The organism is Pseudomonas capeferrum (assembly GCF_013523055.1).
GTDB classification, from domain to species: domain Bacteria; phylum Pseudomonadota; class Gammaproteobacteria; order Pseudomonadales; family Pseudomonadaceae; genus Aquipseudomonas; species Aquipseudomonas capeferrum_A.
Map to the genome: position 1 here is coordinate 1 of NZ_JAAMQM010000034.1, position 49,708 is coordinate 49,708.

A 49,708-nucleotide genomic window follows, 5' to 3' on the forward strand; every position below is an offset into this window, starting at 1 on the left:
CTGACTGACACTAGCAACAGACCCCTACCTTCCTAATAACACAAGTTGAGCGCTGATTCAGGAACTGCACACTTCTTGTGGGAGCGGGCTTGCCCGCGAAGGGGTGCAAAGCAGCCCCAATTGCAGATTGCGGGGCTTAACTGACTGACACTAGCAACAAACCCCTACCTTCCTAATAACTCAAGTTGAGCACTGAATTCAGGAACTGCACACTTCTTGTGGGAGCGGGCTTGCCCGCGAAGGAGTGCAAAGCAGCCCCCAATTGCAGATTGCGGGGCTTAACTGACTGACACTAGCAACAGCCCCCTACCTTCCTAATAACACAAGTTGAGCGCTGAGTTCAGGAACTGCGCACTTCTTGTGGGAGCGGGCTTGCCCGCGAAGGGGTGCAAAGCAGCCCCAATTGCAGATTGCGGGGCTTAAATGACTGACACTCGCAACAAACCCCTACCTTCCTAATAACTCAAGTTGAGCACTGAATTCAGGAACTGCACACTTCTTGTGGGAGTGGGCTTGCCCGCGAAGGGGTGCAAAGCAGCCCCAATTGCAGATTGCGGGGCTTAACTGACTGACACTAGCAACAGACCCCTACCTTCCTAATAACACAAGTTGAGCGCTGATTCAGGAACTGCACACTTCTTGTGGGAGCGGGCTTGCCCGCGAAGGGGTGCAAAGCAGCCCCAATTGCAGACTGCGGGGCTTAACTGTCTGGCATTAACAACAGCCCCCTACCTTCCTAATAACACAAGTTGAGCGCTGATTCAGGAACTGCACACTTCTTGTGGGAGCAGGCTTGCCCGCGAAGAGGTGCGAAACAGCCCCAATTGCAGATTATGGGGCTTAACTGACTGACATTAGCAACAAACCCCTACCTTCCTAATAAAAGGAGGGTCCTGGCGTCTGGCTCACCACCGAAAAACCGCACCAGTGCAAACTGGAACAGGGGGGCAGACTCGTCCACCGCCGCAAAGAGTGTCAAGCAAGAGCGCAGCTTCAGATCGTCCGGGTGCCCCAGGATCTGCAGAGCGCTCTTGTCCGCATGCTGGACCAGTGCATTGACACATGCAGCCAAGCGCGGCCCGAGCACCTCGTGCTCAAGGTAGGCACGCGCTTCATCCAATCCCGACAGCCCGTAGCGCTCGGCCATTTCGCTATGACCGAGGCCGCGCAGTTGCGGAAAGATGAACCACATCCAGTGACGCGTCTTGCGCCCCGCGAGGAGCTCTTCCATCACCTGGGGGTAGATCGCCTGCTGGGCATCCAGAAAGCGGGAAAGATCATGGCTGGAGGACATCGACTGCTCCGGTGGTGTGCTCGTTTCCGATAATGCGCTGCATGCTGCTCAGGATAGCCAAACTCGTGCCGATTGCCGATCACCGTCGTGCTCGCCTGGAGACCATCGCCGCACCGCTACGTGAGGCGCAAGGTCCAAGCATCTGTAGAGGCCACGCATGGCCTCCCCTACGCCGATCTGTTAGGGTGCCCGCCGATGAACGCGACACAGACGAGGACACCGAGTGAGCGCCGAAGAACCCCTGATCGCCGACCTGTTCGAGGTCGACAAACGCCTGACACTCAAGCCAGTCGTGGATTTCAACAACTACCTGCGCAGCGCCTTCGGTGACGGTCCCTGCCGGTGCATCCGCTGCCTCGAGGGCGGCGGTGACGAGAGCACCTACAGTCATCGCCACACCTTCATGCTCGAGGGGAAGCCGTTCAATCGCCGCTTCGCCGGCACCGCTGGCAGCGATGTGCTGCTGGCGTTGAAAAAAGCCTGGTTGTCCTACACCAAGACCGATTTGCCACTGGTCGGCAATCTGGACATGACCCTGCTCAAAAGCTTCACCGATATGGCCGTGCATCCACGCCTGCTCGCTCTGCTACCGGCCAGCGGCCTGGTCCGCGAGGTCGAAGGTGCCTGGCAGCTGCAGATGCCGGTCGACTGAGCCTGCATCGCAGGCAGCATGGGGACAGTGCAGGATCCTGGCGGTCTGCTAACTTGGGGAGACCGCTCACCCGCAGGTGACTGATCATGGCCCGCACGACCCCTATCGAGCTGTACCGCAACATCGGCATCGTCGCCCATGTCGATGCAGGCAAGACCACCACCACCGAACGCATCCTGTTCTACACCGGCGTCAACCACAAGATGGGTGAAGTGCATGACGGCGCCGCGACCATGGACTGGATGGCCCAGGAACAGGAACGTGGCATCACCATCACCTCGGCGGCGACCACGGCGTTCTGGCAGGGCTCGGCCAAGCAGTTCCCCGACAAATACCGTTTCAATATCATCGACACGCCTGGTCACGTCGACTTCACCATCGAAGTGGAACGCTCCCTGCGTGTGCTCGATGGCGCCGTCGTGGTGTTCAGCGGCGCCGACGGGGTCGAGCCACAGTCCGAGACGGTGTGGCGCCAGGCCAACAAATACAAGGTCCCGCGGCTCGCCTACATCAACAAGATGGACCGCCAGGGCGCCGACTTTCTGCGCGTGGTCAAACAGATCGACCAGCGCCTGGGCCACCACCCCGTGCCCATTCAACTGGCCATCGGCGCCGAAGAGGACTTTATCGGGCAGATCGATCTGGTGAAGATGAAGGCCATCTACTGGAACGATGCCGACCAAGGCACCAGCTATCGGGAAGAACCCATTCCAGCGGAGCTGCGGGCACTGGCCGAGGAATGGCGGGCGTACATGGTCGAGGCAGCAGCGGACGCCAACGATGAACTGACGGAGCTCTATCTGGACGGTCAGGAGCTGAGCCTGGAGCAGATCAAGGCGGGGTTGCGCCAGCTTACACTGGCCAACCGGATCGTCCCGACGATTCTCGGTTCGTCCTTCAAGAACAAAGGCGTGCCCTTGATGCTCGACGCCGTGATCGATTACCTGCCGGCACCGTCCGAGGTCGCGGCCATCAACGGCACCGATCCCGATGACGACGAAAAGCACCTGGAGCGCCACGCCGACGACAGCGAACCTTTCTCCGCACTGGCGTTCAAGATCGCCACCGACCCCTTCGTCGGCACCTTGACCTTTGCCAGGGTGTATTCCGGCATCCTCAGCTCCGGCGATGCCGTGCTCAATTCGGTCAAAGGCAAGAAGGAACGCGTCGGACGAATGGTGCAGATGCACGCCAACCAGCGCGCCGAGATCAAGAGCGTCTGCGCCGGTGACATTGCCGCATTGATCGGTATGAAGGATGTGACGACAGGCGATACCCTGTGCGACCTGAACAGACCCATCATCCTCGAGCGCATGGATTTTCCCGATCCGGTGATCTCGGTAGCGGTGGAACCCAAGACCAAGGTCGACCAGGAGAAAATGGGTATTGCGCTAGGCAAACTGGCGCAGGAAGACCCCTCCTTCCGGGTCCGGACAGACGAGGAAACGGCGCAGACCATCATCTCCGGCATGGGCGAACTGCACCTGGACATCATCGTCGATCGCATGCGCCGCGAATTCGGCGTCGATGCCAATATCGGCAAGCCCCAGGTGGCCTATCGCGAGAAGATCCGCAACACCTGCGAGATCGAGGGCAAGTTCGTTCGCCAATCAGGCGGCCGTGGCCAGTATGGCCACTGCTGGATCCGCTTCGCTCCGGGCGAAGGGGAAAAGGAGGGGCTGGAGTTCGTCAACGAGGTGGTGGGCGGCGTGGTACCGCGCGAGTACATCCCCGCCATCCAGAAAGGTATCGAGGAGCAGATGCGCAGCGGGGTGCTCGCCGGCTATCCGTTGATCGGCCTCAAGGCCACGGTGTTCGATGGCTCCTATCACGATGTCGACTCCAACGAGATGGCTTTCAAGGTCGCCGCGTCCATGGCTACCAAGCAATTGGCGCAAAAAGGTGGCGCGGTGCTGCTCGAGCCGATGATGAAAGTCGAGGTCGTGACGCCCGAGGAATACCTGGGTGACATCATGGGCGACCTGAGCCGACGCCGCGGAATGATCCAGGGCTCGGAGGACACAGTGGCGGGCAAGGTCATTCGTGCCGAAGTGCCCTTGGGCGAAATGTTCGGCTATTCCACCGACATGCGTTCAATGACCCAGGGACGCGCCAGCTATTCGATGGAATTCGTCCATTACGCGGAGGCACCGGCGAACATCGTGCAGACGATCGTGAAGAAGGCCTGAAGGCGGAAAGCCCCTTTGCAACTCCCTCAGGATTTCCTTGAAGCCTATGGCCTCGTCACGGGACAAGCCCGCTCGCCACCGGGGGAGCGGGCCGCAGAACTAGTGGCGAGCGGGCTTGTCCCGCGATGAGGCCTCCACAGGCACTGAACCTTTTCCGGCAAGAAACTTAGCCATGCTCCCCCGCCCGCTTGAGCAGTTTCTTGCAGCGCTCGGACAGGTGTACCACGCGCAGATGCTTGCCCGCCTTGGCATAGCGCTCGCGCAGGGTCTTCAGCGCCGCGATGGCGGAATAATCGACGAAGCTCAGGTGCCGGCAATCGAGGGTTACCTTCACCGGATCATTGGCCGGGTCGAATTGGTTCAGAAACGGCGCCGTCGAGGCGAAGAACAAGGTCCCATGCACCTGGTAGACCTTGCTGCCGTCATTCTCCGCATGACTGTCGGCATACAGCTCGCGAGCATGCTGCCAAGCGAAGTTGATCGCGGCGATGACAATGCCGAACATTACCGCCGTCGCAAGGTCGGTGAAGACCGTGACTACGGTCACCGCAACGATCGCCAGCATGTCGCTGGCTGGGACCTTGTGCAGCACCCGCAGCGAAGCCCAGGCGAAGGTCTGCTGCGCCACCACGAACATCACGCCCACGAGCGCTGCCAGCGGGATCTGCTCGATCAACGGTGAGAGGAACAGCACGAACAACAGGATCATCACACCGGCGACGACACCGGAGAGCCGGCCGCGCCCACCGGAGCTCAGGTTGATCACGGTCTGCCCGATCATCGCGCACCCTCCCATGCCGCCGCACAGGCCCGACACCATGTTGGCCGCGCCAAGGGCCACGCATTCGCGGTCCGGATAGCCACGGCTCTCGGTGATCTCATCGGTGAGATTGAGGGTCAGCAGGGTTTCCAGCAGACCCACCATGGCCATCAGGAACGCGTAGGGCGCGACGATGCGCAGGGTTTCCAGGTTCCACGGAACATCCGGCCAGGCCAATTGCGGAAGGCCACCGGCGATGTGGGCCATGTCGCCCAGCGTGCGTGTCGGCAGGTCCAGCAGGTAGACCAGCAGGCCGACGCCGAGGATGGCGATCAATGCCGGAGGAATGGCCCGGGTCAAGCGAGGCAGAACGTAGACCACCAGCATGGTAAGCGCCACCAGGCCGATCATCAGGTACAAGGCCGAACCCTCGAGCCAGGCCTCGCCTTCGCGCAAGTGCTCGAGCTGGGCCAGCGCGATGACGATGGCCAGACCGTTGACGAAGCCGAGCATGACCGAATAAGGCACCAGCCGCACCAGCTTGCCCAGACGCAGGACGCCGAACAGGATCATCACCAGGCCGCCCAGCAGCACGGTTGCGAGCAGGTACTGAGCGCCGTGCTGCACGACCAAGGCGATGATCACCACCGCCATGGAGCCCGCGGCACCGGAGATCATTCCAGGACGCCCGCCGAACAGCGCGGTCAGGGTACAGATGATGAAGGCACCGTACAGGCCCATCAACGGATTCAAGTGTGCGACCAGGGCGAAGGCGATGCACTCCGGCACCAAGGCGAAGGAGGTGGTGAGGCCGGCGAGCATGTCGGCACGGAGGCGGGCTGGTTTCATGCGAATCCTGTAGGCATTCCGGTACTCAAGAGGCCGGGGTAGACAAAAGAGCGGGGATGTTACGGAATTTGTCTGGGAGCGACCAGCCTGCTCAACGCACGCGTTCGCGGCTCTGCACCGCCAGATCGAGCGCACGCTGCATGTCCAGACGCGCCGAGCGTCCAAGATCAGGATGGTGCAACCGGCCCTTGCGCTCGGACGGGAGGATCGGCGCGGTAAGATCTTCGGCGTCCATGGCCTCGAAGTCCTGCTCCGCCCCCAGCGTCATGGCACTGCGCCGCAGCAACATGCGTACTTGCTCGGGGGTCAGGGCGGGGTTGATCGCCAGCATCGTTGCCACTGTGGCCGCCACCAATGGCGTCGCGTAGGAAGTGCCGCAGTGCGGCTTCGTGTCGCTGGCCGCCTGGATGCACGCGGCCGCGCTGATGTCGACACGCATGTCGATGTTCGAACTTTCGCGCTTGATCACATGGGCCGGGTCTTCGACCGGCACGGAGGGTTCGCTGCGCTGATGCCCACCGACCACCAGCAGTTGCTCGGTAATGAAGGATGATGGCAGGCGATACTCATCAGTCCCGGACCAGGAGGCGCCGTTGCCCGCCGAATTGACCACGATGACATCCGGGTGCTCCTTGCGCAGCCAGAGGAAGAACTCTTCGAGCAGCTCTTCGTAACCACTCATGGCCAACCCCGAACGCACCAGCGAGTCGACCTCCTCGCCCTGGATATCGCGAGCCCCCACTCGGTGGATGCCCCAGCTCCAGTTCAGCACCCTTGCGCCGTCTTCCACCAGATTGACGGAGGCAGCGATGTTGGCCGTGATGCCGGCGTCGCTGTTGCGTTCGACGATCACGTCGAAACCGGGGCTCGACGAGCCCAGCCCGCTGAGAAAGCCACTTTTTACCCCCTCTCCCTTGGCCGCGAAGATACCCGCTACATGGCTGCCGTGACTTTGCGCGCGGTCGCCGTCACGTGCATACAGGCAGGTCTGCCCAGGTCCGCAAGGTCCTCGGTAGGCCGCGAATGCCGGGGCATCGAAGTCCACTTCGCGCTCAATGACGCCGATACGCACCGGCACGAGAGGAATGGACGAGGCTGGAATGCGTCGCTGAAAGTAATACAGGGCGTCCAGGAATCGGTTGGCGGCCCACTCATCCGCCTGGCTGATGGCTTGCTCGGGCGGAGCGCCACCCTCCTCGCCCTTCTCCGGCGCCGATTCCTCGGTGATCACCGCGTCCACGCTGATCTCACTGCTCATGCGCAGGATCATGGCATCGCGGTGGTCCAGATCCCGGACAGGCAAGCGCAACTGATAGACGTTCAGCGGCGCGATGGCACCCACGACCTTGGCGCCGAACGTGTCCGCGATGCGCCGGGCTTCCTTCAGCCCGTCATACTTCTCTTCGATAAGCAGGCTTACCAGGTCCACATAGGTGGTCAAACCATCCATGTTCTTGGCCACTTCCCCGGGGCCCGCCGCCACGACTTGGCTACGCCGCTGAGTCAGCCAGACCGGGTTGCTGCGCTGACCGCCGGACTCGAGCCAGAGCGCCGCGCTGGGGCGAGCCCCCTGATCCAGTCGCAGCTCCAGCGAATCGTCGTGGCGCTTTACCGCATCGGCGGTCAGGGCGCGATCGCCCAGCCATACGGTCACAGGTTCCTCTCCCAGGCCCGCGGCGCGCAGACACCAGCGTTGCGCGCCCTCGCCAAGCAAGTTGTCACACCGTTGCAATTGCTTGATGCGCAGGTTGTCGTCGGCTGCCAGCGACGTATCCAACAGCAGGCAGGCGAGCAAGCCCAGATAGCGTTTCATCCCGATCCGGCACTCCAAGGTAATCGATGCCATTCCGACTGCTCGGCAAAAACAAAGGTTCAGGGCACTGCTCGCTGTGTATGGTCCAGGCTTGCAGGTTTCGAGCAGGCGTTTTGCAGCTTGCGGTCACCTGCGCGAAGCTTGAAGCTGAGCGCTCAATCGTGGAGATCAAGCCCATGCCGCTACGCCCATTGCTTGCCTGCCTGCTGCTGACGGTCAGCCTCGCTGTTCAGGCAGCCACCGAAGTGCTGCAACTGGAACACCGAACTGGCGCCGAACTGCTTCCTACTGTCCAGTCCTTCCTGGGCAGGGACGGCACCGTCAGTACCTTTGAAAACAAGCTGATCGTCAACGCCAGCCAGGCGCGTATCGCCGAACTGCGCGGTTTGCTGCAACAACTGGACACAGCGCCAAGGCGATTGTTGATCAGCGTCGACAGCGACGACCGCAACTTTCAGGATACGCGCGGCGGCGCGCGAATCATCCGTCAGGGTACGAGCAATCGCTCGGGCGGCCTGCAGCAGATACAGGCCAGCGAGGGCAAGCCTGCACTGATCCAGGTAGGCCGTAGCGTGCCGTTCAACACGACGAGCAGCGACGGCTACGGTGGCGTGATAGCCGAAGTCGAGTACCGCAACGTGACCCAGGGCTTCTACGTCACCCCGAGCCTGAACGGCGATTCGGTCCGCCTGGAAATCAGCACCAATAATGACCGGATGAGCCAGGAACGCGACGATGTAGTGAACGTGCAAAGCACCGACACCACCCTTACCGGCAAGCTCGGCGAGTGGATGGTACTGGCCGGTGCCAACCAGCAAAGTCAGGCCGACCGTCAGCCGACAAGCCTCCACTACAGCACCGAGCGCGGTGAAAACATGACAGTGCGGGTAAAAGTCGATGTTCTGGACTGATCCCAGGCAATTCGGGGCCTCGACCAAAAGCCTTTGACCTGACTGATGAGTCGCATTAGACCAAATATGTAGTGGAACAAAAAAAGCACTACAAAACATTTGACAGAGTCTTTTTCGCAAGGGCATGATGGCCCCGCTCCCGCTAATCAGGGGCCCTGGCAAGGGCCTTCGAGGCGCGCTCCCTCTACCCCTGGAGGCGCTTCGTGTCTATACGGCCCACAAGGCGGTTTGACGAGATTGTGACTGCAACGAAGAAGTTGTCCCGAGGGACGGAAGCGCATCGCCGCAGTTATCGGCAAACCGTGTCGAACCCCAGCAAGGCATCCACGAGCCAAGCCGGGGCGAGATCGCCGCCGACCTGCCCCTTCCCCTTCGAGCCTTCTCGTACGTCACCGTTTCGCCAGACAGGACAGCCGCCAGGCCTCCGATCTGCGTGTAGCCCTGTGTACTCACTCCAAGACTGATGCGACGAGGTTATTTCCATGGCACTGACACGCGAACAGCAAATTGCAGCCCTCGAGAAAGACTGGGCCGAGAACCCGCGCTGGAAAGGCGTGACCCGTACCTATAGCGCCGCCGATGTCGTTCGCCTGCGTGGCTCCGTGCAACCGGAACATACCCTGGCCCGCCTGGGTGCAGAGAAACTGTGGAAACTGGTCACCGAAGGTGCCCACCCTTCCTTCCGTCCCGACAAAGACTTCGTCAACTGCATGGGCGCCCTGACCGGGGGCCAGGCCGTGCAGCAGGTCAAGGCCGGCATCCAGGCCATCTACCTGTCCGGCTGGCAGGTGGCCGCCGACAACAACTCGGCCGAGTCCATGTACCCGGACCAGTCGCTGTACCCGGTCGATTCGGTTCCGACCGTGGTCAAGCGCATCAACAATTCATTCCGTCGCGCTGACCAGATCCAGTGGAAAGCGGGCAAGAACCCAGGCGACGATGGCTATATCGACTACTTCGCGCCGATCGTGGCCGACGCCGAAGCCGGGTTCGGCGGCGTGCTCAATGCCTATGAACTGATGAAGAACATGATCGAGGCGGGTGCCGCCGGCGTGCACTTCGAGGATCAGCTGGCATCGGTGAAGAAATGCGGCCATATGGGGGGCAAGGTTCTGGTACCCACCCAGGAAGCCGTGCAGAAGCTGGTTGCCGCCCGCCTGGCCGCCGACGTTTCGGGCGTGCCGACCATCATCCTTGCGCGTACCGACGCCAATGCCGCGGACCTGCTGACCAGCGACTGCGATCCCTATGACCAGCCATTCGTCCTGGGCGAGCGTACCCGCGAAGGCTTCTACAAGGTGCGCGCCGGCCTGGACCAGGCCATCGCTCGCGGCCTGGCCTACGCGCCCTATGCCGACCTGATCTGGTGCGAAACCGCCAAGCCCGATCTGGACGAAGCGCGTCGTTTCGCCGAGGCGATCAAGAAGGAATACCCGGACCAACTGCTGTCCTACAACTGCTCGCCGTCCTTCAACTGGAAGAAGAACCTGGACGACGCGACCATCGCCAAGTTCCAGCGCGAACTGTCGGCCATGGGCTACAAGCACCAGTTCATCACCCTGGCCGGCATCCACAACATGTGGCACGGCATGTTCAACCTGGCGCATGACTACGCCCGCAACGACATGACCGCCTACGTCAAGCTGCAGGAGCAGGAATTCGCCGATGCCAGCAAGGGCTACACCTTCGTTGCCCACCAGCAGGAAGTGGGCACCGGCTACTTCGACGACATGACCACCGTGATCCAGGGTGGCGCTTCGTCGGTGACCGCGCTGACCGGCTCGACCGAGGAAGAGCAGTTCCACTGATATTCAAGACGCCTCGCCAAGGCCCGGCATCCGCAAGGATGACCGGGCCTTCGTCGCTTATAAGGTCAGTGAACAGCCAGGAAGCCGCCTTCGCGAGAGCAGGGTCGCCTGTCACCGTCTATGCTTCGGGCATGAAAACGGCAAGGACCGCAGCATGCCCCGCGCCGAGCTGTCGGTAATTTCGGCGCCTGGGCACCCGGTGGCGCGGTGATCGAGATCGCCTGTCTGCGTCACTCCCGGTTGTGGCGGTCTTTTACCGCCAAGGAGCCGCGGATCGAGCATCAGGGTGTTGATCCAGAGCGGTATGCAGACATACGAAATCTGATAGAACGTGCGCCAATGCATTTTGCAAGTAGCGAGATTGAACGATGAACTTCGCGCAGGCTCGAAACGGCTAGCCTAGTAACCGCCCTTTAAATGATATCAATTATCATTACGAAACTACGATTTCGTTGCATTGGAGAAGAAAGATAATTAACGAAGGGAGGGGCAATGCCCGGATTTCAAGGGCTACAGGGTTTTGCAAAAGATTTTTGTTCTTAATCTTACGAATAAAGTGTGAGAGAAGTTTTACTTGCACAGGGTTTACCCATAAAATCAGCGCGATCGATTGCGCTGCGACATTTCGTCACTGCTCTACTTATTTCAGACTGCAGAGCTTGGTCTCTGTATAAGGATTTTCAGCATGTCCGATTCGGCAGGACTGATCGCCCACAACTGGGCCTTCGCTATCTTCCTTCTTGGCGTCGTCGGCCTTTGCGCCTTCATGCTCGGCCTGTCCAGCCTGCTCGGCAGCAAGGCCTGGGGTCGCAGCAAGAACGAGCCATTCGAATCCGGCATGCTGCCGACCGGCAGCGCCCGTCTGCGCCTGTCCGCCAAATTCTATCTGGTCGCGATGCTCTTCGTGATCTTCGATATCGAAGCCCTTTTTCTCTTTGCATGGTCTGTGTCCGTCCGCGAAAGCGGCTGGACCGGATTCGTCGAAGCACTCGTTTTCATAGCAATTCTGTTGGCAGGTCTTGTCTACCTTTGGCGGGTCGGGGCGCTCGATTGGGCTCCCGTGGGTCGTCGCAAGCGGCAAGCGAAGCTGAAACAATGAGGCTTTGGCATGCAATACAATCTAACCAGAATCGATCCGGATGCGCCGAACGAGCAATATCCCGTAGGTGACCGCGCTACCGTCACCGACCAGATGCTCGAGGATCAGGTCCACAAGAACATCTTCATGGGCAAGCTCGAGGATGTGCTCAGTGGCGCGGTCAACTGGGGTCGCAAGAATTCCCTGTGGCCCTACAACTTCGGCCTGTCCTGCTGCTACGTGGAAATGACCACGGCCTTCACGGCACCCCATGACATCGCCCGCTTCGGCGCCGAGGTCATCCGGGCTTCGCCGCGTCAGGCCGATTTCATGGTCATCGCCGGCACGCCCTTCATCAAGATGGCTCCGATCATCCAGCGCCTGTACGAGCAGATGCTCGAACCGAAGTGGGTGATCTCCATGGGCGCATGCGCGAATTCCGGTGGCATGTACGACATCTACTCGGTCGTTCAGGGGGTCGACAAGTTCCTCCCCGTGGACGTGTACGTGCCGGGCTGCCCGCCTCGCCCTGAAGCATTCCTGCAAGGCCTGATGCTGCTGCAGGAATCGATCGGCCAGGAGCGTCGTCCTCTTTCGTGGGTCGTCGGCGACCAGGGCATCTACCGTGCCGAGATGCCGTCACAGAAAGAGCAACGCCGTGAACAGCGTATCCAGGTCACCAACCTGCGCAGCCCCGACGAAGTCTGATCCAGCGACCTGCCGCCCGTTCCCCGGAACCGGCGGCCTGGCTTCATTCTCTACGTTGACCCAAAGCGACCGAGACCATGACAGCGGACACCGCTATTTATATTCCGCCTTACAAGGCTGACGACCAAGATGTGGTCGTCGAACTGAACCACAAATTCGGCCCGGAGGCGTTCGTCGCCCAGGAAACCCGTACCGGCATGCCGGTGCTGTGGGTGACCCGCGCCAAGTTGATCGAGGTCCTGACCTTCCTGCGCAACGTGGCCAAGCCGTACAGCATGCTGTACGACCTGCATGGCGTCGACGAGCGCCTGCGCACGCATCGCCGTGGCCTGCCGGGCTCGGACTTCACCGTGTTCTACCACCTTCTTTCGGTGGAGCGGAACAGCGACGTGATGATCAAGGTAGCCTTGAGCGAAGGCGACCTGAATCTGCCGACCATCACCCGCATCTGGCCCAACGCCAACTGGTACGAGCGTGAAGTCTGGGACATGTACGGCATCGACTTCGCCGGCCACCCGCACCTGACCCGCATCATGATGCCGCCGACCTGGGAAGGGCATCCACTGCGCAAGGACTACCCAGCCCGCGCTACCGAATTCGATCCGTTCAGCCTGACCCTGGCCAAGCAGCAACTCGAGGAAGAATCCGCGCGGTTCAACCCCGAAGCCTGGGGCATGAAGCGTCAGGGCGCCAACGAAGACTACATGTTCCTCAACCTGGGCCCCAACCACCCTTCCGCCCACGGCGCATTCCGTATCGTCCTGCAGCTCGATGGCGAAGAGATCGTCGATTGCGTGCCCGACATCGGCTACCACCACCGTGGCGCCGAGAAGATGGCAGAGCGCCAGTCCTGGCACAGCTTCATCCCCTATACCGACCGCATCGACTACCTGGGCGGGGTGATGAACAACCTGCCCTATGTCCTGGCGGTAGAGAAGCTGGCCGGTATCGTGGTGCCGCAGAAGGTCGACGTGATCCGCATCATGATGGCCGAGTTCTTCCGCATCACCAGCCACCTGCTGTTCCTGGGTACCTACATCCAGGACGTCGGCGCCATGACCCCGGTGTTCTTCACCTTCACCGACCGTCAGCGCGCCTACACCGTGATCGAAGCCATCACCGGCTTCCGCCTGCATCCGGCCTGGTACCGCATCGGTGGCGTTGCCCACGATCTGCCGCGTGGCTGGGAAAAGCTGGTCAAGGATTTCATCGAGTGGATGCCCAAGCGTCTGGACGAGTACACCAAGGCCGCGTTGAAGAACAGCATCCTCAAGGGGCGTACCGTCGGCGTGGCCGCCTACAACACCCAGGAGGCACTCGACTGGGGCGTGACCGGCCCGAGCCTGCGGGCAACCGGCCTGGACTTCGACCTGCGCAAGGCACGTCCGTACTCGGGCTATGAAAACTTCGAGTTCGAAGTGCCGCTCGCCCACAGCGGCGACGCCTATGACCGCTGCCTGGTACGCGTGGAAGAAATGCGCCAGAGCCTGCGAATCATCGAGCAGTGCATGCGCAACATGCCCGAAGGCCCGTACAAGGCGGATCACCCGCTGACCACGCCGCCGCCGAAAGAGCGCACCCTGCAGCACATCGAGACCCTGATCACTCACTTCCTGCAAGTCTCGTGGGGCCCGGTCATGCCGGCCAACGAATCCTTCCAGATGATCGAGGCGACCAAGGGCATCAACAGTTACTACCTGACGAGCGATGGCGGCACCATGAGCTACCGCACCCGGATCCGCACGCCGAGCTATCCGCACCTGCAGCAGATCCCTTCGGTGATCAAGGGCAGCATGGTCGCCGACCTCATCGCGTACCTGGGCAGTATCGACTTCGTTATGGCTGACGTGGACCGCTAAGCATGAACAGCACGCTTATCCAAACCGACCGTTTCGCCCTGAGCGAAACCGAGCGCTCGGCCATCGAGCACGAGATGCACCACTACGAGGACCCGCGCGCGGCGTCCATCGAAGCGCTGAAGATCGTCCAGAAGGAACGCGGCTGGGTGCCTGACGGCGCCATCTATGCCATCGGCGAAGTACTGGGCATCCCCGCCAGCGACGTCGAAGGCGTGGCCACGTTCTACAGCCAGATCTTCCGCCAGCCGGTCGGTCGCCACATCATCCGTGTCTGCGACAGCATGGTCTGCTACATCGGCGGCCATGAATCGGTCGTCAGCCAGATCCAGGACCAGCTGGGCATCGGCCTCGGTCAGACTACTCCGGACGGTCGCTTCACCCTGCTGCCGGTGTGCTGCCTGGGCAACTGCGACAAGGCCCCGGCCCTGATGATCGACGACGATACCTTTGGCGACGTGCAACCTGCCGGCGTGGCCACACTGTTGGAGGGCTACGCATGACCATCACTTCCTTCGGCCCGGCCAACCGCATCGCGCGTAGCGCCGAGACCCACCCGCTGACCTGGCGCCTGCGTGACGACGGCGAGCCCGTATGGCTCGACGAGTACCAGGCCAAGGACGGCTATGCCGCTGCCCGCAAGGCATTGGCGCAGATGTCCCAGGACGATATCGTCCAGACCGTCAAGGACGCCGGCCTCAAGGGCCGCGGTGGCGCGGGTTTCCCGACCGGCGTCAAATGGGGTCTGATGCCCAAGGACGAGTCCATGGACATCCGCTATCTGCTGTGCAACGCGGATGAAATGGAGCCCAACACCTGGAAGGACCGCATGCTGATGGAGCAACAGCCCCATCTGCTTATCGAAGGCATGCTGATCAGCGCCCGCGCGCTGAAGGCCTACCGCGGCTACATCTTCCTGCGTGGCGAATACACCACCGCGGCGCGCAACCTGAACCGTGCTGTCGAAGAGGCAAAGGCCGCGGGCCTGCTGGGCAAGAACATCCTCGGCAGCGGTTTCGACTTCGAGCTGTTCGTGCACACCGGCGCGGGACGCTATATCTGTGGCGAAGAAACCGCGCTGATCAACTCCCTGGAAGGTCGCCGTGCCAACCCGCGCTCCAAGCCGCCCTTCCCTGCCGCCGTCGGCGTCTGGGGCAAGCCGACCTGCGTGAACAACGTCGAGACCCTGTGCAACGTGCCCGCCATCGTCGGCAACGGCATCGACTGGTACAAGTCGCTGGCCCGCGAAGGCAGCGAGGACCATGGCACCAAGTTGATGGGCTTCTCCGGCAAGGTGAAGAACCCCGGCCTGTGGGAGCTGCCTTTCGGCGTCACGGCCCGCGAGCTGTTCGAGGACTACGCTGGCGGCATGCGCGATGGGTTCCGGCTCAAGTGCTGGCAGCCAGGCGGCGCTGGCACCGGCTTCCTGCTGCCCGAGCACCTCGACGCGCAGATGTATGCCGGGGGTATCGCCAAGGTCGGCACCCGAATGGGTACGGGCCTGGCCATGGCGGTCGACGACAGCGTCAACATGGTTTCCTTGCTGCGCAACATGGAAGAATTCTTCGCCCGCGAGTCCTGCGGCTTCTGCACCCCGTGCCGCGATGGCCTGCCGTGGAGCGTCAAGCTCCTGCGCGCCCTCGAGAAAGGCCAGGGTCGGGAAGGCGACATCGAAACGCTCCTGGGCCTGGTCGGTTTCCTCGGCCCTGGCAAGACATTCTGTGCCCATGCCCCCGGCGCCGTCGAACCGCTGGGCAGCGCGATCAAGTATTTCCGTCCGGAGTTCGAGGCCGGTATCGCCGCCACCGGCAGTGACGCCCTGCGCCCGAACCTGGCCAAGCCGATCCACGAGCCGATCGTTATCGGCGCATGACCCATTGAAAGGCAGGTGGTCCGTGCCACCTGCCATCCAGACAGCTCGCCCGCAGATGCCGGCGCGGGCTGCTGGCCTACAGATTTCCATTAGCCACGCCTGCTCACGCGGGCCAACGAAGAACTTTGAACCATGGCCACTATCCACGTAGACGGCAAAGAGCTCGAAGTCAACGGCGCAGACAACCTGTTACAGGCCTGTCTGTCGCTCGGCCTCGACATTCCCTATTTCTGCTGGCACCCGGCGCTCGGTAGCGTCGGCGCCTGCCGGCAATGCGCGGTCAAGCAGTACACCGACGAGAACGACACCCGTGGTCGCATCGTCATGTCCTGCATGACGCCCGCCTCCGACGGCAGCTGGATCTCCATCGAAGACGAAGAATCCAAGGCGTTCCGCGCCAGCGTCGTCGAATGGCTGATGACCAACCACCCGCACGACTGCCCGGTGTGCGAGGAAGGCGGTCATTGCCACCTGCAGGACATGACGGTAATGACCGGCCACAACGAGCGCCGCTACCGTTTCTCCAAGCGTACCCACCAGAACCAGGAACTCGGCCCGTTCATCGCCCACGAGATGAACCGCTGCATCGCCTGCTATCGCTGCGTGCGGTACTACAAGGACTACGCCGGCGGTACCGACCTGGGTGTCTTCGGCGCCCACGACAACGTGTACTTCGGCCGCGTCGAGGATGGTGTCCTGGAGAGCGAGTTCTCCGGCAACCTCACCGAGGTCTGCCCGACTGGCGTGTTCACCGACAAGACCCACTCCGAGCGCTACAACCGCAAGTGGGACATGCAGTTCTCCCCGAGCATCTGCCACGGCTGCTCCAGCGGCTGCAACATCAGCCCCGGCGAGCGCTACGGTGAGTTGCGTCGTATCGAGAACCGCTTCAACGGCTCGGTCAACCAGTACTTCCTCTGCGACCGTGGCCGCTTCGGCTATGGCTATGTGAACCGCAAGGACCGCCCACGCCAGCCACTGCTGGCCGATGGCACCAAGCTCAGCGTGGATGCCGCCCTGGACAAGGCCGCCGACATGCTGCGCGGGCGCACCATCGTCGGCATCGGCTCCCCCCGCGCCAGCCTCGAAAGCAACTATGGCCTGCGCGAGCTGGTCGGTGCCGAATACTTCTACTCCGGCATGGAAGCAGGCGAGCTGGACCGTGTGCGCCTGGTGCACAAGGTCCTCAATGACAGCCCGCTGCCCGTGCCGACCCTGCGCGACATCGAAGATCACGACGCCGTGTTCGTCCTCGGCGAAGACCTGACCCAGACCGCTGCCCGTGTCGCCCTGGCCGTGCGCCAGGCCACCAAGGGCAAGGCCGAGGCCATGGCCGAGTCGATGAAAGTGCAACCTTGGCTCGACGCCGCGGTGAAGAACATCGGTCAGCACGCGCTGTACCCATTGTTCATCGCCACCCTGGCCGAGACCAAGCTGGACGACGTCGCCGAGGGGTGCGTCCACGCCGCGCCGGACGACCTGGCGCGCCTGGGCTTCGCCGTGGCCAACGCCATCGACCCGAGCGCCCCGGCCGTACACGGTCTCGACGCCGATGCCCTGGAACTGGTCCAGCGCATCGCCGATGCCCTGGTCGCCGCCAAGCGTCCTCTGATCATCTCGGGTACCTCGCTGGCCAGCCCTGCGCTGATCCAGGCCGCGGCCAACATCGCCAAGGCCCTGAGCCTGCGTGAGAAGAACGGCTCGCTGAGCCTGGTAGTCCCGGAGGCCAACAGCCTCGGCCTGGCCATGCTCGGCGGCGAGTCCGTCGACGCCGCACTGGACGCGGTCATCGAGGGCAAGGCCGACGCCATCGTGATCCTCGAAAACGACCTCTACGGCCGCGTGTCGGCTGCCAAGGTCGACGCCGCCCTGGCCGCCGCCAAGGTAGTGATCGTCGCCGATCACCAGAAGACCGCCACCGCCGACCGTGCCCACCTGGTGCTGCCCGCAGCCTCCTTCGCCGAAGGCGATGGCACTCTGGTCAGCCAGGAAGGCCGTGCCCAGCGATTCTTCCAGGTGTTCGACCCGAGCTACCTGGACAGCAGCATCCAGATCCATGAAGGCTGGCGCTGGATGCACGTGCTACGTGCCACCCTGCTGAACAAGCCGGTCGACTGGACCCAACTGGACCACGTCACCAGCGCTTGCGCCGCCGCCGCGCCGCAACTGGGCGCAATTGTCGACGCCGCGCCTTCCGCCGCATTCCGCATCAAGGGCCTGAAGCTGGCACGCGAGCCGCTGCGCTATTCCGGCCGCACCTCCATGCGCGCCAACATCAGCGTTCACGAGCCGCGTACCCCACAGGACAAGGACACTGCCTTCGCCTTCTCCATGGAAGGCTACTCGGGCTCGGCCGAACCGCGCCAGCAAGTGCCGTTCGCCTGGTCTCCAGGCTGGAACTCGCCGCAGGCCTGGAACAAGTTTCAGGACGAGGTCGGCGGCCACTTGCGTGCCGGCGATCCGGGCGTGCGCCTGATCGAAACCCAAGGCGATCGCCTGAGCTGGTTCAGCGCCATTCCTCCCGCCTTCAATCCGCCTCGCGGCACCTGGAAGGCCGTGCCGCTGTTCCACCTGTTCGGCAGCGAGGAAAGCTCCTCGCGCGCAGCCCCGGTACAAGAGCGCATCCCCCAGGCCTACGTGGCCCTGGCCAGGTCCGAGGCCGATCGCCTGGGCGTCAACGACGGCGCGCTGATCAACCTGAACGTGGCGGGTGTGTCGCTGCGTCTGCCGCTGCGTATCAATGAAGCACTGGGCGCAGGCCTGGTGGCGCTGCCGAAAGGCCTGGCCGGGATCCCGCCGGCCATCTTCGGCGCATCGGTCGAAGGCCTGCAGGAGGCAGCACAATGAGCTGGTTCACCCCCGAAGTGATGGATGCGATCATCGCCGTCGTCAAGGCCATCGTGGTCCTGCTGGCGGTCGTGGTCTGCGGCGCCCTGCTCAGCTTCGTCGAACGTCGCCTGCTGGGCTGGTGGCAGGACCGCTACGGTCCGAACCGTGTCGGTCCGTTCGGCATGTTCCAGATCGCCGCCGACATGCTGAAGATGTTCTTCAAGGAAGACTGGAACCCGCCCTTCGTCGATCGGATGATCTTCACCCTGGCGCCGGTCGTGGCGATGAGTGCCCTGCTGATCGCCTTCTCGATCATCCCGATTACCCCGACCTGGGGCGTCGCCGACCTCAACATCGGCCTGCTGTTCTTCTTCGCCATGGCGGGCCTGTCGGTCTACGCGGTGCTGTTCGCCGGCTGGTCGTCGAACAACAAGTACGCGCTGCTCGGCAGCCTTCGGGCATCGGCGCAGACCGTGTCGTACGAAGTGTTCCTGGGCCTGGCGCTGATGGGCGTGGTCGTTCAGGTGGGCTCGTTCAACATGCGCGACATCGTCGAGTACCAGGCGCAGAACCTGTGGTTCATCATTCCGCAGTTCTTCGGCTTCTGCACCTTCTTCATCGCAGGCGTGGCCGTGACGCACCGTCACCCCTTCGACCAGCCGGAAGCGGAACAGGAGCTGGCCGACGGTTACCACATCGAGTATGCCGGCATGAAGTGGGGCATGTTCTTCGTCGGCGAGTACATCGGCATCATCCTCATCTCGGCGTTGCTGGTGACCCTGTTCTTCGGCGGCTGGCATGGCCCGTTCGGCCTGCTGCCACAGGTTCCGTTCCTGTGGTTCGCGCTCAAGACCGCGTTCTTCATCATGCTGTTCATCCTGCTGCGTGCCTCGATCCCGCGCCCGCGCTATGACCAGGTGATGGACTTCAGCTGGAAGTTCTGCCTGCCGCTGACCCTGATCAATTTGCTGGTGACCGCTGCGATCGTGCTCTACAACACGCCAGCTGTTGCGGCCCAGTGAGGATTTGACCCATGTTCAAGTATATTGGCGACATCGTTAAGGGCACCGGCACCCAGCTGCGCAGCCTGGCGATGGTGTTCTCCCACGGGTTCCGCAAACGCGACACCCTGCAATACCCGGAAGAAGCCGTTTACCTGCCACCGCGTTACCGTGGCCGTATCGTCCTTACCCGCGACCCCGACGGAGAAGAGCGCTGCGTGGCCTGCAACCTGTGTGCGGTGGCCTGCCCGGTCGGCTGCATCTCCTTGCAGAAGGCAGAGACCGAAGACGGACGCTGGTACCCCGAGTTCTTCCGCATCAACTTCTCGCGCTGCATCTTCTGCGGCTTGTGCGAGGAAGCGTGCCCGACGACCGCGATCCAGCTCACCCCGGACTTCGAAATGGCCGAGTTCAAGCGTCAGGACCTGGTGTACGAGAAGGAGGATCTGTTGATCTCCGGACCCGGCAAGAACCCTGACTACAACTTCTACCGTGTCGCGGGCATGGCGATCGCCGGCAAGCCCAAAGGCGCCGCGCAGAACGAAGCCGAGCCGATCAACGTGAAGAGCTTGCTCCCATAAGGACAGAAAGATGGAATTCGCTTTCTACTTCGCATCCGGTGTTGCCGTGCTGTCCACCCTCAGGGTGATCACCGGCACCAACCCCGTGCACGCCCTGCTCTACCTGATCATCTCCTTGATCGCCGTGGCGATGACATTCTTCGCCCTCGGTGCGCCGTTCGCCGGCGCCCTGGAAGTGATCGCCTACGCCGGTGCCATCATGGTGCTGTTCGTCTTCGTGGTGATGATGCTCAACCTGGGGCCGGCTTCGGTCGCTCAGGAACGTGGCTGGCTCAAGCCAGGCATCTGGGCAGGTCCCGTGGTCCTGACCACGCTGCTGCTGCTCGAACTGCTGTACGTGCTGTTCGTCGCGCCGAGCGGGGCCGCCATCAGCGGCACCACGATCGACGCCAAGGCCGTCGGCATCAGCCTGTTCGGTCCTTACCTGCTGGTGGTCGAACTGGCCTCGATGCTGCTGCTCGCCGCAGCAGTGACGGCATTCCACCTCGGCCGCAACGAGGCGAAGGAGTAATCACATGCCTGCAATCCCTCTAGAGCACGGCCTGGCCGTCGCCGGCATCCTGTTCTGCCTCGGCCTTGTCGGCCTGATGGTCCGCCGCAACATCCTCTTCGTGCTGATGAGCCTGGAAATCATGATGAACGCCTCTGCCCTGGCGTTCATCGTTGCCGGCAGCCGCTGGGTGCAACCCGACGGTCAGGTCATGTTCATCCTGGTCATCAGCCTGGCGGCCGCAGAGGCCAGTATCGGCCTGGCGATCCTGATGCAGCTGTATCGCCGCTTCCACACTCTCGACATCGATGCTGCCAGTGAGATGCGCGGATGAACCTACTCTTTCTGACTTTCGTCTTTCCCCTGCTCGGGTTCCTGCTGCTGTCGTTCTCCCGCGGGCGCTTCTCGGAGAACCTCAGCGCGCTGATCGGTGTCGGTTCCGTCGGTCTCTCGGCTGCGGTATCTGCCTATGTGATCTGGCAGTTCAACGTCGCCCCGCCGGAAGGTGGCGCCTATAGCCAGCTGCTGTGGCAGTGGATGTCGGTGGACGGCTTCGCACCGAACTTCACCCTGTACCTGGACGGCCTGTCGGTCACCATGCTCGGCGTGGTCACCGGCGTAGGCTTCCTGATCCACCTGTTCGCCTCCTGGTACATGCGTGGCGAGGCCGGCTACTCGCGGTTCTTCTCCTACACCAACCTGTTCATCGCCAGCATGCTGTTCCTGATCCTGGGCGATAACCTGCTGTTCATCTACTTCGGCTGGGAAGGCGTGGGGCTGTGCTCTTATCTGTTGATCGGGTTCTACTACAGCAATCGCAACAACGGTAACGCAGCGCTCAAGGCGTTCATCGTTACCCGCATCGGCGACGTGTTCCTGGCCATCGGCCTGTTCATCCTGTTCGTCCAGCTGGGTACCCTGAATGTGCAGGAACTGCTGGTGCTGGCACCGCAGAAATTCCAGGCAGGGGATACCTGGATGGTCCTGGCGACCTTGATGCTGCTGGGTGGCGCGGTCGGCAAGTCGGCCCAGTTGCCGCTGCAGACCTGGCTGGCCGATGCGATGGCGGGCCCTACCCCGGTTTCGGCACTGATCCACGCCGCAACCATGGTCACCGCCGGCGTCTACCTGATCGCCCGTACCCACGGCCTGTTCCTGCTGGCCCCGGACATCCTGCACCTGGTCGGTATCGTCGGCGCGGTGACCTTGGTCCTGGCCGGCTTCGCGGCCCTGGTCCAGACCGACATCAAGCGCATCCTCGCCTACTCGACCATGAGCCAGATCGGCTACATGTTCCTGGCCTTGGGCGTTGGCGCCTGGGATGGCGCGATCTTCCACCTGATGACCCACGCCTTCTTCAAGGCGCTGCTGTTCCTTGCCTCGGGCGCGGTGATCGTCGCCTGCCACCACGAGCAGAACATCTTCAAGATGGGCGGCCTGTGGAAAAAGCTGCCGCTGGCCTACGCCAGCTTCGTGGTCGGTGGTGCCGCCCTGGCCGCCCTGCCGATCCTGACAGCCGGCTTCTACTCCAAGGACGAGATCCTCTGGGAAGCCTTCGCCAGCGGCCACAGCTACCTGCTGTACGCCGGCCTGGTCGGTGCCTTCATGACCTCGCTGTACACCTTCCGCCTGATCTTCATCGCCTTCCACGGCGAAGCCAAGACCGAAGCCCATGCCGGCCATGGCATTTCGCACTGGCTGCCGTTGGGCGTGCTGATCGTGCTGTCGACCTTCGTCGGTGCCTGGATCCATCCGCCACTGGCCGGTGTCCTGCCACAGAGCGTCGGCCACGCGGGCGGCGAAGCCAAGCACAGCCTGGAAATCGCCTCCGGCGCCATCGCCATCGCCGGTATCCTGCTGGCGGCGATGCTGTTCCTCGGCCAACGTCGCCTGGTCACCCGGATCGCCGAAAGCGGCATTGGCCGTCTGCTGTCGGCCTGGTGGTTCGCCGCCTGGGGCTTCGACTGGATCTACGACAAGCTGTTCGTCAAACCTTACCTGCTGATCAGCCACCTCCTGCGCAAGGATCCGGTTGACCGCAGCATCGGCCTCATTCCTCGGATGGCCCGTGGCGGACACGTCGCCATGAGCAAGACCGAGACCGGCCAGCTGCGCTGGTACACCGCTTCGATCGCCGTGGGTGCCGTGCTGGTGCTCGGCGCCGTAGTGATGGCAGCGGTATGACTATGAACCTTGCGACTTTGCGAAAGGAATTGAGCCCGTCATGATTTTGCCTTGGCTGATCCTGATCCCCTTCATCGGCGGCCTTCTGTGCTGGCTGGGCGAGCGCTTCGGCGCCACCCTGCCACGCTGGATCGCGTTGCTGACCATGTCCCTGCTGCTCGGTATCGGCCTCTGGCTGTGGGCAACCGGCGACTACACCCTGGCCCCTGCTCCGGGCGCCACTCCCAACTGGGCCTTGGAATTCAAGGTCATGTGGATCAAGCGTTTCGGCATCAGCCTGCACCTGGCCCTCGACGGCCTGTCGCTGCTGATGATCCTGCTCACCGGCCTGCTCGGCGTGCTGTCGGTGCTGTGCTCGTGGAAAGAGATCCAGCGCCACGTCGGCTTCTTCCACCTCAACCTGATGTGGATCCTCGGCGGCGTGGTCGGTGTGTTCCTGGCCCTGGACCTGTTCCTGTTCTTCTTCTTCTGGGAAATGATGCTGGTGCCGATGTATTTCCTCATCGCGCTCTGGGGTCACAGCTCCTCGGACGGCAAGAAGACCCGGATCTACGCCGCGACCAAGTTCTTCATCTTCACCCAGGCCAGCGGCCTAATCATGCTGGTGGCGATCCTTGGCCTGGTGCTGGTCAACTACAGCAACACCGGGATCATCACCTTCAACTATGCCGACCTGCTCAAGGCGGAGCTGCCCTCCGGTACCGAGTACCTGCTGATGCTCGGCTTCTTCATCGCCTTCGCGGTGAAGCTGCCGGTGGTGCCGTTCCACTCCTGGCTGCCCGATGCGCATGCCCAGGCCCCGACAGCGGGCTCGGTCGACCTCGCCGGTATCCTGCTCAAGACGGCGGCCTACGGCCTGTTGCGCTTTGCCCTGCCGCTGTTCCCCAACGCGTCGGCCGAGTTCGCGCCGATCGCCATGACCCTGGGCCTGATCGGCATCTTCTACGGCGCCTTCCTGGCATTCGCGCAGACCGACATCAAGCGTCTGATCGCCTTCTCCAGCGTCTCGCACATGGGCTTCGTGCTGATCGGGATCTACTCCGGCAGCCAGCAGGCCCTGCAAGGGGCGGTGATCCAGATGCTCGCCCATGGCCTGTCGGCCGCCGCGCTGTTCATCCTCAGCGGACAGCTGTACGAACGCCTGCATACCCGTGACATGCGCGAGATGGGTGGCCTGTGGCACCGCATCGCCTACCTGCCGGCCATCAGCCTGTTCTTCGCCGCGGCGTCGCTGGGCCTGCCAGGCACCGGCAACTTCGTCGGCGAATTCCTGATCCTGCTCGGCAGCTTCGCCAGCGTTCCATGGATCACGGTGGTCGCCACCACCGGCCTGGTGTTCGGTTCGGTGTACTCGCTGATCATGATCCACCGTGCCTACTTCGGTCCGGCCAAGGCCGACACCGTGCTGGCCGGAATGGATAATCGCGAGCTGCTCATGGTCCTGGGCCTGGCGGTCCTGCTGATCCTGCTGGGCGTCTACCCGCAGCCGTTCCTGGACACCTCTGCGGCCACCATGAGTGGTGTGCAGCAGTGGCTCGGTTCCGCTTTCACTCAACTCGCTTCGGCCCGGTAAGAGCGCTATGGAATTCACCACTCAACACTTTATCGCGCTGGCGCCGATCCTGATCACCACCCTCACCACGGTCGTGGTGATGCTGGCGATCGCCTGGCGCCGTAACCATTCCCAGACCTTCCTGCTGTCCACCGTGGGCCTCAACCTGGCCCTGCTGTCGATCATCCCGGCGCTCAAGGTCGCGCCGATCGCCGTCACGCCGTTGTTGACCATCGACAACTTCGCCTGCCTGTACATGGCGCTGATCCTGGTCGCCACCCTGGCGTGCGTGACCCTGGCGCACGCCTACCTGGGTGACGGCGCCACGGGCTATCCAGGCAACCGCGAGGAGTTGTACCTGCTGCTGCTGATGTCCGCCCTGGGCGGCCTGGTGCTGGTCAGCGCGCAACACCTGGCCGGGCTGTTCATCGGCCTGGAGCTGCTCTCGGTGCCGGTATACGGTTTGATCGCCTATGCCTTCTTCAACAAACGCTCGCTCGAGGCCGGCATCAAGTACATGGTCCTCTCGGCGGCCGGCTCCGCGTTCCTCCTGTTCGGCATGGCGCTGCTGTACGCCGATGCGGGCAGCCTGAGCTTCGATGGCATTGGCAAGGCACTGGCCAGCACCGGCATGCCTACCCTGCTGGCCCAGCTGGGCCTGGGCATGATGCTGGTCGGCCTGGCGTTCAAGCTGTCGCTGGTGCCCTTCCATCTGTGGACCCCGGACGTCTACGAGGGCGCCCCGGCGCCGGTCGCCGCGTTCCTGGCCACGGCCAGCAAGGTCGCGGTATTCGCCGTGGTGGTCCGCCTGTTCATGCTCTCCCCCGTCGCCAGCAGCGGCGTACTGAGCAATGTCTTGGCGGTCATCGCGGTGGCATCGATCCTGATCGGTAACCTGCTGGCGTTGACCCAGAGCAACCTCAAGCGTCTGCTGGGCTACTCGTCCATCGCGCACTTCGGCTATCTGCTGATTGCCCTGGTGGCAAGCAAGGGCCTGGCGAACGAAGCCATCGGCGTCTACCTGGTCACCTACGTGATCACCAGCCTCGGCGCCTTCGGCGTGATCACCCTGATGTCCTCGCCATACAATGGCCGTGACGCCGATGCCTTGTACGAATACCGCGGCCTGTTCTGGCGTCGTCCGTACCTGACCGCTGTCCTCACCGTGATGATGCTGTCCCTGGCGGGCATTCCGCTGACGGCAGGCTTCATCGGCAAGTTCTACATCATTGCCACCGGTGTCGAATCGCAACTGTGGTGGCTGGTCGGGGCCCTGGTGATCGGTAGCGCCATCGGCGTCTACTACTACCTGCGTGTCATGGTCACCCTGTACCTGATCGAACCCAACCTGCGTCGCCATGATGCTCCGCTGAAATGGGAACAGCGCACCGGCGGCGTGATGCTGCTGGCCATCGCCATCCTGGCTTTCGTCCTGGGCATCTATCCGCAGCCGCTGCTGGAGCTGGTGCAACAGGCGGGTCTGCAATTGGTCGGTTGATCGACTTGTGTGAAAAAGACACCCCGCCATGCGGGGTGTTTTTTTGCGTGTCCAAAAGTCGTGCCAGCCAGGCCCACGCGGCTTCCAGGCTAGGGTTGCCTAGTGTTCGGCTTGGGTTCCGGTGCCAATGCCGCGCGACGCAGTTCGCCATTGGCCGACGGCAGGTGCACCTCCGGATTGGGCATTCCGCTGGGAGACAACTCATGGGTCATCTCGAACTCGGCACGCACGGACCAGCCGCAGGCCTCCGTTGTGCATTGCAGATAGGCGATCCGCAGGAAAATGTGACGCCCCTCGCTGGTGCGGATGCGCATTCGGCTGTTGCAATGCGGACATACCAATTTGTATGTGCTCACGCGCGCCTCCCGCCTATAAACTCTCTCTTCACGTCGCTAATAGCCCCGCAACTCAGCGCTATCGAAACGGAATGGTGTAATCCTGTTTGGCGATCCATGTAGGATTTAATCCGTTGTCTTACAGTGTTTTTCTTCATAATCGTTCCCATACGACTAACGCTGAGTGATACTTAGTCGGTCTACTCAAAATGAGTATTTTACGCCTAATAAATGTATCAAAACCAGACAGGGAAATTGTTAATGAGTAATCTCCTACTTGTCGCCGTCTTGAGTCGGCTGAAGCTTGTTACAGCTTCTGATACAGATGCAGCGCTTTCCAAGGCGCTTGGCGTAAGCCCTCAGACGTTGAGCAGTTGGAAAGTGCGCAACAGCATACCCTACTCATTATGCGTAGACTTGGCGGCACGACAGGGGATTTCACTCGATTGGCTTCTGATGGGCGAAGGTCCGCAGCTGCGGCAGGCCGACATCCCTGCCCAGCATCAGGCTTGGGAGCAGCAGCACCTGGCCCAGTTGCGCAGCCTGAACCCAGGCGACCTGCAAGTCATCCTCGCCAGCGTCCAGGACAAACTGCGTCTGGATCAGCTGGAGCGGCAGGTGGACGAACTCACCCGTCACCTTGGCGCCAGCACCTAACCGCGCCGCCAGCGTTGGAGAATGTCCCTGAGGTCCGTCGCATCGAGCCAGAGCATGACCTTGATGCTGATCGGTATCACGACCACTGCCGCGACGAAGGCCGCCACGCCACTGGACAGAAACGGCGCAAGCGACAGCATCAGCGGCGTGAACAGATAACCCACTCCCGCAGCCAGGAACAGTGAACCCACTCGCTGCCACGCCTTGAGCTGCTGCCTGGAGCTGGTCACCAGCCAGGCCCGCAAGCGACGTCGCGAACTACTGATCAGCCAGGCGCCCAATATCGCGCCGAACAACGCATTGCCATCGAACCCTGCGTAATCGACCATTCCATGGACGGCAGTCAGCGCATCGGAGTTGGCAGATGTCATCGTCCTCATAGCGTCTCACCTTCGGTCACCCACGCCTGTCTTTCACCCCCCAGCACGCCGCTGGACAGTGTTCGCCCGACACAGGCTTCGACTTGGCGCAGGTAGCACGTGGACAAGGCTCTTCCCTGCTCATGCCCCTCCAGATCGCTCAAGCACCGGTAGCCGCGAGCGCGCAGGCTCCTGCGCCAACAGGCAAATTCACTGGCTGCCTTTATTGCCGCGGCGCGCGCCGCCACCTCCAGTCGGGTATCGCTGACGCTGTCGTTCAGCCCAAGGCGTGCCCGCAGGCTCGACAGGTCGATGCGCGGCCAGAAAGGATCGTCACTGCTCAGGATCTTTCCGGTTGCCGAGCGAGTCGTGGTTTCGAGATTATCGTGCATGGTATCCGTTCCTCAGGTCGTTTCCGCAAAACCGGTTATTGATCACTCAACAGGCCATAGCGCAGCGCCTTGATCACGGCGGCGACACGCGTGGTCACGGCGAATTTGCGCAGAATGTTGCCAACGTGGAAATTCACAGTGGACTCCTTGCACTCCAGAATCTGGCCGATCTCCCAAGAGGTCTTGCCATAGGCGCACCACAACAGGACCTGCTGCTCTCGAGGTGTCAGGGCGATAGGGGCATCCACGTCAGTGTTGAGGTCATGCTTAACGCTCGATGTCATGCTTGTTTTCCGTACCGTGGAGGGGTCAGCAAGAGCGCGGCTCTTGATGGGTATATGAGCACCTTACGGAACAGCGCCACGCGACCTCCACCCAGGCGACCTGTAAAACGCCTTGTTACAAACCCTTCAAGCCATGCATCGCCACCTGTGCGCTTTTCATGCGTGCTCCAAACGCCAGTTCGAGCGTCTACTTGATCCACTTCGCAAGCCTTGCTCCCTGGAGTCGTTCGATGCGTCCGGTTTTATCCTGCCCTACCCTTCTTGGTCTGTTGGGAATCCTTACCGCCAGCACCTCGTCACTGGCCGCCACGCCGATCGAGCTGGGTCAGGTACTGATCGAGGATCAGCGGCAGGGCGAACTTGAAGCGGCACGCGATGCTCTGCACCAGGTACCAGGCGCCAGCAACGTGGTGGACATGCAGGGAGTTGGGCAAGGACGCGTCGCCAGCAACCAGGACGTGCTGGCCTATCAGCCAGGCGTTTTTGCCCAGTCGGCCGGCAACGATGGCATCAAGCTGTCGATCCGCGGCTCGGGCATCAACCGGGCACCGGGTGCGCATGGCTCAGGGGTCTACACGATGTTCGACGGCCTGCCGCTGACCGGCCCCGGCGGCACGCCGTACGAGCTTTTCGAACCGCTCTGGTTGAGCCGTGCCGAGGTCCTGCGCGGCGCCAACGGCTTTGACCAGGGCGCCCTGGCCCTGGGTGGCGCGATCAATTACGTGACCCATACCGGCTACGATGCCGCGCCGCTGCAGCTGCGCTACGAGATGGGCAGCCGTGGCTATGCCCGCCGCCAGATCAGTTCCGGCCAGGTACTGGGTGACCTGGATTACTATGTCGCGGCGACCGATGCCGAATACGACGGGTATCAGGAGCACAGCAGCGGCCAGGCCAAGGGGATCGCCGCGAACATCGGTTATCGCTTCAATCCCAATCTGGAGACGCGCTTCTACCTGCGCTACCGGGAGACCGACAACGACCTGGCCGGGCGCCTGACCCGGGAGCAGATCCGCCATGACCCGCGCGCCGCCAACCCGGTCTACCTGCGTCGTGACGCCAGTCGCCCGCAGCCGGGCAGCACTTGGCTGGCCAACAAGACCACTTTTTATCTGGACGATGATTCGCGCCTGGAAGCCGGACTGGTGTACCACGACTACCCGATGGACCTGCGCGAGGGCGCGAACCGGTTGAAGGTGGCTTATACCGATGTCAGCGGTACGCTCAACTACATGCGTCGTGACACGCTGTTCGGCCATCAGAGCAAGACAACGCTTGGCTGGCGCACCACCAAGCACTTGCCCAACACGGGCGCCTCCGAGTTCGTGCGTGTCCCGGAAGCGGGCAACCGCAACCAGCCCATCGGCACCCGCACCCGTGACTTCAGCTATCAAGGGTCGGACAGCGTGGTGCACATCGGCAATGACCTGGAGCTGATCCCAGATCTGTGGCTGACCACCGGGCTGGCGATGATCTATACCCGCCGGGAAAGCGCCGTGACCTACCCACTCGGCGGCGGCAAGGTCAGCCAGCACGACTGGGACTATGCGCCACGACTCGGCCTGCGCTACGACCTGAATCCGCAACTGCAGGTGTATGGCAACCTCAGCCGCTCGGTGGAACCGCCTCATCCGTGGTCGCTGATCTGGAGTTCGCCCGCGGTCAACGGGCTGCAGACCCAGCCCATCGAGATGCGGAACCAGACCGCCACCACTCTGGAGCTCGGTGCCCGAGGCGACGCGGCGCTAGGTCATTGGGACCTGGCCTGGTACTACTCCAGGGTACGGCATGAATTGCTGGCCGTGGAAATCGTACCGGGCAACCCAGCGGCGGAATTCAATGCCAGCGCCACCGTGCATCAGGGCATCGAGGCCGGCCTGGACAGCCTGCTCTGGGAGCGGGCCGACCTCGGCAAGCTGTCGCTACGCCAGGCCTACACCTTCAGCGATTTCCATTATCGCGACGATGCCCAGTTTGGGAACAACCGTCTGCCGGGCATCCCCATGCACTACTACCAGGCCGAGCTGCGCTTCGACCTGCCCAACGGCCTGTATGCCGGACTCAACACCCAGATGGGGTCCAAGGTCATGGTCGACTATGCCAACAGCATGCATGCCGATCCTTATGCCCTGCTCGGCGCGCGCCTGGGCTATGACTCGCCGAAGCAGGACTGGCAGACCTGGCTCGACCTGCGCAACCTGACCAACAAGCGTTATGCCGCCACGGTGTCACCGGGCTACAACGATGCCGGGCAGGACATCGCCCGCTCCACGCCTGGCGAAGGCTTCGGCGTCTATGCCGGCGTGTCCTACAGCTTCCGTTAGGACGGCAGCTGCACCTGCTGCTTGCTCTCGGCCAGGATCGCCCAGCTGGAAATGAACAGCGCGGCGATCAATGGCCCGATGACGAAGCCATTGAGACCGAACACGGCCAGGCCGCCCAGGGTGGATACGAGGATCAAGTAGTCGGGCATGCGGGTATCCTTGCCCACCAGGATGGGCCTGAGGACATTGTCGACCAGGCCGATCACCAGGACGCCGAAGGCCGTCAACACCACGCTCTGCCAGATCGCGCCCGTGGTAACGAAGTACACGGCCACCGGTCCCCAGACAATGCCGGCCCCCACGGCGGGCAGCAGCGAGAGAAACGCCATCAATACCGCCCAGACCAGTGCGCTGGGAATATCCAGGACCCAGAAGATGAACCCGCCCAAGGCGCCCTGAGTGATGGCCACTACCAGGTTGCCCTTGACGGTGGCACGTACCACCCGGCTGAACTTGAGCTGCAATCGACGCTTCTGTTGCTCCGGCAGCGGTATGGCCAGGCGCACCTTGCGCGCCGTCTCGGGGCCTTCGCGCAGAAAGAAGAACAGCAGGTAAAGCATGATGCCGAAGCTCACCAGGAAATCGAACGTTCCCTGGCCGAAACTGAATGCCTGGGTGGCGAAGAACTGGCTGCCCTGCATGGCCCAGCTGGAGATCTTGTCGCGCAGACCGTCCAGATTGCCCATGCCCATGTTGTCCAGGCCGTTCTGGGCGAAGGTCGGGAGCATTTCCTTGCCCCGCTCGAGATAGCCCGCCAGGTCCAGCTGACCGCTTTCGAGACGCTGGTAGAGCATGGCGCCTTCCTGCACCAGCAGCGCACTGATGACGATGACCGGAAGAATGGCGATCAGCAGGCAGACCAGCAGCGTGGTGCCGGCGGCCAGGTTGCGTCGGCGGCCCAGACGCACCACCAGATCGCGTTGCATCGGCGCGAACAGGATGCCCAGGATGACCGCCCAGAACACAGCCCCGTAGTACGGCAGCAGGATCCAGATGAAAGCGATGGTGACCAGCGCCAGGAGTACAGCCAGGGCTTTGTTTTGCAGAGCGGTTTCGTTCATGAAGATTCCTCGTGGGCTCAGGACCTTAGTGCGTCCGGCACAGGTAAAAGTGCCATCACTGAATTGATCCGGATCAATGTCGAACGCGCGGTTTTTTTCTAGCATCCGCGCCTTTTGCCCTGGTGCATTCATGACCCCTCTCGCCAAGCCTGAACTGCTGGCTCCCGCCGGCAGCCTCAAGACCCTGCAATACGCATTCGCCTACGGTGCCGACGCGGTATATGCCGGCCAACCGCGCTACAGCCTGCGAGTGCGCAACAACGATTTCGACCATGCCACCCTGGCGATGGGCATCGCCCAGGCCCACGCCTTGGGCAAGCGCTTCTACGTAGTCGTCAACATCGCCCCGCACAATGCCAAGCTCAAGACCTTCCTCAAGGACCTGGCGCCCGTGATCGACATGGCGCCGGACGCGTTGATCATGTCGGATCCCGGCCTGATCATGCTGGTCCGTCAGCATTTCCCGCAGATGCCGATCCACCTGTCCGTCCAGGCCAATACGGTCAACTGGGCCAGTGTCGAGTTCTGGCGCGGCCAGGGGCTGACGCGGATCATCCTGTCGCGCGAGCTGTCGCTGGAAGAGATCGAGGAGATTCGCCGGCAGGTCCCGCAAATGGAGCTGGAGGTATTCGTCCACGGTGCGCTGTGCATGGCCTACTCCGGCCGCTGCCTGCTCTCGGGCTACCTCAACCGTCGCGACGCCAACCAGGGCTCGTGCACCAACGCCTGCCGCTGGCAGTACCAGGCCAGCCCGGCCACCGAAAATGCCACGGGCGACATCGTCCAGGTAGTGGAGCCGACCCTGGGCAGCGGCGCCTCCACCGAACAGGTCTTCCTGCTCCGGGAAAGCCAGCGTCCCGATGAGCAGATGCCTGCGTTCGAAGACGAGCACGGGACCTACATCATGAATGCCAAGGACCTGCGCGCCATCCAGCATGTCGAGCGGCTGACCCGCATGGGCGTGCACTCACTGAAAATCGAAGGCCGGACCAAGTCGCACTTCTACTGCGCCCGCGCCGTCCAGGCCTACCGCAAGGCCATCGACGACGCCGTGGCCGGAAAGGCTTTCGACCGAAGCCTGATGCGCGACCTCGAATCCCTGGCGCAGCGAGGCTATACCGAAGGCTTCCTGCGACGGCATGTCCACGATGAATACCAGAACTACCAGCGCGGGAATTCGGTATCCGAGCGGCAGCAGTTCGTGGGCGAGCTGACGGGCGAGCGGATCGACGGCCTGGCCGAGGTCAGGGTGAAGAACCGCTTCGCCGTGGGGGACCACCTCGAGCTGATGACGCCCCAGGGCAACTATCACTTCGACCTGCACCGGTTGCGTAACCGGCACCAGCAGCCGATCCAGGTCGCGCCCGGGGATGGTCACCTGGTGTACCTGCCGATCCCCGAGCAGGTGACGCTGGACCATGGCCTGCTGATGCGGGACCTGGAAAGTCACGAGTCCGCCATCTGACCGGCTGCCGTCGGAGCTCGGTTGCGCTATCCTGCGCGCACCTAGCCGAGGAAATTCCACATGCGTAAGCCGATCACGACCCTTGCCCTGCTGGCCCTGGCCAGCCTGGCCCAGGCCGCCGAGACCATCGATGTCTACCGCGACCCCAATTGCGGATGCTGCAAGCAATGGATTGCCCACCTGCGCGACCATGGTTTCCAGGTGAACGATCATGTCGAGCCCAACATGAGCGCGGTCAAGCAGCGCCTGGGCGTGGCACCGCGCCTGGCCTCCTGTCATACCGGGGTGATCGACGGCAAGTTCGTCGAAGGACATGTACCTGCCGAGCAGGTCCGCCTGCTGGTCAAGCGCGACGATCTTGAGGGGGTGGCCGTGCCCGGCATGCCCATGGGCTCGCCAGGGATGGAGATGGGCGACCACAAGGATGCCTACCAGGTGATCGGCCTGACCCGCGACGGTAAGGACGAAGTGGTGGCCGAATACTGAAGCGCCGCCGATGTTGAGCCTGTGGGCGCTTTTTTTCAGTGCCTTCGGCGCCGCCACCTTGTTGCCGTTGCAGTCCGAAGCCGTGCTGGCAGGTCTGTTGCTGCGCCAGCCGGAAGCCTTGTTCACGCTGCTGCTGGTAGCCACCTTGGGCAACGTACTGGGCTCGATCATCAACTGGCTGCTGGGACGCGCGCTGGAGCGATTTCGCGAGCGCCGCTGGTTCCCTTTCAGCAAAGCCCAACTGGCGCGCGCTCAGCAGCGCTACCAGCGCTGGGGTCAATGGTCGCTGCTATTGAGCTGGATGCCGGTGATCGGTGACCCGCTGACGCTGATCGCCGGCATCCTGCGCGAGCCATTCTGGCGTTTCGTCCTGTTGGTGACCCTGGCAAAAGCTGGGCGCTACCTGGCGGTGGCATGGATTACCCTCGGCTGGTTTCAACACGGTTGGTAACACCTTCCGGATTTCGGCGGCTCCATGGGCTGCTAGAGTCGCTTTTTCCTACAAGGCCTTACATGGAGTGCCCTTATGCTGCGCGCAACCACCCTGGCCCTGGCTTGCCTTGTCGGCAGCTCTGCCCTCGCCGACCAGGCGCCTACCTATGGCAAACAGCTCGAAGGCTTCAGTTACCCTCACCCCCTCAAGCATTTCGACTTTTCGTCCCAAGGCCAGAAACTGCAGATGGGCTACATGGATGTACCGGCAAGCGGCAAGGCCAACGGTCGCAGCGTGGTGCTGATGCATGGCAAGAACTTCTGCGCGGCGACCTGGGAAACGACCATCGACGCCCTGACGCACGCGGGCTACCGAGTCATCGCCCCTGACCAGATCGGCTTCTGCACCTCCAGCAAGCCAGATCATTATCAATACAGCTTCCAGCAACTGGCGGTGAACACTCAGGCGCTGCTCGACAGCCTCGGGGCTGGGAAAGTCATCGTCCTCGGTCATTCCACCGGCGGCATGCTCGCCACTCGCTACGCCCTGATGTACCCCCAGCAGGTCGAGCGCCTGACCATGGTCAATCCGATCGGCCTGGAAGACTGGAAAGCCCTCGGGGTGCCCTATCGCAGCATTGACCAGTGGTACCAGCGCGAGCTCAAGGTGGATGCCGAGGGCGTGCGCAATTACGAGCGCAACACTTATTATGCCGGGCGCTGGAAGCCGGAATACGAACGCTGGGTGCAGATGCTGGTGGGGCTGAACAAGGGGCCGGGGCACCAGGCGGTGGCGTGGAACTCGGCGTTGATCTACGACATGATCTTCACCCAGCCAGTGGTCCATGAGTTCAAGGACCTGAAGATGCCGACCCTGCTGCTGGTCGGGGACCAGGACACTACGGCCATCGGCAGCGATATTGCGTCACCCGAGGTCAAGGCACGGTTGGGCCAGTACAAAGTGCTCGGCCCTCAGACGGCCAAGCTGATACCACAGAGCCAATTGGTCACCTTCGAGGGGCTGGGACATGCGCCCCAGATCGAGGAACCGCAGCGCTTCCACAAGGAGCTGATCGACTGGCTGGAGCGCTGACGGCCGAGTCGGACCGCTAGCCCGCTTCCGACTTGGCGAAGTCCGTCCACCGATTGCGCGCGTCTTCTTCGCGCAAGCATTCATCGAGGTGCGGCGGACACTTGAGCGACTTTTCCAGCCCCCGCGCACGCGGCCTTTTCAAGCGTAGCGCTGCAGTTGCATCTCCTGCAGCCGGCTCAGGGTCCTGCGAAACGGGAACGCCAGATACCCTTGGGTGTAGAGTGCCTCCAAGGGTACTTCGGCCTCCAGATACAGGGCGATTCGCCGGTCGTAGCACTCATCCACCAAGGCGATAAAGCGGCGCACGCTATCATCCCTGGGCGACAGTGCCGGTAGTTCACGGTCTCCGGCATCGACACGGCGCGCGCCATCTTCCGTGCCGCGCGCGATCCGGCCGGCCCGCTGCGCCCCGCTCAACGCCGGCACTTCATCCAGCAGGATCGCCTTGAACCGATCACACAAGGCCATGTAATCGATCGCCGCCAGGGGCTGCTCGCAGAGGTCGGCGAAACGGCACCAAAGCGTCTGCTCACTGCGTCGAATGACCTTGACCTGTCGCGAACCGATCAGCAATGGCGCGTCGGTTGCGCTCGCATTCGGGCCCAACCGCTGGAACACGCCCTTCAGCGCTTGCGACTTGCCTCGCTCGGCAACCCAGTAGCGCTGGCACGCCTTGCCGGGATGCAACCGGTGATCCTGATTGCCCTCGACCGGCAGCACCCGCATGTGGCGTTCGATGGCGGCGATGGCCGGAAGAAAACGCTCTCGATTGAAACCGCCCTGGTAGAGCTGTTCGGGTGGTTGGTTCGAGGTTGCGACGATCACTACACCTTGGTCGAACAGCACCTGAAACAGACGCCCGAGGATGAGCGCATCGCCGATATCGCTGACGAACAGTTCGTCGAAGCACAGCACGCGGATCTCCCCTGCCAGCTCACGCGCCAGGGCCTGCAGCGGATCGGCGGTGCCATGCAGCTGGAACAGCCGCTGGTGAACCCAGGCCATGAAGGCATGGAAGTGTTGACGCCGGGCAGGAATCGGCAAGCAGCGGTAAAACTGGTCCATCAGCCAGGTCTTGCCTCGACCGACCGGGCCCCACAGATAGACTCCTGCTGTAGGCCTGCCGCCTTGCACATCGACGAAACACGCCTGCAGCGCTGTTACTGCCGCTTGCTGAGCCGGGTCGATGACGAATTCATCATGCTCGATGGCATGACGATAGAGGGCTTGGGGATCTGGAATCATGCGGTGCCTGGGCCATGCTTTTGGGAGTCGAGGATGGTTGGTTCAGACCGTGTTGCGGCTAACGGGCGAATACTTCGCGTCTTGAAGCGATCATTCGACTTCGAATGCTGAGACTTATCATTAGGCTTTTGAAATCTTCTGTGAAGTTTATGACCTCGTCGCGGGACAAGCCCGCTCGCCACCGGGAACCGTTGTTCGCTGCGCCGCGTACTGGGGGTATTAGGCTTTTGAAATCTTCTGTGAAGCTTATGGCCTCGTCGCGGGACAAGCCCGCTCACCACCGGAACCTTTGTTCGCTGCGCCGCGTACTGGGGGCATTAGGCTTTTGAAATCTTCTGTGAAGCTTATGGCCTCGTCGCGGGACAAGCCCGCTCGCCACCGGGAACCGTTCGCTGCGCCGCGTACTGGGGGCATTAGGCTTTTGAAATCTCCTGTGAAGCTTATGGCCTCGTCGCGGGACAAGCCCGCTCGCCACCGGGAACCTTTTCGCTGCGCCGCGTACTGGGGGCATTAGGCTTTTGAAATCTTCTGTGAAGCTTATGGCCTCGTCGCGGGACAAGCCCGCTCGCCACCGTGCGCGGTGCAGCGAACAAAGGTTCCCGGTGGCGAGCGGGCTTGTCCCGCGACGAGGCCGTAAGCTTCACAGAAGACTTGAGAGAAAAACAGAGGAATGGCATTCGAAGTCGAATGCTTGCCTTGACTACATGGGAGCTTGCCGGAATACCAGACCACCCGCGATGCGCATCGCGGGTGGCGCTCGATCTTAGTCATCAAAAACCAAACGGAACGCATCTCTCAGCCATGATGCGATCGCGCTCGCTCCCTTCGCTCTACACATGCCCGCCACTATTGACGATCCGCAGGCACAATGCCTCATACGGATCCAGATTGATCATCAGGCGCCCATCTTCGGTCAGATCGCCTTCGACCGTCTCGTTGATCATGTCCACTACCGGTCCTGGGGTGAAACCGGACAAGACAAGCTCTTCGGAAATGGTCTCGCGACCGAAGTTCAGCGCGGTGATCTGGATGCCGCGACCGGCTGGCAATTCGTGGACCATGACCAGCAATCCCGGACTGGCAACATCGGGAACGAGGATCTGCTTGCTGCTGGCGATGGCGTAAGCCTGCCGTACCGCCAGCAGCTTCTTCACCGAGCTGGCAAAGGAATCGCTGCGCTCCAGCTGGGTATCCAGGCTGCCGTACAGGGCGCGCGCACGTGGCATGCCGCGTACCGATTCGGTGGCGTCCGGGTCGAGGCTGGCCAGGTCATAGCCGCCTCGGTGGATCCACCGGGTGTCACCGTCCTGCATGCGCTCGGCCACCGACTCGCCCGGCAAGGGCAGCGCGCCCACCAGGTCCCACCCCGAAATGGCCACCACGCCCGGCTGCATGGCGTTGTACATGACCAGCAGCAGGTGAATCTTCTGGATCAGGGCGATATCGGCTTCTTCCACCGTGTCCAGGTCGCGGATGCCCAGGGCCGCGGTGATCAGGCTGACGGTGGTGCAGGAAATGCCATTGGTCACGAAGCGCAGGTTGTAAGGCGCATGCTCGCCGGAGAGTCGCTCGTAGATCTCCTCACGGATATGTTCACGAAGGATGGCGCCTGGCAGGGTCTGCCCTTTGTACATGAACATGTCGTGGGCATGCAGCGTCCAGAAATGCACGAGTTCGACCGTCAGCTCGTCATGGTTCTGCAAGGCATGGATCAAGGACGCCGGGTCGATGTGGAAAGCATGCATCTGGTGCAGCATCAGCCGCAGGAATTCGGTGTCGCCAGTCAGCAGGGCGTGCTGGTAGGCGGGACGGGTAATGAAATCGTAGGACAGGTCCGCGCCGCCCTTGGACATCTGCGCAATGTCGTCCAGGGTCAGGTTGAGTTCCTGGAAGCTGAAACCGCCGGCCTTGCGGATCATCCCGCCGATGATCTGGTTACCGGTGATCGAAAGCGGATGGCTCTCCGACCAGGCCGTGTCCTGGGCACGTATTTCCACGCCCAGGAAACCGTTGGCATCCAGCCTGAGCCCACGGGCGCCAAGACAGTCGAGGGTGTATAAGGCGTCCCCCAGGATCATCTGCTGCGCCGCAAAGGAGGGATCGAGCCAATTGAGCGACGGTTGCCCTTCCTTGAAGTAGTGCAGGTACACCCAGCGCCGGGTCTTGCCGTCCACGCCCGTGATCGGCGGCGTCACGCTCCAGTCGGTTTCTTTCACCCCTGGCTCGAAGAAGATCACCCGCTGCAGCTGACCGACGATGTAGTGGCGATGCTTCAACTCATCGCAGACCGCCGGCAGCAGGTTGATCGCATCCTTGCCCGCCGGCACGTCCGGCAGCACGTCCCAGTCTTCCTCGCGGATCTCGACCATGTGGTAGAGACCCGGATAGGCGCCATGGCCCAGTTCCGCCAGGCGAAAATCGGCACCCTTGCCCGTGTGGGAGGGAATCAGGTCATCGATGGTCACCGCGTTGTGGGCGGCGGCCATGCGGCTCATCTGGACCAGTTCCTGCTCGGTACCGAGCAGTGGGTCGACATCGAAACTGATGCGATCGAAGTTACCGTCCACGCTAGGCGTGAAGGCATTGCCGCGAATTCCTCCGGACTGCTTGATGGGCCCGGTGTGCACGCCCTGGACACCGATCTCGGAAAGTCGTCTCCACAAGGCCTCGTGTGCCAGCGCGCCCAGGACAGTGCAACCTTCCGGGGCGATGATGGCATCCGGATAGACGGTCAACCAGACAGAGGCGATCTCGATCGCGCGGCGCGGCTGCGCTTCGGCATAGGGGTTCATCCAGAGCCTGGACTTGCCGGAGTACAGGTGCGTCCGGTCCTGTGAAACCTTCAGCATCGAGCGCGCCTCGAGCCACTCCACGTACGATTTGTCTGGTCGAGTCATCCGCATCCCCCTGATGTGTGTCCTAGGTACTGGGCCTTCGGGCCTTCTGCTATGACGGCGGTGGGGCTTGATCGTTCTATCGCCTGACCCAGCCCCAAGGGGACAACGCGCACGATCCCGGCGTCAGCCCGCCCTTGGCAAATCAGCCAGCACTGCCTCGATCTCCGCCAGCACGACGGGATCGTCCAGGGTCGAAGGCGGTGTGTATGCCTGGCCATCGGCAATCTTGCGCAGCACCGCGCGAAGGATCTTGCCGGAGCGCGTCTTGGGCAGGCGCTTGACCTGGCGGACCTGATTGAAGCACGCCAAGGCGCCAATATGCTCGCGCACGCTGGCCACCAGCTCGGCCTGCAGCCGTTGCGTGGTGATGCCTTCGCCATCCTTGAGCACCACCAGCGCCAGAGGAACCTGGCCCTTGATATCGTCATGCACGCCGATCACCGCGCATTCGGCCACCGCGGGATGCCCGGCGACGAGGTCTTCCATCTCTCCCGTCGACAGCCGATGCCCGGAGACATTGATGACATCGTCGGTGCGCCCCATGATGTAGACGAACTGATCATTGTCCAGGTAGCCCCCGTCTCCGGTGTGGTAATAGCCGGGATAGGTGCTCAGGTAGGCTTGCAGGTAGCGTTCATGATCGCCCCATAGCGTCTGGCTGCAGCCCGGAGGCAATGGCAGGGCGATGACGATGGCGCCCTGCTGGTCAGGTCCAAGCAGCCGTCCGTCCTCATCGAGCACCCGCACGTTATAGCCCGGCACGGCCCGATTGCTCGAGCCCGCGCGAGTGCCGCTGCCGTCGAGCCCGGCACAGGGCGCGGTGACCGGCCAGCCGGTTTCGGTCTGCCACCAGTGATCGTGCACCGGTTTGCCGGTGACGCGTTCCAGCCAGGCGTGAGTACTCGAGTCAAGCTTTTCGCCAGCCAGGAACAGGTGGCGCAAGGCGCTGAGGTCATGCCGCCGCGGGCCCTCGCCTTCCGGGTCTTCCTTGCGGATCGCGCGCATGGCGGTTGGCGCGCAGAACAGGCCGTTGACCCGGTACTGCTCGATGACGCGCCAGTAGGCCGAAGCATCCGGGGTACGAATAGGCTTGCCTTCGTAGAACACCGTCGTGCAGCCGCACATCAGGGGCCCGTAGACGATCAGGGAATGGCCGACCACCCAACCGACATCGGAAATGCCCCACCACACCTCCCCTGCCCGCATGCCATAGACCTGCTGCATGGCATAGCGCAGGGCGACCGCATTGCCACCGTTCTCGCGCACGATGCCCTTGGGTCTGCCGGTGGTGCCCGAGGTGTACATGATGTAGAGCGGATCGGTGGCTTCCAGCGGCACGGGCGGCACCCCTTCGATACCCACCAGGGCCTGGTTCCAATCCAGGTCACGGCCCGGCTGCAGCTCGGCCTCGGCCATCGGTCGTTGCAGCACCAGCACATGCGCCGGGGCATGCCGGGACAAGGCCAAGGCACGGTCGACCAGCGGCTTGTACTCGATCACCCGGTCGAATTCCAGGCCGCACGAGGCGGTGAGCAGCAGGGTCGGCCGCACGTCGTCGATGCGGAGCGCGAGTTCATTGGCGGCAAAGCCGCCGAACACCACCGAGTGCACCGCGCCGATACGCGCGCAAGCCAGCATGGCCATGGCAGCCTGGGGCACCATCGGCATGTAGATGATGACGCCATCGCCCTGGCGCACTCCCAACTTGCGCAGCAAGCCGGCAAGGCGCGCCACTTCGTCGTGCAACTGGTTGAACGTGAATGTCCGCTGGACACCTGTCACGGGCGAATCGTAGATCAGCGCAGCCTGCTCGCCTCGTCCTTGCTCGATCTGATGGTCCAAGGCCAGGTAGCAACTGTTGAGGCGGCCATCGGCGAACCAGCGATGGGTACCGTCGGGGTTTTCCTGCAGGATCGTGGTGGGCTTGCGGTACCAGGCCAGGGGCTCGGCCTGCTCGGCCCAGAAGGCTGCCGGGTCGGCAATGGAACGGGCGTAGTCGTGCTGATAGGTCATCGGTCTGAACCCTGTACTTGTTGTTATGGAGAGGGCAGCCTGGAGTATGGATCGGACTTGCCAACCTGCCATGTGACTTAAGTCGGATCGCGCCGGACATTTGCCGTTATCATGCTTGCCCGATCACCTTGCCCCGACTTCCCCATGCACAGTCTCGATGACCTCAAAGCCGGCCGCCTGCGCGGCATTACCCGACTGAACCTCAAGGAAGGCTTGGAGGACTTCCCGACCGAGATCTTCGACCTCGCGGACAGCCTCGAGATGCTTGACCTCTCGGGCAATGCCCTGCGTGACCTGCCCGAGGACCTGGGTCGCCTGAAACGGCTCAAGGTACTGTTCTGCTCGCAGAACCGCTTCACCCATCTGCCCCATGGGGTCGGCACTTGTCCGGCCTTGGAGACCGTCGGCTTCAAGAGCAACCGCATTACCCAGGTGGATGCACAGGCACTGCCGCCGAGCCTGCGCGCGCTGATTCTTACCGACAACGCCCTGCAAGGCGTGCCCGAGGCGCTGGGCGATTGCCACCAGTTGCAGAAGCTAATGCTCGCGGGTAACCAACTGAGCGCGCTGCCTGCGCGTCTGGCACATTGCGAGCGCCTGGAACTGCTGCGTATCGCCTCCAATCGCCTTGTCGAGCTGCCCGGTTGGCTGTTGCGCATGCCGCGACTGGCCTGGCTGGCGTACGCGGACAACCCCCTGCCCGCCGACTTGCGTGCTCCCGCTACCCAAGCCGACTGTCGCGGTGTCGCTTGGTCATCCCTCGAGCTGCAGGAAGAGCTGGGCAGGGGCGCCTCGGGCATCATTCATCGAGCCCGCTGGAGCGCTCAGGAAACACCGGTTGCCGTGAAGCTCTACAAAGGCGCGATCACCAGTGATGGCTCGCCCCTGGCGGAGATGAGCGCTTGCATCGCTGCCGGCGAGCACCCGCAACTGGTGCGCCTGATAGGCCGGATCCACGACCATCCCGAGCGACGGCCGGCGCTGGTGATGCAACTGATCGCCCCTCACTGGAAGAATCTGGCGGGCCCGCCCAGCCTCGACAGCTGTACTCGCGACCAGTACCCAGCCGACCGCCAACTACGGTTGTCGGCCGTTCGTCGTCTTGCCGCCGCGATTGCCTCGGTGGCCCGCCACCTGCATCGGCGCGGCCTGAGCCATGGCGATCTGTACGCGCACAATATTCTCTGCGATGAGGATGGCGATGGTTTGCTCGGCGACTTCGGCGCAGCCTCCTTCCATGCGCCGGAGGCGAACCCCACGGCCTACGCGCTCGAACGCCTGGAGGTTCGCGCCTTCGGCATTCTGCTCGAGGAATTGCTCGCACGCTGCTCGCAGACCGATCCGCAGTTGCGGGAGCTGTCCATGCGCTGCCAGCAACCGGAGGTGTCGCGACGGCCGTCTTTCGCTGAACTCGTGGAGGCGTTGAGCGCCTGATTTGGCCGCTTTCGGGACAGGTAGCAGTGGCTGAACCGGACTCAGACCGTGCAACGGGGCTGCTCACGAAGCCCTGACCCGGATGTTTGGGGCTAGCAGAAGGTGCGCACCTTACCGGGCACGCACTAGAATGGGTCACTTCCCGTTCCCGAGCATACCCATGGACATCGATCAGGCCCGTACCTTCCTGGAAATAGTGCGTTGCGGGAGCCTGGTCGCCGCCGCCGAGCGCCTGCATGTCTCGCAGACCGCCATCACCGCGCGGGTGCAGCGCCTGGAGCAGCAACTGGGTTGCCTGCTGTTCGTGCGCGGTCGCACCGGTGCCAGCATGACCAGCGACGGCGAGGCGTTCGTCGGTTATGCCAATCAGTTGGTGCAGACCTGGGAAGCGGCGCGGCGCGACCTACCGCTACCCCCGGGTCGCCAGCACGTCCTGCACCTGGGTGGCGAGGTCAGCCTGGGCAGTCCAATGATGCTCGATTGGGTCAGCGCCCTGCGTCAGGCGCTTCCAGAGGAAGCGGTCCGCTGCGAAGTCAGTGACGGCGAGTCGTTGTTGCGCAAGGTCGAGATGGGGCTGCTCGATGCGGTCCTGGTCTATCGACCGACCTACGGGCCTGGCCTGCAGGTCGAGCAGTTGATGGAGGAAAAGCTGATCCGCGTGCGGCGAGTCGACCGACCCGAGCCTTACATCTACATAGACTGGGGTGACGCCTTCCGTCGTCAGCATGACGCCGCCCTGCCCCAGTACGCGCGCCCGGCATTGAGTTTCAACCTCGGGCCTCTGGCCCTGCAGTTCATCCTCGACCAGGGCGGCAGTGGCTATTTCCGTACTCGGGTAGTGCAGGCCTACCTCGACAGTGGCGTGTTCGAGCGAGTACCAGAGGCGCCAGAGTTCACTTATCCGACCTTTCTCGTCTATGCACGCGAGCGTGACAGCGAGGCTTTGCAGCAGGCTTTCAGCGTATTGCGCCACCTGGTAGCCGCCGGCACCAGCGACTGGTCACAACGCTGGGACCCGCTGATCTGAACGTTTAGCGGCGGTAAGCAAGTGTCGCTTGAGGCCCGCGATCAGGTCCGTCTGGGTGATGACTCCCACCAGGCTGCCGTTCTCCAGCACTGGCAGACAGTGCAAACCCTGCTCGCCGAGCAGCGGCAACAGGCGCTCCAATGGATGCTGACAGGTGACGCTGACCACGCGGCGGCTCATGACCTGGTCCAGGCGTACCACGTCGCGGCCGAACAGCCCACGCCAGCTGAAACGCGCCCGCGCCATGGCCGGCCCCACCAGGTCGCTGAGGCTGACGATGCCTACCAGACGTCCCTCTTCAAGCACCGGCAGGGCCTTGAGGTGGTGGCTGTCCAGCATCTTCCAGGCTTCATCCAGGGTGGTACGCCGGGAAGCGAACTGCACGTCGCGTGACATTACCGAGGCTGCCGTGATGCCGCCCAGGCTGCGCTGCAAGGCATGCTGCTCGGTGGCGAGGATGATGCGTTCGAGCTCTTCGCGGGTGACGTCGACGAACTCGTCCAGCTCTTCGAGCGCCTGGTCCATATCGTCGCTGTTGATGCCGACTCGCTCGCTGGACAACGGATCATGGGTATGGTGCGGATCCTTGCGCGGCGCCGCGCCCTTGGGGTATCGCACGCCGGTCAGATGGTTGTAGACCACCGCGACCGTGACCAGGATCAGCGCATTGAGCAGAATCGGCTCGAGCAGATGATCTCCCATCGCCGCCAGGCCCGAATCGGCCAGTACGGCACTGGCAGCCACGCCCCCGCCCGGCGGGTGCAGGCAGCGCAGCAGGCACATCAGCACCAGCGATACCCCCAGCGCGGCGGCGGCGACCCACAGCTCCACCCCGAAACCCTGGCGCATGGCCAACCCCACCGCACCGGCCAGGGCATAGCTGCCAACCACCGGCCAAGGTTGCGCCAAGGGCCCGGAATGCACGGCGAACACCAGCACCGCCGAGGCCGCCAACGGACCGAGCAGGTGCAGCGCTACCGTACTGCCATAAGCCATGCTGCACAGCCAGCCGGCCAGGAACAGCCCAAGCAGCGCACCAAGGCCGGCACGAAGCCATTCGCGGGGCGACGTATTCAGCGGCGCCGGCAGCAGGCGGCGCAAGCGGGTTTCGGTATGAAATGCGGACATTGGCGGAGTGGGTCGTTTCGTTGAAAAAAGAAAGCCCAGCCGATTCGACTGGGCCCTGTATTGTCGAGGCAATAACGTAAAGGGCTCCGTCCATGGAGATGGAAACCGGAAAGGTTCGGCCCCGATTGTGCCGGGCAGGTCCGCGCAGGCGCCAATTCAAAAAATTGCGCCTGGGCTGCAATAATTTTGCAGCCCAGGCATCGCCCGGCAATCCCTGAGGATTATGACGACTCAGCCGCGTCTATCAGTGCCCTTCGCGGTAACGACAGACTTACTCGCAGGCCACCCAGCGGGCTTTCCTGCAACGCCAGCCGACCGCCCCAGGCATCGACGATATCGCGCACGATCCCCAGGCCGAGCCCATGTCCGTCGACCTGCTCGTCAAGCCGCGAGCCCCGCTCCAGGACTTGCTGGCGAGCCGTTTCGGGTATGCCGGGGCCATCGTCATCGACCCACAAGTGAAAGCCTTCGACGGTAGGCGCGATACCCAGGCGCACTTCGCTGTCGGCCCATTTGCAGGCGTTGTCCAGGAGGTTGCCCAGCAGTTCCAGCAGGTCCTCCCGGTCCCAGGGCAGCAGCAGGCTGGGCGGCACGTCATGCTCCAGTAGCAGACCCTCGCCATGGATCATCGCCAAGGTAGCGAGCAGCCCGGGCAGCTCGGCGTCGCAGTCGAACTGCGCGCCGGGCAGCGCATCGCCCGCCAGGCGCGCGCGGTTGAGCTCGCGGGTCAAGCGCTGCTGGATCTGCTCGAGCTGTTCGCGCAGCTGCGCGCGGACTTCGGGCAAGCCTTCGAGGCGTTCACTGGAAGCCAGACTGAGGAGCACCGCCAGGGGGGTCTTGAGGGCGTGCCCAAGGTTGCCCAAGGCATTGCGCGAACGTCTGAGACTGTCCTCGGTGTGCGCCAGCAGGTGGTTGATCTGCGCCACCAAGGGTTCGAGCTCGCTGGGTACCCGGGCATCGAGCTGCGAGCGTTGCCCCTGCTGCAGTTGAGCGATCTGCTGACGCGCCCTTTCCAGTGGACGCAGAGAGCGGGTCACGGTGATGCGCTGCAGCACCAGGATGAGCAGCAGCGCTACCACGCCAAGCCCCAGGCCGATCTGTTGCATTCGCCGGAAGCCATCGCGCACGGGTGAATAATCCTGGGCCACGCTGATGGAGATGTCTTTGCCCAGACGCCGATAATCGGCTCGAAACGCCAACAGCTCCTGCCCTTCCGGCCCTAGCTTGTAGCCACTTTCAAGACCTGTGCTGTCCGGCTTGGGCATATCCAGGTCCCACAGCGAGCGTGAACGCCAGGTAACCGGTTCAGGCACGGCGCGCGAGGGAGCGGTCTGCTCGAAATCGATACGAAAATAGTAACCGGAAAATGGCCGCTGGTAGGCGGCGGACACGCGACGTTCATCGAGCTGGATGCCGTTCGGACCCTTCACCAGCGCCACCAGCAGGTTTTCACTTTCCTTGCGCAAGCCGGTCTCCAGGTAACGCTGCAAACCCGCTTCGAACAGCCAGAGCGTCAGTTGCGCCAAGGCCAGGCCGATGACTACCAGGGCAGCGATCAGGCCAAGGCTCAGTCGCGCCTGGATCGACTTCAAGCGCTGTTCCCCGCATAGCGATAGCCCTGCCCGCGACGGGTCTCGATCACGCTGCGGCCGAGCTTGCGGCGCAGGTGATTGACATGAACTTCGAGCACGTTGGAGTCACGTTCGGTCTCGCCGTCATACAGGTGTTCGGCCAGGTGACTCTTGGAGAGAATCTGCCCTGGATGCAGCATGAAGTAACGCAACAGGCGGAACTCGGCGGCCGTGAGCTGGATATCGACACCGTCGCGGGTCACGCACTGGCGCCCTTCGTCCAGGTGCAGGCCGGCAGCCTCCAGCATCGGCTGGTTGGCAAGGCCACGGGCACGGCGCAACAGCGCCTGGATGCGCAATTGCAATTCTTCGGGATGGAACGGCTTGCCCAGATAATCATCGGCTCCGGCCTTGAGACCCTCGATGCGCTCGGCCCACGAACCACGGGCGGTCAGGATCAGCACCGGGGTAGCCAGGCCAGCGGCGCGCCACTGGGCGAGCACTTCGAGGCCCGGCAGCCCTGGCAGACCAAGGTCGAGAATAATCAGATCATAAGGTTCGCTCTGCCCCTGATGGACCGCATCGCGGCCATCGGCGAGCCAATCCACGGCATAACCCTGGCGTTGCAGGCTGGCGGTAAGTTCATCAGCCAGCGGGACATTGTCCTCTACGAGCAACAAGCGCATTCAGTCGTCTTCCTCATCTTTGAGCAGGGCGCCAGTACTGGCGTCGAGCTTGATCTCGCGCACCACGCCAGCGGTCGTCAACAGCTCGACTTCATACTCGTAGCGATCATCGTCTTCTTCGAGCTCGGCCTCCAGCAAGCGCGCTCCGGGGTAGCGTCCCAGAGCGGATTCGAGCAATTGTTCGAGCGGCAATATAATGCCCTTGCGCCGCAGCTCGAGGGCCTCGTCCTGGTCCAGGTCACGGGCCACGGCCAGCGTGCTGCAGGCCAACAGCGCGATGAGCAGGCATCGCGCCGTTCGCGAGTAGAGGCTCATCAGCTGTCTCGTTCGTCCTTGAGGATTTCACCGGTCTTGGCATCCAGGTCGACATCCCATTCGACGTTCTGGCCATCGCGCAGCTCGACCTTGTAGATGTAGCGGCCGTATTCGTTTTCCAGTTCCGAGTCGGTCGCAGTGGCGCCTGGGTGCTTGGCGACAGCCTTGGCCTTGAGCTCGTCCAGGGACATGATGGTCTTGGCGTTCACCAGCTTGACCACTTCGTCAGGCTGGACATCCTTGGCCAGGGCAACGTTGGCGCCCAAGGCGAAGGTGGCGGCGGTGAACAGGGCAGTAAGCGTTTTCATGGTGTCTCTCCTGGGAGATGGTTAAATTGTCTACGGAATCAAGATTACGATCCGCGCCTTAACTCAAGCTGAAAAAAGCTGGCGCCATGATAGCGCAGGAGGACTGCAGCCGTTACCGCCTCGCGGTCTATGGCGAATGAGCGACGGCATGCGCTTGAAGCAGGTTAGAATATCGCCCCATCCGGTCGCCTGGCGGCGCTCGATAGCGGGTTGTACAATCCCCTGGCGCCGTGGCGACCCATCAAGGCATTGAGCAGAGTGCCGAACATAGCCGCTCGATCGCCACATCCACCCTTTCTGCATTACAGGCTCATCCGTGGAAATCTTCAAAGAATTTACCTTCGAGTCGGCTCACCGCCTGCCTCACGTTCCTGACGGGCACAAGTGCGGCCGGTTGCATGGCCATTCGTTCAAGGTCGGTCTGCACCTGACCGGCCCGCTCGATCCGCATACCGGCTGGATTCGCGACTTCTCGGAGATCAAGGCGATCTTCAAGCCGATTTACGAACAGCTGGATCACAACTACCTGAACGACATCCCCGGTCTGGAAAACCCTACCAGCGAGGTCATCGCCAAGTGGATCTGGGAACAGGTCAAGCCGTTGCTGCCCGAGCTGTCCAAGGTGCGCATCCACGAGACCTGCACCAGTGGGTGCGAATACACCGGCGACTGATCGACCGCTGGCCCGTGCCCGTCCTTCCGGTCACGGGTGCCGCGTGAAGACGGGATGCGATGGCACTACGGGTTCTTTCCGACATAGGCCGGGCGTATCTCGTACGCGAAGAATCTGTCCCTCTATCCGTAAGACCCGAGCCAGAACTGTTCGCAATAAATGCGCCGGCGCGTGCCAGGCGCGACCTGATCGATAATGAAGGCCTGCACGGGACAGGCCAGCAGAGGGAAGGCGCTACCCCAGCGCGTTACTGAGGAATGCAGGGGCTATGTAGCGCTGGTAGTGCGCTTCGGACAGCAGAAAGAATTCGCGATCGATGGCATCGCGCAGTTGCGGCAACTCCCACTCACGAAACTCCGGCAGCAGGACCATGCCGTAGGCCTCCAGATCGCGGATCACTCGCGCTCCGCGGGCGATCAGCTGATAGGCCCAGCAGTATTCGGACTGCTGCGGCAGGAAGCGGATCGCGCGCTGCTCCAGCTGCTGACGCAATCGCGCGGTGTCGAAGACCTCGAGCTTGCCTTCCATGACCTGGACCAGCAACTGCTCCAGACGTCGCCAGACGGCGCGTTTCTCGTCATCGCTGTAGCCGTTCCAGTGGATCACCTCGTGATGGAAGCGCTTGCAGCCACGACACACCAGATCTCCGTAAACGGTGGAACAAAGGCCGACGCAGGGGGTTTTGATCGATTGATTGGACATGGAGAAGCAATGGCTTGGCGAGGGTACACGTGCCCATGTTAGCCCTTTGTCTAACGAGGGTCACTCGCTAACTCTTTGCGCGCGCCTTACCTTTGCGCGCATTTTGCCGTAGAATCATCCCGCCTTTTCGAAGGCAGCAAATGTCCGTTGGAAGCTGTTTTCAAAGCGTCACGAGCACAGTTCATCCAGTAGAACGGCGTTGGCGCGAAGCAACCACACATCGGTTGTTTCGCGCCGGCCCTCATCAGTTCCCGTTCTGCAGGCGTAAAACTTTGAAAGCAGCTTCTGTAAGGACATCCTGCGACCCTGGCTGAGCGGCCCACGAGACCGTATTGCGCAGGGTTGCCGGAAGTTCTGGATGAGTGTCCCGGACTCCCTTTTGGGACCACTGATGAGGGTAATGACTGTGCTTGAAGCCTACCGCAAACACATTGAAGAGCGTGCCGCCCAGGGTATCGTGCCCCAGCCGCTTAACGCCGAACAAACCGCAGGCCTTGTCGAGCTGCTGAAGAATCCCCCAGCCGGTGAAGAAGCTTTCCTCGTCGACCTGATCACCAACCGTGTTCCGCCAGGCGTGGACGAAGCCGCATACGTCAAGGCCGGCTTCCTTTCCGCCCTGGCCACCGGCAAGGCCACTTCGCCGCTGATCGATCGCAAGCGTGCCACCGAGCTGCTGGGCACCATGCAGGGCGGCTACAACATCGCCACCCTGGTCGAGCTGCTCGATGACGCCGAACTGGGCGCCGTCGCCGCCAACCAGCTCAAGTTCACCCTGCTGATGTTCGACGCCTTCCACGACGTGGCCGAAAAGGCCAAGGCCGGCAACGCGCATGCCAAGGCCGTGCTGGACTCCTGGGCTGCCGGTGAATGGTTCACCAAGAAGCCTGCCATCGCC

Annotated in this window: 43 protein-coding genes and 1 pseudogene; 27 read left to right on the forward strand and 17 right to left on the reverse strand. The window is 62.5% G+C overall.

Features of this window, described 5'->3' with window-relative positions; translation table 11 throughout:
• Window positions 1–868: 868 nt before the first annotated feature.
• The gene (locus tag G7009_RS26125) at window positions 869–1,294 is read right to left on the reverse strand and encodes a DUF1810 domain-containing protein (RefSeq protein WP_181133164.1); all 426 of its coding nucleotides are present in this window, start codon (window positions 1,292–1,294) and stop codon (window positions 869–871) included.
• A gap of 223 nt (window positions 1,295–1,517) precedes the next feature.
• Between G7009_RS26125 and G7009_RS26130 the strand changes: the two genes are divergently transcribed.
• A complete protein-coding gene (locus G7009_RS26130; RefSeq protein WP_181133165.1) occupies window positions 1,518–1,946 on the forward strand; it encodes a hypothetical protein in 429 nt (142 codons plus the stop codon).
• A gap of 86 nt (window positions 1,947–2,032) precedes the next feature.
• Window positions 2,033–4,135, forward strand: coding sequence for an elongation factor G (gene fusA / locus G7009_RS26135; protein ID WP_181133166.1), 2,103 nt, complete (start codon window positions 2,033–2,035; stop codon window positions 4,133–4,135).
• Between the two features lie 166 nt (window positions 4,136–4,301).
• On the opposite strand, the gene G7009_RS26140 is transcribed toward fusA, so the two are convergent.
• Entirely contained in the window at window positions 4,302–5,744 is a 1,443-nt protein-coding gene (locus G7009_RS26140; protein WP_181133167.1) for a SulP family inorganic anion transporter, read from the reverse strand.
• A 91-nt stretch (window positions 5,745–5,835) separates the two neighbouring features.
• Window positions 5,836–7,557, reverse strand: a complete 1,722-nt coding sequence (locus tag G7009_RS26145) for a S8/S53 family peptidase (protein WP_181133168.1) — start codon at window positions 7,555–7,557, stop codon at window positions 5,836–5,838.
• Between the two features lie 176 nt (window positions 7,558–7,733).
• On the opposite strand from G7009_RS26145, the gene G7009_RS26150 reads away from it, so the two are divergent.
• The 15 genes from G7009_RS26150 (at window position 7,734) to nuoN (ending at window position 25,926) form a co-directional block, all read left to right on the forward strand.
• Window positions 7,734–8,468 (forward strand): secretin N-terminal domain-containing protein, encoded by a 735-nt coding sequence (locus G7009_RS26150; RefSeq protein ID WP_181133169.1) that lies wholly within the window; start codon window positions 7,734–7,736, stop codon window positions 8,466–8,468.
• A gap of 482 nt (window positions 8,469–8,950) precedes the next feature.
• Entirely contained in the window at window positions 8,951–10,276 is a 1,326-nt protein-coding gene (aceA, locus tag G7009_RS26155; RefSeq protein WP_181133170.1) for an isocitrate lyase, read from the forward strand.
• A gap of 685 nt (window positions 10,277–10,961) precedes the next feature.
• Window positions 10,962–11,375: an NADH-quinone oxidoreductase subunit A gene (locus G7009_RS26160; RefSeq protein WP_181133171.1), complete on the forward strand. Its 414-nt coding sequence runs from the start codon at window positions 10,962–10,964 to the stop codon at window positions 11,373–11,375.
• A gap of 9 nt (window positions 11,376–11,384) precedes the next feature.
• The gene (locus tag G7009_RS26165; RefSeq protein ID WP_181133172.1) at window positions 11,385–12,062 is read left to right on the forward strand and encodes a NuoB/complex I 20 kDa subunit family protein; all 678 of its coding nucleotides are present in this window, start codon (window positions 11,385–11,387) and stop codon (window positions 12,060–12,062) included.
• 77 nt (window positions 12,063–12,139) lie between these two features.
• Window positions 12,140–13,921, forward strand: a complete 1,782-nt coding sequence (nuoC, locus tag G7009_RS26170; protein WP_181133173.1) for an NADH-quinone oxidoreductase subunit C/D — start codon at window positions 12,140–12,142, stop codon at window positions 13,919–13,921.
• A 2-nt stretch (window positions 13,922–13,923) separates the two neighbouring features.
• The gene (gene nuoE / locus G7009_RS26175) at window positions 13,924–14,421 is read left to right on the forward strand and encodes an NADH-quinone oxidoreductase subunit NuoE (protein WP_181133174.1); all 498 of its coding nucleotides are present in this window, start codon (window positions 13,924–13,926) and stop codon (window positions 14,419–14,421) included.
• On the forward strand, window positions 14,418–15,791 hold the full coding sequence (nuoF, locus tag G7009_RS26180) for an NADH-quinone oxidoreductase subunit NuoF (protein ID WP_181133175.1): 1,374 nt from the start codon (window positions 14,418–14,420) through the stop codon (window positions 15,789–15,791). The genes nuoE and nuoF overlap by 4 nt, the downstream gene beginning before the upstream one ends.
• Before the next feature lie 132 nt (window positions 15,792–15,923).
• Window positions 15,924–18,638: an NADH-quinone oxidoreductase subunit NuoG gene (gene nuoG / locus G7009_RS26185; RefSeq protein WP_181133176.1), complete on the forward strand. Its 2,715-nt coding sequence runs from the start codon at window positions 15,924–15,926 to the stop codon at window positions 18,636–18,638.
• Window positions 18,635–19,642 (forward strand): NADH-quinone oxidoreductase subunit NuoH, encoded by a 1,008-nt coding sequence (nuoH, locus tag G7009_RS26190; protein ID WP_181133177.1) that lies wholly within the window; start codon window positions 18,635–18,637, stop codon window positions 19,640–19,642. Before nuoG ends, nuoH begins: the two co-directional genes overlap by 4 nt.
• Before the next feature lie 11 nt (window positions 19,643–19,653).
• Window positions 19,654–20,202, forward strand: coding sequence for an NADH-quinone oxidoreductase subunit NuoI (gene nuoI, locus G7009_RS26195; protein WP_039602697.1), 549 nt, complete (start codon window positions 19,654–19,656; stop codon window positions 20,200–20,202).
• Between the two features lie 10 nt (window positions 20,203–20,212).
• Window positions 20,213–20,713 carry an NADH-quinone oxidoreductase subunit J gene (nuoJ, locus tag G7009_RS26200; protein WP_181133178.1) on the forward strand — a complete coding sequence of 167 codons (501 nt, stop codon included), beginning with the start codon at window positions 20,213–20,215 and terminating at the stop codon, window positions 20,711–20,713.
• Window positions 20,714–20,717: 4 nt separating this feature from the next.
• The gene (gene nuoK, locus G7009_RS26205) at window positions 20,718–21,026 is read left to right on the forward strand and encodes an NADH-quinone oxidoreductase subunit NuoK (RefSeq protein WP_181133179.1); all 309 of its coding nucleotides are present in this window, start codon (window positions 20,718–20,720) and stop codon (window positions 21,024–21,026) included.
• On the forward strand, window positions 21,023–22,876 hold the full coding sequence (gene nuoL, locus G7009_RS26210) for an NADH-quinone oxidoreductase subunit L (protein WP_181133180.1): 1,854 nt from the start codon (window positions 21,023–21,025) through the stop codon (window positions 22,874–22,876). The genes nuoK and nuoL overlap by 4 nt, the downstream gene beginning before the upstream one ends.
• 40 nt (window positions 22,877–22,916) lie before the next feature.
• On the forward strand, window positions 22,917–24,449 hold the full coding sequence (nuoM, locus tag G7009_RS26215) for an NADH-quinone oxidoreductase subunit M (RefSeq protein ID WP_181133181.1): 1,533 nt from the start codon (window positions 22,917–22,919) through the stop codon (window positions 24,447–24,449).
• 7 nt (window positions 24,450–24,456) lie between these two features.
• Entirely contained in the window at window positions 24,457–25,926 is a 1,470-nt protein-coding gene (gene nuoN / locus G7009_RS26220) for an NADH-quinone oxidoreductase subunit NuoN (protein ID WP_181133182.1), read from the forward strand.
• An 89-nt stretch (window positions 25,927–26,015) separates the two neighbouring features.
• On the opposite strand, the gene G7009_RS26225 is transcribed toward nuoN, so the two are convergent.
• Window positions 26,016–26,282: an ogr/Delta-like zinc finger family protein gene (locus tag G7009_RS26225; RefSeq protein ID WP_181133183.1), complete on the reverse strand. Its 267-nt coding sequence runs from the start codon at window positions 26,280–26,282 to the stop codon at window positions 26,016–26,018.
• A gap of 240 nt (window positions 26,283–26,522) precedes the next feature.
• Between G7009_RS26225 and G7009_RS26230 the strand changes: the two genes are divergently transcribed.
• Window positions 26,523–26,918: a helix-turn-helix domain-containing protein gene (locus G7009_RS26230; protein WP_181133184.1), complete on the forward strand. Its 396-nt coding sequence runs from the start codon at window positions 26,523–26,525 to the stop codon at window positions 26,916–26,918.
• On the opposite strand, the gene G7009_RS26235 is transcribed toward G7009_RS26230, so the two are convergent.
• From G7009_RS26235 to G7009_RS26245, 3 genes are read right to left on the reverse strand one after another with little or no spacing between them, the layout of a single operon-like run.
• Entirely contained in the window at window positions 26,915–27,289 is a 375-nt protein-coding gene (locus G7009_RS26235) for a hypothetical protein (RefSeq protein WP_181133205.1), read from the reverse strand. The genes G7009_RS26230 and G7009_RS26235 overlap by 4 nt on opposite strands.
• Before the next feature lie 5 nt (window positions 27,290–27,294).
• The gene (locus tag G7009_RS26240; protein WP_181133185.1) at window positions 27,295–27,669 is read right to left on the reverse strand and encodes a head completion/stabilization protein; all 375 of its coding nucleotides are present in this window, start codon (window positions 27,667–27,669) and stop codon (window positions 27,295–27,297) included.
• 35 nt (window positions 27,670–27,704) lie between these two features.
• Window positions 27,705–27,953, reverse strand: a complete 249-nt coding sequence (locus G7009_RS26245; RefSeq protein ID WP_181133186.1) for a helix-turn-helix domain-containing protein — start codon at window positions 27,951–27,953, stop codon at window positions 27,705–27,707.
• A 230-nt stretch (window positions 27,954–28,183) separates the two neighbouring features.
• On the opposite strand from G7009_RS26245, the gene G7009_RS26250 reads away from it, so the two are divergent.
• A complete protein-coding gene (locus tag G7009_RS26250; RefSeq protein ID WP_181133187.1) occupies window positions 28,184–30,277 on the forward strand; it encodes a TonB-dependent receptor family protein in 2,094 nt (697 codons plus the stop codon).
• Here the strand turns inward: G7009_RS26250 and G7009_RS26255 are convergent.
• Complete coding sequence (locus G7009_RS26255; protein ID WP_181133188.1) at window positions 30,274–31,338, reverse strand: AI-2E family transporter; 1,065 nt, start codon at window positions 31,336–31,338, stop codon at window positions 30,274–30,276. The two genes, G7009_RS26250 and G7009_RS26255, sit on opposite strands and share 4 nt — an antisense overlap.
• A gap of 130 nt (window positions 31,339–31,468) precedes the next feature.
• On the opposite strand from G7009_RS26255, the gene trhP reads away from it, so the two are divergent.
• From trhP to G7009_RS26275, 4 genes are all read left to right on the forward strand, one after another.
• Window positions 31,469–32,803, forward strand: a complete 1,335-nt coding sequence (gene trhP, locus G7009_RS26260; RefSeq protein ID WP_181133189.1) for a prephenate-dependent tRNA uridine(34) hydroxylase TrhP — start codon at window positions 31,469–31,471, stop codon at window positions 32,801–32,803.
• Window positions 32,804–32,863: 60 nt separating this feature from the next.
• On the forward strand, window positions 32,864–33,289 hold the full coding sequence (locus tag G7009_RS26265) for a DUF411 domain-containing protein (protein WP_181133190.1): 426 nt from the start codon (window positions 32,864–32,866) through the stop codon (window positions 33,287–33,289).
• A 10-nt stretch (window positions 33,290–33,299) separates the two neighbouring features.
• The gene (locus G7009_RS26270) at window positions 33,300–33,740 is read left to right on the forward strand and encodes a YqaA family protein (RefSeq protein WP_181133191.1); all 441 of its coding nucleotides are present in this window, start codon (window positions 33,300–33,302) and stop codon (window positions 33,738–33,740) included.
• Window positions 33,741–33,815: 75 nt separating this feature from the next.
• A complete protein-coding gene (locus G7009_RS26275) occupies window positions 33,816–34,814 on the forward strand; it encodes an alpha/beta fold hydrolase (RefSeq protein WP_181133192.1) in 999 nt (332 codons plus the stop codon).
• Window positions 34,815–34,952: 138 nt separating this feature from the next.
• Here the strand turns inward: G7009_RS26275 and zapE are convergent, their stop codons facing one another.
• The 3 genes from zapE to G7009_RS26290 all read right to left on the reverse strand — a co-directional run bounded on the left by zapE (window position 34,953) and on the right by G7009_RS26290 (window position 40,969).
• Entirely contained in the window at window positions 34,953–36,059 is a 1,107-nt protein-coding gene (gene zapE, locus G7009_RS26280) for a cell division protein ZapE (RefSeq protein WP_181133193.1), read from the reverse strand.
• 830 nt (window positions 36,060–36,889) lie between these two features.
• On the reverse strand, window positions 36,890–38,956 hold the full coding sequence (treS, locus tag G7009_RS26285; RefSeq protein WP_181133194.1) for a maltose alpha-D-glucosyltransferase: 2,067 nt from the start codon (window positions 38,954–38,956) through the stop codon (window positions 36,890–36,892).
• Window positions 38,957–39,079: 123 nt separating this feature from the next.
• Window positions 39,080–40,969, reverse strand: coding sequence for a propionyl-CoA synthetase (locus G7009_RS26290; RefSeq protein ID WP_181133195.1), 1,890 nt, complete (start codon window positions 40,967–40,969; stop codon window positions 39,080–39,082).
• Window positions 40,970–41,113: 144 nt separating this feature from the next.
• Here G7009_RS26290 and G7009_RS26295 point away from each other — a divergent pair, with 144 nt between their 5' ends.
• Both G7009_RS26295 and G7009_RS26300 read left to right on the forward strand, forming a co-directional pair.
• Window positions 41,114–42,403, forward strand: coding sequence for a leucine-rich repeat-containing protein kinase family protein (locus G7009_RS26295; RefSeq protein WP_181133196.1), 1,290 nt, complete (start codon window positions 41,114–41,116; stop codon window positions 42,401–42,403).
• 160 nt (window positions 42,404–42,563) lie between these two features.
• Window positions 42,564–43,430, forward strand: coding sequence for a LysR family transcriptional regulator (locus G7009_RS26300; protein WP_181133197.1), 867 nt, complete (start codon window positions 42,564–42,566; stop codon window positions 43,428–43,430).
• Here the strand turns inward: G7009_RS26300 and G7009_RS26305 are convergent.
• The 5 genes from G7009_RS26305 to G7009_RS26325 all read right to left on the reverse strand — a co-directional run bounded on the left by G7009_RS26305 (window position 43,404) and on the right by G7009_RS26325 (window position 47,438).
• On the reverse strand, window positions 43,404–44,558 hold the full coding sequence (locus G7009_RS26305) for an HPP family protein (protein WP_181133198.1): 1,155 nt from the start codon (window positions 44,556–44,558) through the stop codon (window positions 43,404–43,406). The genes G7009_RS26300 and G7009_RS26305 overlap by 27 nt on opposite strands.
• Window positions 44,559–44,779: 221 nt before the next feature.
• Window positions 44,780–46,150, reverse strand: a complete 1,371-nt coding sequence (locus G7009_RS26310; protein ID WP_181133199.1) for a sensor histidine kinase — start codon at window positions 46,148–46,150, stop codon at window positions 44,780–44,782.
• Window positions 46,147–46,815 (reverse strand): response regulator transcription factor, encoded by a 669-nt coding sequence (locus tag G7009_RS26315; RefSeq protein WP_181133200.1) that lies wholly within the window; start codon window positions 46,813–46,815, stop codon window positions 46,147–46,149. Before G7009_RS26315 ends, G7009_RS26310 begins: the two co-directional genes overlap by 4 nt.
• A complete protein-coding gene (locus tag G7009_RS26320) occupies window positions 46,816–47,130 on the reverse strand; it encodes a PepSY domain-containing protein (protein ID WP_181133201.1) in 315 nt (104 codons plus the stop codon).
• Window positions 47,130–47,438: a PepSY domain-containing protein gene (locus G7009_RS26325; RefSeq protein WP_181133202.1), complete on the reverse strand. Its 309-nt coding sequence runs from the start codon at window positions 47,436–47,438 to the stop codon at window positions 47,130–47,132. The genes G7009_RS26320 and G7009_RS26325 overlap by 1 nt, the downstream gene beginning before the upstream one ends.
• 316 nt (window positions 47,439–47,754) lie before the next feature.
• On the opposite strand from G7009_RS26325, the gene queD reads away from it, so the two are divergent.
• Complete coding sequence (queD, locus tag G7009_RS26330; RefSeq protein WP_181133203.1) at window positions 47,755–48,111, forward strand: 6-carboxytetrahydropterin synthase QueD; 357 nt, start codon at window positions 47,755–47,757, stop codon at window positions 48,109–48,111.
• 234 nt (window positions 48,112–48,345) lie between these two features.
• On the opposite strand, the gene G7009_RS26335 is transcribed toward queD, so the two are convergent.
• Window positions 48,346–48,813: a DUF1289 domain-containing protein gene (locus G7009_RS26335; RefSeq protein WP_181133204.1), complete on the reverse strand. Its 468-nt coding sequence runs from the start codon at window positions 48,811–48,813 to the stop codon at window positions 48,346–48,348.
• 406 nt (window positions 48,814–49,219) lie between these two features.
• Here G7009_RS26335 and G7009_RS26340 point away from each other — a divergent pair.
• Window positions 49,220–49,708, forward strand: a pseudogene (locus G7009_RS26340) (bifunctional aconitate hydratase 2/2-methylisocitrate dehydratase); the annotation flags it as partial.

Bases quoted from the DNA above. Each gene is read 5' to 3' on its own strand.
- G7009_RS26125 (WP_181133164.1), bottom strand. From the start codon at position 1,294: ATGTCCTCCAGCCATGATCTTTCCCGCTTTCTGGATGCCCAGCAGGCG.
- fusA (WP_181133166.1), top strand. From the start codon at position 2,033: ATGGCCCGCACGACCCCTATCGAGCTGTACCGCAACATCGGCATCGTC.
- G7009_RS26140 (WP_181133167.1), bottom strand. From the start codon at position 5,744: ATGAAACCAGCCCGCCTCCGTGCCGACATGCTCGCCGGCCTCACCACC.
- G7009_RS26145 (WP_181133168.1), bottom strand. From the start codon at position 7,557: ATGAAACGCTATCTGGGCTTGCTCGCCTGCCTGCTGTTGGATACGTCG.
- G7009_RS26150 (WP_181133169.1), top strand. From the start codon at position 7,734: ATGCCGCTACGCCCATTGCTTGCCTGCCTGCTGCTGACGGTCAGCCTC.
- aceA (WP_181133170.1), top strand. From the start codon at position 8,951: ATGGCACTGACACGCGAACAGCAAATTGCAGCCCTCGAGAAAGACTGG.
- G7009_RS26160 (WP_181133171.1), top strand. From the start codon at position 10,962: ATGTCCGATTCGGCAGGACTGATCGCCCACAACTGGGCCTTCGCTATC.
- G7009_RS26165 (WP_181133172.1), top strand. From the start codon at position 11,385: ATGCAATACAATCTAACCAGAATCGATCCGGATGCGCCGAACGAGCAA.
- nuoC (WP_181133173.1), top strand. From the start codon at position 12,140: ATGACAGCGGACACCGCTATTTATATTCCGCCTTACAAGGCTGACGAC.
- nuoE (WP_181133174.1), top strand. From the start codon at position 13,924: ATGAACAGCACGCTTATCCAAACCGACCGTTTCGCCCTGAGCGAAACC.
- nuoF (WP_181133175.1), top strand. From the start codon at position 14,418: ATGACCATCACTTCCTTCGGCCCGGCCAACCGCATCGCGCGTAGCGCC.
- nuoG (WP_181133176.1), top strand. From the start codon at position 15,924: ATGGCCACTATCCACGTAGACGGCAAAGAGCTCGAAGTCAACGGCGCA.
- nuoH (WP_181133177.1), top strand. From the start codon at position 18,635: ATGAGCTGGTTCACCCCCGAAGTGATGGATGCGATCATCGCCGTCGTC.
- nuoI (WP_039602697.1), top strand. From the start codon at position 19,654: ATGTTCAAGTATATTGGCGACATCGTTAAGGGCACCGGCACCCAGCTG.
- nuoJ (WP_181133178.1), top strand. From the start codon at position 20,213: ATGGAATTCGCTTTCTACTTCGCATCCGGTGTTGCCGTGCTGTCCACC.
- nuoK (WP_181133179.1), top strand. From the start codon at position 20,718: ATGCCTGCAATCCCTCTAGAGCACGGCCTGGCCGTCGCCGGCATCCTG.
- nuoL (WP_181133180.1), top strand. From the start codon at position 21,023: ATGAACCTACTCTTTCTGACTTTCGTCTTTCCCCTGCTCGGGTTCCTG.
- nuoM (WP_181133181.1), top strand. From the start codon at position 22,917: ATGATTTTGCCTTGGCTGATCCTGATCCCCTTCATCGGCGGCCTTCTG.
- nuoN (WP_181133182.1), top strand. From the start codon at position 24,457: ATGGAATTCACCACTCAACACTTTATCGCGCTGGCGCCGATCCTGATC.
- G7009_RS26230 (WP_181133184.1), top strand. From the start codon at position 26,523: ATGAGTAATCTCCTACTTGTCGCCGTCTTGAGTCGGCTGAAGCTTGTT.
- G7009_RS26235 (WP_181133205.1), bottom strand. From the start codon at position 27,289: ATGACATCTGCCAACTCCGATGCGCTGACTGCCGTCCATGGAATGGTC.
- G7009_RS26240 (WP_181133185.1), bottom strand. From the start codon at position 27,669: ATGCACGATAATCTCGAAACCACGACTCGCTCGGCAACCGGAAAGATC.
- G7009_RS26245 (WP_181133186.1), bottom strand. From the start codon at position 27,953: ATGACATCGAGCGTTAAGCATGACCTCAACACTGACGTGGATGCCCCT.
- G7009_RS26250 (WP_181133187.1), top strand. From the start codon at position 28,184: ATGCGTCCGGTTTTATCCTGCCCTACCCTTCTTGGTCTGTTGGGAATC.
- G7009_RS26255 (WP_181133188.1), bottom strand. From the start codon at position 31,338: ATGAACGAAACCGCTCTGCAAAACAAAGCCCTGGCTGTACTCCTGGCG.
- trhP (WP_181133189.1), top strand. From the start codon at position 31,469: ATGACCCCTCTCGCCAAGCCTGAACTGCTGGCTCCCGCCGGCAGCCTC.
- G7009_RS26265 (WP_181133190.1), top strand. From the start codon at position 32,864: ATGCGTAAGCCGATCACGACCCTTGCCCTGCTGGCCCTGGCCAGCCTG.
- G7009_RS26270 (WP_181133191.1), top strand. From the start codon at position 33,300: ATGTTGAGCCTGTGGGCGCTTTTTTTCAGTGCCTTCGGCGCCGCCACC.
- G7009_RS26275 (WP_181133192.1), top strand. From the start codon at position 33,816: ATGCTGCGCGCAACCACCCTGGCCCTGGCTTGCCTTGTCGGCAGCTCT.
- zapE (WP_181133193.1), bottom strand. From the start codon at position 36,059: ATGATTCCAGATCCCCAAGCCCTCTATCGTCATGCCATCGAGCATGAT.
- treS (WP_181133194.1), bottom strand. From the start codon at position 38,956: ATGACTCGACCAGACAAATCGTACGTGGAGTGGCTCGAGGCGCGCTCG.
- G7009_RS26290 (WP_181133195.1), bottom strand. From the start codon at position 40,969: ATGACCTATCAGCACGACTACGCCCGTTCCATTGCCGACCCGGCAGCC.
- G7009_RS26295 (WP_181133196.1), top strand. From the start codon at position 41,114: ATGCACAGTCTCGATGACCTCAAAGCCGGCCGCCTGCGCGGCATTACC.
- G7009_RS26300 (WP_181133197.1), top strand. From the start codon at position 42,564: ATGGACATCGATCAGGCCCGTACCTTCCTGGAAATAGTGCGTTGCGGG.
- G7009_RS26305 (WP_181133198.1), bottom strand. From the start codon at position 44,558: ATGTCCGCATTTCATACCGAAACCCGCTTGCGCCGCCTGCTGCCGGCG.
- G7009_RS26315 (WP_181133200.1), bottom strand. From the start codon at position 46,815: ATGCGCTTGTTGCTCGTAGAGGACAATGTCCCGCTGGCTGATGAACTT.
- G7009_RS26320 (WP_181133201.1), bottom strand. From the start codon at position 47,130: ATGAGCCTCTACTCGCGAACGGCGCGATGCCTGCTCATCGCGCTGTTG.
- G7009_RS26325 (WP_181133202.1), bottom strand. From the start codon at position 47,438: ATGAAAACGCTTACTGCCCTGTTCACCGCCGCCACCTTCGCCTTGGGC.
- G7009_RS26335 (WP_181133204.1), bottom strand. From the start codon at position 48,813: ATGTCCAATCAATCGATCAAAACCCCCTGCGTCGGCCTTTGTTCCACC.